This window comes from Psychrobacter sp. 2Y5 (assembly GCF_051847375.1).
In the GTDB taxonomy this organism is placed as follows: Bacteria; Pseudomonadota; Gammaproteobacteria; order Pseudomonadales; family Moraxellaceae; genus Psychrobacter.
The window spans coordinates 115,344-168,343 of the sequence record NZ_JBPYDA010000007.1; the positions used below are offsets into that span (position 1 = coordinate 115,344).

49 protein-coding genes, 1 tRNA gene and 1 other RNA gene (1 of these 51 only partly in view) are annotated in these 53,000 nt (G+C 44.6%); 20 read left to right on the plus strand and 31 right to left on the minus strand.

What is annotated here, in order from left to right; translation table 11 throughout:
- From ACS8E3_RS08885 to ACS8E3_RS08895, 3 genes are all read left to right on the plus strand, one after another.
- Positions 1-408, plus strand: the 3' end of a protein-coding gene (locus ACS8E3_RS08885; protein ID WP_439243348.1) for a hypothetical protein. It extends 1,380 nt beyond the left edge of the window; only the last 408 of its 1,788 coding nucleotides appear in the window; its start codon lies beyond the left edge, outside the window; it ends in the stop codon at positions 406-408.
- A gap of 146 nt (positions 409-554) precedes the next feature.
- The gene (gene purB, locus ACS8E3_RS08890; protein WP_439243350.1) at positions 555-1,946 is read left to right on the plus strand and encodes an adenylosuccinate lyase; all 1,392 of its coding nucleotides are present in this window, start codon (positions 555-557) and stop codon (positions 1,944-1,946) included.
- Between the two features lie 19 nt (positions 1,947-1,965).
- Complete coding sequence (locus tag ACS8E3_RS08895) at positions 1,966-2,604, plus strand: DUF2238 domain-containing protein (RefSeq protein WP_439243352.1); 639 nt, start codon at positions 1,966-1,968, stop codon at positions 2,602-2,604.
- Between the two features lie 7 nt (positions 2,605-2,611).
- Here ACS8E3_RS08895 and ACS8E3_RS08900 read toward each other — a convergent pair whose 3' ends face one another.
- Positions 2,612-2,797, minus strand: a complete 186-nt coding sequence (locus ACS8E3_RS08900; protein ID WP_439243354.1) for an NF038104 family lipoprotein — start codon at positions 2,795-2,797, stop codon at positions 2,612-2,614.
- Between the two features lie 149 nt (positions 2,798-2,946).
- On the opposite strand from ACS8E3_RS08900, the gene ACS8E3_RS08905 reads away from it, so the two are divergent.
- Together ACS8E3_RS08905 and ACS8E3_RS08910 are read left to right on the plus strand one after the other, a co-directional pair.
- Positions 2,947-4,125 (plus strand): JmjC domain-containing protein, encoded by a 1,179-nt coding sequence (locus ACS8E3_RS08905; RefSeq protein ID WP_439243356.1) that lies wholly within the window; start codon positions 2,947-2,949, stop codon positions 4,123-4,125.
- Positions 4,126-4,330: 205 nt separating this feature from the next.
- The gene (locus ACS8E3_RS08910; protein WP_198013373.1) at positions 4,331-4,492 is read left to right on the plus strand and encodes a hypothetical protein; all 162 of its coding nucleotides are present in this window, start codon (positions 4,331-4,333) and stop codon (positions 4,490-4,492) included.
- 195 nt (positions 4,493-4,687) lie between these two features.
- Here ACS8E3_RS08910 and ACS8E3_RS08915 read toward each other — a convergent pair whose 3' ends face one another.
- Positions 4,688-5,368, minus strand: a complete 681-nt coding sequence (locus ACS8E3_RS08915; RefSeq protein ID WP_439243358.1) for a YoaK family protein — start codon at positions 5,366-5,368, stop codon at positions 4,688-4,690.
- Positions 5,369-5,549: 181 nt separating this feature from the next.
- Entirely contained in the window at positions 5,550-6,359 is an 810-nt protein-coding gene (locus ACS8E3_RS08920; RefSeq protein WP_439243360.1) for an enoyl-ACP reductase FabI, read from the minus strand.
- Between the two features lie 262 nt (positions 6,360-6,621).
- On the opposite strand from ACS8E3_RS08920, the gene folE reads away from it, so the two are divergent.
- The gene (gene folE / locus ACS8E3_RS08925) at positions 6,622-7,218 is read left to right on the plus strand and encodes a GTP cyclohydrolase I FolE (RefSeq protein WP_439243362.1); all 597 of its coding nucleotides are present in this window, start codon (positions 6,622-6,624) and stop codon (positions 7,216-7,218) included.
- Between the two features lie 107 nt (positions 7,219-7,325).
- On the opposite strand, the gene msrB is transcribed toward folE, so the two are convergent.
- The 10 genes from msrB to ffs all read right to left on the minus strand — a co-directional run bounded on the left by msrB (position 7,326) and on the right by ffs (position 19,928).
- On the minus strand, positions 7,326-8,543 hold the full coding sequence (msrB, locus tag ACS8E3_RS08930) for a peptide-methionine (R)-S-oxide reductase MsrB (protein WP_439243364.1): 1,218 nt from the start codon (positions 8,541-8,543) through the stop codon (positions 7,326-7,328).
- A 254-nt stretch (positions 8,544-8,797) separates the two neighbouring features.
- The gene (locus tag ACS8E3_RS08935) at positions 8,798-10,111 is read right to left on the minus strand and encodes an iron-containing alcohol dehydrogenase (RefSeq protein WP_439243366.1); all 1,314 of its coding nucleotides are present in this window, start codon (positions 10,109-10,111) and stop codon (positions 8,798-8,800) included.
- 413 nt (positions 10,112-10,524) lie between these two features.
- A complete protein-coding gene (locus ACS8E3_RS08940) occupies positions 10,525-12,162 on the minus strand; it encodes an ABC transporter ATP-binding protein (protein ID WP_439243368.1) in 1,638 nt (545 codons plus the stop codon).
- A gap of 1 nt (position 12,163) precedes the next feature.
- Complete coding sequence (locus ACS8E3_RS08945; RefSeq protein WP_439243370.1) at positions 12,164-13,237, minus strand: ABC transporter permease; 1,074 nt, start codon at positions 13,235-13,237, stop codon at positions 12,164-12,166.
- Entirely contained in the window at positions 13,237-14,307 is a 1,071-nt protein-coding gene (yejB, locus tag ACS8E3_RS08950) for a microcin C ABC transporter permease YejB (protein WP_439243372.1), read from the minus strand. Before yejB ends, ACS8E3_RS08945 begins: the two co-directional genes overlap by 1 nt.
- A 218-nt stretch (positions 14,308-14,525) precedes the next feature.
- Positions 14,526-15,305, minus strand: a complete 780-nt coding sequence (gene gloB / locus ACS8E3_RS08955; protein WP_439243374.1) for a hydroxyacylglutathione hydrolase — start codon at positions 15,303-15,305, stop codon at positions 14,526-14,528.
- Positions 15,306-15,437: 132 nt separating this feature from the next.
- Positions 15,438-17,291 carry an extracellular solute-binding protein gene (locus tag ACS8E3_RS08960; protein ID WP_439243376.1) on the minus strand — a complete coding sequence of 618 codons (1,854 nt, stop codon included), beginning with the start codon at positions 17,289-17,291 and terminating at the stop codon, positions 15,438-15,440.
- A gap of 260 nt (positions 17,292-17,551) precedes the next feature.
- Positions 17,552-18,661, minus strand: a complete 1,110-nt coding sequence (gene serC / locus ACS8E3_RS08965; RefSeq protein ID WP_439243378.1) for a 3-phosphoserine/phosphohydroxythreonine transaminase — start codon at positions 18,659-18,661, stop codon at positions 17,552-17,554.
- A 142-nt stretch (positions 18,662-18,803) separates the two neighbouring features.
- Positions 18,804-19,652, minus strand: a complete 849-nt coding sequence (locus tag ACS8E3_RS08970) for a hypothetical protein (protein WP_439243380.1) — start codon at positions 19,650-19,652, stop codon at positions 18,804-18,806.
- A gap of 179 nt (positions 19,653-19,831) precedes the next feature.
- Positions 19,832-19,928, minus strand: an RNA gene (gene ffs / locus ACS8E3_RS08975) — signal recognition particle sRNA small type.
- Between the two features lie 233 nt (positions 19,929-20,161).
- Between ffs and ACS8E3_RS08980 the strand changes: the two genes are divergently transcribed.
- Positions 20,162-20,875: an SIMPL domain-containing protein gene (locus ACS8E3_RS08980; RefSeq protein WP_439243382.1), complete on the plus strand. Its 714-nt coding sequence runs from the start codon at positions 20,162-20,164 to the stop codon at positions 20,873-20,875.
- Positions 20,876-20,954: 79 nt separating this feature from the next.
- Here ACS8E3_RS08980 and ACS8E3_RS08985 read toward each other — a convergent pair whose 3' ends face one another.
- Complete coding sequence (locus ACS8E3_RS08985) at positions 20,955-22,631, minus strand: isovaleryl-CoA dehydrogenase (protein WP_439243384.1); 1,677 nt, start codon at positions 22,629-22,631, stop codon at positions 20,955-20,957.
- Between the two features lie 152 nt (positions 22,632-22,783).
- Here ACS8E3_RS08985 and ACS8E3_RS08990 point away from each other — a divergent pair, with 152 nt between their 5' ends.
- Positions 22,784-23,656, plus strand: a complete 873-nt coding sequence (locus ACS8E3_RS08990) for a PaaX family transcriptional regulator C-terminal domain-containing protein (RefSeq protein WP_439243386.1) — start codon at positions 22,784-22,786, stop codon at positions 23,654-23,656.
- 6 nt (positions 23,657-23,662) lie between these two features.
- Here ACS8E3_RS08990 and ACS8E3_RS08995 read toward each other — a convergent pair whose 3' ends face one another.
- The 3 genes from ACS8E3_RS08995 to ACS8E3_RS09005 form a co-directional block, all read right to left on the minus strand.
- A complete protein-coding gene (locus ACS8E3_RS08995; protein ID WP_439243388.1) occupies positions 23,663-25,042 on the minus strand; it encodes an MBL fold metallo-hydrolase in 1,380 nt (459 codons plus the stop codon).
- A 170-nt stretch (positions 25,043-25,212) separates the two neighbouring features.
- Positions 25,213-26,622 (minus strand): Na+/H+ antiporter NhaC, encoded by a 1,410-nt coding sequence (gene nhaC, locus ACS8E3_RS09000; protein ID WP_439243390.1) that lies wholly within the window; start codon positions 26,620-26,622, stop codon positions 25,213-25,215.
- A gap of 102 nt (positions 26,623-26,724) precedes the next feature.
- On the minus strand, positions 26,725-27,072 hold the full coding sequence (locus ACS8E3_RS09005) for a 4a-hydroxytetrahydrobiopterin dehydratase (RefSeq protein WP_439243391.1): 348 nt from the start codon (positions 27,070-27,072) through the stop codon (positions 26,725-26,727).
- Positions 27,073-27,187: 115 nt separating this feature from the next.
- On the opposite strand from ACS8E3_RS09005, the gene ACS8E3_RS09010 reads away from it, so the two are divergent.
- The 5 genes from ACS8E3_RS09010 to ACS8E3_RS09030 all read left to right on the plus strand — a co-directional run bounded on the left by ACS8E3_RS09010 (position 27,188) and on the right by ACS8E3_RS09030 (position 31,830).
- The gene (locus ACS8E3_RS09010; protein ID WP_439243393.1) at positions 27,188-28,588 is read left to right on the plus strand and encodes a flavin-containing monooxygenase; all 1,401 of its coding nucleotides are present in this window, start codon (positions 27,188-27,190) and stop codon (positions 28,586-28,588) included.
- Positions 28,585-29,478 carry a bile acid:sodium symporter family protein gene (locus tag ACS8E3_RS09015; RefSeq protein ID WP_439243395.1) on the plus strand — a complete coding sequence of 298 codons (894 nt, stop codon included), beginning with the start codon at positions 28,585-28,587 and terminating at the stop codon, positions 29,476-29,478. The genes ACS8E3_RS09010 and ACS8E3_RS09015 overlap by 4 nt, the downstream gene beginning before the upstream one ends.
- Complete coding sequence (locus ACS8E3_RS09020; protein ID WP_439243397.1) at positions 29,471-30,403, plus strand: SDR family oxidoreductase; 933 nt, start codon at positions 29,471-29,473, stop codon at positions 30,401-30,403. Before ACS8E3_RS09015 ends, ACS8E3_RS09020 begins: the two co-directional genes overlap by 8 nt.
- Positions 30,404-30,438: 35 nt before the next feature.
- Complete coding sequence (locus ACS8E3_RS09025) at positions 30,439-31,224, plus strand: SDR family oxidoreductase (protein ID WP_439243399.1); 786 nt, start codon at positions 30,439-30,441, stop codon at positions 31,222-31,224.
- Positions 31,225-31,314: 90 nt separating this feature from the next.
- A complete protein-coding gene (locus ACS8E3_RS09030; protein WP_439243401.1) occupies positions 31,315-31,830 on the plus strand; it encodes a DUF302 domain-containing protein in 516 nt (171 codons plus the stop codon).
- Between the two features lie 256 nt (positions 31,831-32,086).
- Here the strand turns inward: ACS8E3_RS09030 and ACS8E3_RS09035 are convergent, their stop codons facing one another.
- The gene (locus ACS8E3_RS09035) at positions 32,087-32,512 is read right to left on the minus strand and encodes a PACE efflux transporter (RefSeq protein WP_439243403.1); all 426 of its coding nucleotides are present in this window, start codon (positions 32,510-32,512) and stop codon (positions 32,087-32,089) included.
- 73 nt (positions 32,513-32,585) lie between these two features.
- Positions 32,586-33,122 (minus strand): cytochrome b, encoded by a 537-nt coding sequence (locus ACS8E3_RS09040; protein ID WP_439243405.1) that lies wholly within the window; start codon positions 33,120-33,122, stop codon positions 32,586-32,588.
- A 487-nt stretch (positions 33,123-33,609) separates the two neighbouring features.
- Here ACS8E3_RS09040 and ACS8E3_RS09045 point away from each other — a divergent pair, with 487 nt between their 5' ends.
- From ACS8E3_RS09045 to ACS8E3_RS09060, 4 genes are all read left to right on the plus strand, one after another.
- Complete coding sequence (locus ACS8E3_RS09045; protein ID WP_439243407.1) at positions 33,610-35,103, plus strand: DUF4331 domain-containing protein; 1,494 nt, start codon at positions 33,610-33,612, stop codon at positions 35,101-35,103.
- Between the two features lie 27 nt (positions 35,104-35,130).
- Complete coding sequence (locus ACS8E3_RS09050) at positions 35,131-35,409, plus strand: hypothetical protein (protein WP_439243410.1); 279 nt, start codon at positions 35,131-35,133, stop codon at positions 35,407-35,409.
- Positions 35,410-35,485: 76 nt separating this feature from the next.
- Positions 35,486-36,643, plus strand: a complete 1,158-nt coding sequence (locus ACS8E3_RS09055; RefSeq protein WP_439243413.1) for a tetratricopeptide repeat protein — start codon at positions 35,486-35,488, stop codon at positions 36,641-36,643.
- Positions 36,640-37,845 (plus strand): HupE/UreJ family protein, encoded by a 1,206-nt coding sequence (locus ACS8E3_RS09060; RefSeq protein WP_439243416.1) that lies wholly within the window; start codon positions 36,640-36,642, stop codon positions 37,843-37,845. The genes ACS8E3_RS09055 and ACS8E3_RS09060 overlap by 4 nt, the downstream gene beginning before the upstream one ends.
- A 101-nt stretch (positions 37,846-37,946) precedes the next feature.
- Here ACS8E3_RS09060 and ACS8E3_RS09065 read toward each other — a convergent pair whose 3' ends face one another.
- Positions 37,947-39,044: an energy transducer TonB gene (locus tag ACS8E3_RS09065; protein WP_439243419.1), complete on the minus strand. Its 1,098-nt coding sequence runs from the start codon at positions 39,042-39,044 to the stop codon at positions 37,947-37,949.
- Between the two features lie 456 nt (positions 39,045-39,500).
- On the opposite strand from ACS8E3_RS09065, the gene ACS8E3_RS09070 reads away from it, so the two are divergent.
- The gene (locus tag ACS8E3_RS09070) at positions 39,501-40,154 is read left to right on the plus strand and encodes a DsbA family oxidoreductase (protein ID WP_439243422.1); all 654 of its coding nucleotides are present in this window, start codon (positions 39,501-39,503) and stop codon (positions 40,152-40,154) included.
- Positions 40,155-40,253: 99 nt separating this feature from the next.
- On the opposite strand, the gene ACS8E3_RS09075 is transcribed toward ACS8E3_RS09070, so the two are convergent.
- The 7 genes from ACS8E3_RS09075 to ACS8E3_RS09105 all read right to left on the minus strand — a co-directional run bounded on the left by ACS8E3_RS09075 (position 40,254) and on the right by ACS8E3_RS09105 (position 49,322).
- Complete coding sequence (locus ACS8E3_RS09075; protein WP_439243425.1) at positions 40,254-40,520, minus strand: DUF4031 domain-containing protein; 267 nt, start codon at positions 40,518-40,520, stop codon at positions 40,254-40,256.
- A 30-nt stretch (positions 40,521-40,550) separates the two neighbouring features.
- Entirely contained in the window at positions 40,551-40,955 is a 405-nt protein-coding gene (locus ACS8E3_RS09080) for a RidA family protein (protein WP_439243428.1), read from the minus strand.
- Positions 40,956-41,039: 84 nt separating this feature from the next.
- Positions 41,040-42,698, minus strand: coding sequence for an alpha-keto acid decarboxylase family protein (locus tag ACS8E3_RS09085; RefSeq protein ID WP_439243477.1), 1,659 nt, complete (start codon positions 42,696-42,698; stop codon positions 41,040-41,042).
- A 250-nt stretch (positions 42,699-42,948) separates the two neighbouring features.
- Positions 42,949-46,461 (minus strand): ESPR-type extended signal peptide-containing protein, encoded by a 3,513-nt coding sequence (locus tag ACS8E3_RS09090; RefSeq protein WP_439243431.1) that lies wholly within the window; start codon positions 46,459-46,461, stop codon positions 42,949-42,951.
- A gap of 330 nt (positions 46,462-46,791) precedes the next feature.
- On the minus strand, positions 46,792-47,352 hold the full coding sequence (locus ACS8E3_RS09095; protein ID WP_439243434.1) for a hypothetical protein: 561 nt from the start codon (positions 47,350-47,352) through the stop codon (positions 46,792-46,794).
- A 54-nt stretch (positions 47,353-47,406) separates the two neighbouring features.
- On the minus strand, positions 47,407-47,961 hold the full coding sequence (locus ACS8E3_RS09100) for a hypothetical protein (protein WP_439243437.1): 555 nt from the start codon (positions 47,959-47,961) through the stop codon (positions 47,407-47,409).
- A 164-nt stretch (positions 47,962-48,125) separates the two neighbouring features.
- Positions 48,126-49,322, minus strand: a complete 1,197-nt coding sequence (locus ACS8E3_RS09105) for a helix-turn-helix transcriptional regulator (protein WP_439243440.1) — start codon at positions 49,320-49,322, stop codon at positions 48,126-48,128.
- A 301-nt stretch (positions 49,323-49,623) separates the two neighbouring features.
- Between ACS8E3_RS09105 and ACS8E3_RS09110 the strand changes: the two genes are divergently transcribed.
- Positions 49,624-49,698: transfer RNA gene (locus ACS8E3_RS09110), tRNA-Gly, on the plus strand.
- A gap of 428 nt (positions 49,699-50,126) precedes the next feature.
- On the opposite strand, the gene ACS8E3_RS09115 is transcribed toward ACS8E3_RS09110, so the two are convergent.
- Positions 50,127-50,354 carry a helix-turn-helix domain-containing protein gene (locus tag ACS8E3_RS09115; RefSeq protein ID WP_439243443.1) on the minus strand — a complete coding sequence of 76 codons (228 nt, stop codon included), beginning with the start codon at positions 50,352-50,354 and terminating at the stop codon, positions 50,127-50,129.
- 197 nt (positions 50,355-50,551) lie between these two features.
- Between ACS8E3_RS09115 and ACS8E3_RS09120 the strand changes: the two genes are divergently transcribed.
- Positions 50,552-50,767, plus strand: a complete 216-nt coding sequence (locus ACS8E3_RS09120; protein ID WP_011513303.1) for a hypothetical protein — start codon at positions 50,552-50,554, stop codon at positions 50,765-50,767.
- Here ACS8E3_RS09120 and ACS8E3_RS09125 read toward each other — a convergent pair.
- The 3 genes from ACS8E3_RS09125 to ACS8E3_RS09135 form a co-directional block, all read right to left on the minus strand.
- Positions 50,745-51,701 (minus strand): NAD(P)/FAD-dependent oxidoreductase, encoded by a 957-nt coding sequence (locus ACS8E3_RS09125; protein ID WP_439243447.1) that lies wholly within the window; start codon positions 51,699-51,701, stop codon positions 50,745-50,747. The genes ACS8E3_RS09120 and ACS8E3_RS09125 overlap by 23 nt on opposite strands.
- Before the next feature lie 97 nt (positions 51,702-51,798).
- The gene (locus ACS8E3_RS09130) at positions 51,799-52,821 is read right to left on the minus strand and encodes an ornithine cyclodeaminase family protein (RefSeq protein ID WP_439243450.1); all 1,023 of its coding nucleotides are present in this window, start codon (positions 52,819-52,821) and stop codon (positions 51,799-51,801) included.
- Between the two features lie 105 nt (positions 52,822-52,926).
- On the minus strand, positions 52,927-52,995 hold the full coding sequence (locus tag ACS8E3_RS09135; RefSeq protein WP_439243480.1) for an FAD-linked oxidase C-terminal domain-containing protein: 69 nt from the start codon (positions 52,993-52,995) through the stop codon (positions 52,927-52,929).
- Positions 52,996-53,000: the final 5 nt, after the last annotated feature.

Consider the following 53,000-nt stretch of genomic DNA (forward strand, 5'->3'; position numbering starts at 1 on the left):
AGAATTATAGCAGCCAATAAAGCCTTGGTTCTTTTAAAAGAACAAGCCGTTAATGATTGTACTATCTCAACATTGATGCCTTCCTCGCAAAATAATCTCAGTTATAGTAAAAAGGAGTTGGAAGGTGTAGATCCTGGACAATGTATCGCTTATAGAATCACTGCGACCAACCGCGCCAATTTGCCAATCACTGACTTTGTAATGCAAGATGTTCTACAAAAAGCTGGTATCAACAATGCGACTGTCACTTCGGTACTGGCCAATCCAGCACGTACATCAGGCGATTTTAATGACGGCTTAAATGTCGGTGAAAATGGCACTGTTAAAACCGTACCTTTAGCCTTAGACGCAAAAAGCCAACGTAACTTTTATTTTAATACTAAATACGGTACGACCACGACGCCCTAATTAAAGGCTGACATCAATAGATTCCTTTATTAAATCTGTATTTCTGCTATATTACGCGCATCAAATTTAACCACTCACTTATGTAGCGATTTTCAATGGCTATAACTTTTGCAGTTTTTAATTTCATAACTATTTGAGGCATGACTATGACTCCACTTACCGCACTCTCCCCTATCGATGGTCGCTACGCGTCAAAGGCCGATAGCTTACGCCCCTATCTATCAGAGTTTGGACTAATAAAAGCCCGCGTCACCGTTGAGATTCGTTGGTTACAGTCTTTGGCAGACAATCAAGCTATCGGTGAGCTGGTCGCATTTGATGATGAGACTAATGATTTTTTAAACAGTATTGTTGATAATTTTAGTGAAGACGACGCGCAAGCAATCAAAGATATCGAAGCGACGACCAATCATGATGTTAAAGCGGTTGAGTACTTTATTAAAGATAAGTTCCGCGGTAATCAACAACTAGAAAACAGCTTAGAATTCATCCACTTTGCCTGCACCAGTGAAGATATCAATAACCTATCGTATGCATTGATGCTGAAAGATAGTCGCGAGCTGGTAGTTGCCAAAATGCAGCAAGTCACCGATAGCATCGTTGATTTAGCGGTTACTCATGCTGACCAGCCAATGTTGTCACGCACCCATGGTCAAACTGCCAGCCCAACGACCCTCGGTAAAGAGGTGGCAAACGTGGCTTACCGCTTAGCGCGTCAAATCAAACAAGTCGGTCAAGTCGAACTATTGGGTAAAATTAATGGCGCAGTTGGCAACTACAACGCGCACTTCTCAGCCTATCCTAATGTAGACTGGCAGACGCATGCTGAGCAGTTTATCGATCAGCGCTTAGAGCTAAGCTTTAACCCTTATACCACGCAGATTGAGCCGCATGATTATATTGCTGAGCTGTTCGACGTGGTTAAACGCTTCAATACTATCTTAATCGATTTTAACCGCGATATCTGGCAGTACATTAGCTTAGGCTATTTTAAGCAGCGTCTAAAAGACGGTGAAGTGGGCTCATCCACTATGCCGCATAAAGTCAACCCTATCGACTTTGAAAACTCAGAAGGCAACTTGGGCGTCGCTAATGCCATGCTTGCCCACTTAGGTGAGAAGCTACCTATCTCGCGTATGCAGCGCGATTTATCAGATTCTACAGTACTACGTAATATCGGTGTCGGCCTTGCGCAAAGTATGATTGCTTATGATGCTTGCCTAAAGGGTGTAGGGAAATTAGAAGTCAATCCTCAGCGTTTAAATGATGATCTTGAGCAAGCACAAGAAGTATTAGCAGAGCCCATTCAAACCGTGATGCGCCGCTATCGTGTTGAGAACCCTTATGAAAAATTAAAAGCCTTAACTCGTGGTAATGCGATGACACGTGAAGCGATGCTCACCTTTGTAGAGAGCGATGAGCTGTCTGCCGTTAGTGACGCCGATAAAGAGCGCTTACGTAACCTAACGCCTGCCACTTATACCGGTAATGCTGCAGAACAAGCACGGTCTATCAATGACTGGATTGCCAAGCTGTAGTTTATGATTTAATTTAGTCATGATTTTACTGCCAAAGGCCATACTGGCTAGCACTGTTCTAGTATTGATTACCATAGTGCTAGCGAGTATTGAGCCCCTGGCTTGGTCGAGTTACCTACTCCACCAAGCCGGTACTTTGCTGTTTATGGCTGTGATGCTCTTTTTGTATCGTCACTGGCATCTTAGTAACAGCGCTTATGTACAAGCCATGATGTTTTTAATCATTCATATTATTGGGGCGCGTTATCTATATTCGTACGTGCCTTATGATGAGTGGACGCAGGGATTAATTGGCGTTAAGGTAAGCGATATATTTGGCTGGCAGCGCAATATGTATGACAGACTTGTACATTTTAGCTATGGGCTGCTATTATTTGCGGCGATGTATGAAAGTTTGGAACATATTTTTAAAATTAAATCAGTAAAAGCACTGATTGCCATCACCCTAATGCTTAACATGTCCACTAGCTTACTTTACGAGTTGTTTGAATGGAGCCTTGCGATGACGATGTCACCCGAAGCGGCCGAAGCCTACAACGGTCAACAAGGCGATATGTGGGACGCCCATAAAGATATGGCTTTGGCACTCTTCGGCGGGCTCATAGCGGCAGGAGGTTTTGTCCTAAATGCTCGACATTCGCAAATAATGGCTAAATAAGCGCGAATTAATCGTCTTTTTTATCATCATCACTATCGCCTGGTATGATGGCTTTGCCGACAGCGACTGTACCTTTAACAACCCCTTTGGTAGTTTTATAAGCGACTTTAGCCGGTACAGTAACAATTTTGTGTACACAAGCTTGTAGGACAAACATGCTTGCGATAATAACGATAAAATGCAGTTTTTTCATAACATTCCTATGAGTTGAAAAGCTTTTATTAAAAGCGTTGATAACATCAGTATGAGCGTTCAGCTAGGCGATAATCATAAACTATAAAACCCCTTCTATAAACCCATCCTCATTATTAATCTTATCCCTATTTTAGATATGGACTAGCTATGACTTTTATTCCCCCTTGTTTACCCGACACTATCACGCCTGAGCAGTTCTTGAGCGAATACTGGCAAAAAAAGCCGTTACTTATTAAGCAAGGTCTGCCGCAACTGATCGATATGTTTGAGCCTGACGATATGCTCGGCCTAGCGTTAGAAGAAGACGCTTCGGCGCGGCTGCTGACCCAAGCGGCAACTAAGCCAGCAGATAAGCCGCAGTGGCAGCTTAAAAAAAGCCCCTTAAGCGAAGCTGATTTTGACAACCTGCCAGCACAGTGGACCGTACTCGTTCAGAATATGGAACAGTGGTCGCCTGAGCTTGGACAGTTATGGCAAGCGTTTGACTTTATACCTCAGTGGCAACGTGATGACATCATGGTCTCTTACGCGCCCAAAGGCGGCTCTGTCGGCAAACACTATGACGATTATGATGTGTTTTTAGCGCAAGGCTACGGGTCTCGCCGTTGGCAGCTGGGAAAATACTGTGATAAGGATACGGAGTTTGTTGCTGATGAACCGATAAGGCTGTTTGATGACATGGGCGATATTATCTTTGATGAGGTGCTACAAGCAGGAGATGTCTTATACGTACCGCCCAAGCTCTCGCATTTCGGCGTGGCCCAAGAGGATTGCCTAACTTTTTCTTTCGGCTGCCGTCGTCCAAACTTAATGCAAATTATTGATAGTCTAGCTGATATCGCCACCAGTGATAGCAATTTATTTATCCCAATGCTACTACCACAAGCGCAGCAACCCTCTGGCGAACTACAAGCGGAGAGTATTAAAGCGATAAAAATCCAGTTATTAAAAATGCTACAATCCGCGCACGGCGATAATATCATTGGTCAAGCGGTAAGCGAGGTCGTCAGCAAGCGCCAATATGATGCGCTCGTTCCAGAAGAGACGTTAGATACTGATGAGCTGATGCAAGCCCTAGCGGATGGCGCGACCCTACAAGCTGATTATAGTAATCGGCTGCTCTATCATAAAAGCGCCGATGGATTAAGCTTATACGCCAACGGTCAACGCCTTGATGGTCTTGATACTATTGCAAAACAAACACTGCAGCGTTTGGCAGATGGTGAGGCTCTGCAAATAGATGATGTCGCAGACATTGAGCCTGATGACTTAATGGAATGGCTAGAAAACGGCTGGGTGTGGGTAAATGTTGCTGATAAGTTTTGAATATGACTACTACTTGTATGACTAAAGGACCTAAGTATTTGCTAAAGTAAATCTATTGAATGAGTTACAGTTCCAGCGGATTAGAGAGATATGTTACACTCAGACACTAAAGTTATGCAGTTATACCGTGTACATGTCTTTAGGCTTCAATCATACTTATTGGGTATACTTATGAATATGAAACAACATCCACTAGGAGTACCTCATGTCAAATCGCGATAAAACTGATGCAACTACCAAGATGGCACCTAATGATATTAATCAAGACGGTCTTTCTGAAAAAGATCAACAGCGTACTGACGATTCAGCTCTCGATATGATGCAAGGTATGCATGAGCATGAAGATCATGAAGACGAGAATGAATAAAGCAGACAAAAGGCAGACAAGTCGTTGATAACACTTATCATTTAGCCTTTTTTAGAGCAATAGTGATATATAGACTTTTATAGCTAACTAGTATAGCTAATAAGTAATCGAAATTAAGGAGCGCTTATCATTAACGATAAGCGCTTTTCAATGGATAGATACTTTGTTGTATGCTCTATAGCAGTGTGATGGACTTTATAAAGCAGGCGGACGTCTCTCAGGTAGCCGGTCCAAAGTTTGGTTATATAAAAATGCCGCTGCTAACACGATAACGACAGGAACGATAAAAGCAGCATAGTCGACTTTAGCAAATAAAAAAGCCCCTACTACGCCGCCGCCACAAAAGCAGTACCAAATAATGGCTTGAAAGCCTAAAGTGGGCTTACTAATAGCGCGTCCTGCTAGCCAATTACCAATAGCAGCACCCATATCTGAAGTCAGTCCTGTTAAATGCGTCGTACGAATCACCGCGCCACTATAAGTCGCTACCATGGCATTTTGTAATCCGCAAGCCATCGCTGCAGTGAGCTGACCTAGATAAGCATGCTGCTGATAGAGCCAGTAGCTCGCTATTAACAGGAGCGCTTCTAAATATAGCGCGCGTCCGTAACGTCGGCCTAATTTTAAAGAGTTTTGTCCGATGATAAAGCCGCTTAATACCGCGCCTATCAAAAAAGCGATTAAAGATGCGCCAATGAACAATACACTAGGACCATCAAAATGAGCGATGGCGGCCGAGAATAAACTTACATTACCCGTCACATGCGATACGGATAAATTGGTAAAACCCATAAGCGCCACACTGTTGACGCTGCCAGCACTGAACGCTAGCACCGCCCCGCCCCAGAGTATCCATTTCGGTAGTTTGGTTATCATAGCTCTCGCCTACGCACTGTTTAAAAACAGCTCATCATACACTAAACATCGCTCATAAAAAAAGGCAGCTAGGCAGCCGCCTTAATATTAGATAACAAGCATTATGATAGCTTTTTAGAAACAACCATTTAAAGCTATCTTTTAGGATTGATAGTACCTTTAGGACTGATAGTAATCTACGTTATTTATCCGTCTCATCCAGCATCATCAGCTGCTCGCTGATCGCAACGGTATTGAAGCCGGCATCAACGAACATAATCTCACCGGTGATACCAGATGCCCAAGGTGATAATAAAAATAGCGCGGCGTTACCGACTTCCATCTGATTAATATTGCGCTGCAAAGGCGCTATTTTTTCGCTGATATCAAGCATCTTACGAAAGGACTTGATACCACTAGCAGCAAGGGTGCGGATAGGGCCTGCTGAGATGGCATTGACCCGGATACCTTCTCCGCCCATAGAGGTTGCTAGATAGCGTACGCTAGCCTCTAAGCTTGCTTTTGCCATGCCCATGACATTGTAGTTAGGTAGTACTGAGATGCTGCCTTCATAGGTTAGTGTCAGCATAGAGCCGTGACGCATCGCTAATAATTCGCGGGCCGCTTTGGCTAAAGCGACAAAGCTATAGCTTGAGATGTCATGAGCGATATGGCTGCCCTCGCGGGTGGTGGCGCTGACAAAATCGCCGTCTAATTGCTCCATAGGGGCAAAGCCGATAGCATGAACCACCCCATCGATACCATCACCCCAATGCGCTGTCACTTGCTCAAAGCAAGCAGCGATAGAAGCATCAGAGGCGACATCACATTCAAGGACTAAGTCTGCTTCAAACTTCTCAGCAGCCATATCGACGCGTTTTTTGATTTTGTCATTAGGGTAAGTCAGAATTAATGAGGCACCTTCACGGTGTAATGCCTCAGCGATAGCCCAAGCAATAGAGAGTTTGCTGGCGATACCAGTAACGACAAAACGTTGGCCTTGAAGTAACATAATAGGTCCTTATAAAGCAGTTATAATTATCTAAATCTTCGGGTTCTTATTATACACGAATCAATTTAAGTAAACAGTCGTAAACTAAAATACTACTAGCGTAATTGACAGCGGTATGAAGTTGCGCTGATTTCAAGTATAATCACAACCCTTCCAAGCTTGCACATTCTTTATAAACCCTCAGCAGTCCAAGATAAACGCTCTTGGGTGCGAAAGGCTTTAGCGTTAAGCGATACCCACATTTTGGATGGCTGTCAAAATTATGAGTAATGACTCAACTCTAGCATCAAACTATCAAGAAACCATCGAATCTTATCGTCAACTGATAGGGTCAACCGGTGAAGACCTAGAACGTCCGGGCTTACAAGATACGCCTATGCGGGCGGCAAAAGCTTTTGCTCATCTGACCCAAGGCTATCATCAAAACCTAAGCGATATCGTCAATGATGCGGTATTTCCATCGAGTAATCGTGAGCTGGTGTTGGTCCAGAATATAGAGTTTTATTCTCTGTGTGAGCACCATATGCTACCCTTTCATGGTCTTGCGCATATTGGCTACTTGCCCAATGGCCAAGTCTTAGGACTATCAAAATTTGCTCGGATTGTGGATGTATTTGCGCGTCGCCTGCAAATTCAAGAGAACTTAAGCGAGCAAGTGGCGCAGGCCATCATGGATGTGACTGGCTGCCGCGGGGTAGCAGTGGTGATGGATGCCTCGCATATGTGTATGATGATGCGCGGTGTTAGTAAGCAGCACTCTACGACTCGTAGTACGGCTATGCTTGGCGAATATGTGCATGATAATCAAGCGCGTAATGAATTTTTAAATGCGCTGCCTACCCGTCGAGCGGCGTTTTAATTTTTGAAACGATTATAAATCATTAAATAGCTGACAAATACAAAGTTAGAGTCAATAAAAAGGACGCTCAAATGCGTCCTTTTATTATTGAAATATAATCTTAAAGCTTAACTTGTTGCTTTTACTTCATCGATCCACTTACCATACCCTTCTGCTTCCATATCCGCTAAAGGAATAAAGCGCATCGCCGCTGAATTCATACAGTAACGTTTGCCCGTTGGCGCAGGACCATCATTAAATACATGACCGACGTGTGAATCTGCATAGCGACTACGGATCTCGGTACGAGTTGAGAAAAACCCTTTGTCTTCTTTTTCAACGATCATCTCAGGATCCAACGGACGTGTAAAGCTCGGCCAGCCGGTACCAGATTTGAATTGATCGCGAGAAGAGTACAAAGGCTCTCCTGATATCACATCAACGTATAGTCCTGGTTCTTTATTGTCCCAATATTCATTGTTAAAGGCGCGCTCAGTCCCCTCTTCTTGCGTGACTTTATATTGGATATCGCTTAAAGACTGCTTCAGCTCTTCTTTACTGGGCTTTACGAATGATGCAGGGTTAAAACCTGGGCTTGCCGCTGTTGTTGAGGTGATTTGCTGTGTATTATTCATAGTAACCTCGGCGTCTTTGGGTTTAAACTGACTAAAGTCTAGCTCATAATCCTTGCCATAGACACTCTCAATAAACTGATAGCGTCCCGAGTTGAAGGTATAAGCCTTATAACGTAGCGGATTCTTTTTATAATAATCTTGATGATACTCTTCGGCAGGATAAAAGGTTGTAGCAGGTACGATCTCTATTACTACTGGTTTTTCGTATACGCCAGAGGCTTGCAGATCTTTTTTAGCTGCTTCTGCTATTTGTCTTTCTTGCTCATTGTTATAGAAAATTGCCGGACGATACTGAGTGCCTCTATCGACAAACTGGCCTTGATCATCAGTAGGGTCAGCAATACGCCACAAGGCTTGTACGATACCATTATAAGTTATTTTGGTAGGGTCATAATAGACCTGAGCGGCCTCAGTATGGCCAGTGCCGCCCGCTGACACATCACTATAAGTTGGGTTGTCAGTCTGGCCACCACTATACCCTGAAACGACTTCTACTACGCCAGGAATCTTCTCATAGCCTGCTTCTACACACCAAAAACAACCACCCGCTAGCGTCGCTACTGCTAAATTGGGATCTGTAGGAGCATAAGGATTATCAGCACTAGGGTTTTTTATGGTAGAGCTACTCTCTGTGGAGGCACAGCCCGCTACTAGAGCGCTACTAGCCAATACCGCCATACTCATAACTTTGATTTGTCGTTGAAAACTCATAAAACACTCCTAACAGTTTTGTTTGGATAATATAGCCTTATTAAACTATAGTAACGCTTAAGCATCACATAAACATTCTATTCTTGTTATATATTTATTATTTATGGTTTCTAAATAGTCAATCATTCTAGTTAACGTCTATTAAACGCTTTGTAAGAGTTGTTTTGAATAAAAAAGAGCCTATTACCTTGCGGTGATAGACTCTAATTATACTAATAATACATTGATTTAAACTAGATCAATTATAGAAGCGATTAAGCAGTTTTTTTATTTTGAGTGTCACTATTATACCGATCTTCACTGATGGTTTGTATTTTTTGTAAGATCTTCTTGATACCCGCTGGTGGCATATAAGTGGGCACTGCATAAGTGTCGCTGACTTCCTTGGCGGCAGCTTTGGCGATGTCATCGTAATCCGTCTTTTTCATGCCTTTAACGGTAGGATCAATGCCGACTGTTTCGATTAGCTGACGGACTTGCTCGATAAAGTAATGGGCCAGCTCCTTATCCGTTTTGGTCGCTTGACCACTCTCAACGATGCCTGTTTTTCTAGCGAGCTTCGCCAATCTTTTCTCTGATCCTTTACGGTTGACCTCTAACACATAAGGCAGAACGATAGCGTTAGCGCGCCCGTGAGGAATACTATAATGCGCGCCTAATTGATGAGCGATGGCATGCACATAGCCCAAACCCGCTTTATTAAAGGCGATACCGCCATAATGCGCGGCTATGCCCATCTCTTCACGAGCCTGCAAGTCCTCACCGTTCTCATAAGCGATTGGCAGATATTGCATCACCGCTTTGGTGGCAGAAGCGGCATAATAGTCCGTCTCAACGCTAGCATTAGCACTCATCCAAGCCTCTAAAGCATGAGTCAAAACGTCAATACCCGTATCAGCAGTGATGTGCTTAGGCATCCCTTTCATAATAACTGGATCGATAGCCGCCGCTAATGGAATCATTCTAGGATCGATTGATAGCGCTTTTTGATGCGTGTCATTGTCCGATACTACTGCGCCAAGCGTCGCCTCTGAACCGGTACCGGCGGTCGTTGGAATACAATACAGCGGCACTCCTTTCTTTCTTGCCTTAAGGATACCGATAAGCTTTTGCGGCTTACAGTTATTGCCTTGTGACATTGCGATCATCTTGGCTGCATCAATGACTGAGCCGCCGCCGATAGCGATTATCGCATCGCACTTAGCACTGACCGTTTGGCTTAGCCCTTCTTCTACTACGGCAAAAGTAGGGTCTGGAGTGATGCCATCATAAACCTGGTAGCTGATATTGTGCTTGTCTAAATAGTCAGTGACTTTTGCTGGAATACCAAGCTTATTGAGTACCGCATCGGTCACGATGAAGACGTTAGTGCCGCCTTCATTAATAACCATGTCGCAAAGCTCAGCACAAGCGTCTTCACCGACAAATAATAAAGGTCTTGGTAACGGAATAAGATGCGAGAATACTTTTAGCGCTTTAGCACGCGTTTTTGCAACGGCTAAGTAGCCGGCATGCTGCAATTTATCGTTGTTCATGAGTTTTGCAAGAGGAGAGTTTGTAGCGGCCATAGAAATATCCTTTTCAATAATGCGGCGATAAGTGAAGCAAACACTAAACGACTGTTTGTGTGAATTGTACCATTGTCATTATAGATATATTGCGATTATTATGAACTCACATGTTTTAGTCAATATTTAGTAGTGACTGCTTATATACTCTGGTAGTTGTCATAAACAAATAACAATCGATACTAAATAGTAAATTAAAAAAGTAAATGATCATCCGCTTATAGTCAGATCAAAATAAAGTTGTTATAACTTTGAACGCGCTACTGTTATAAATTTTACTTGCGTGCTGTTATCACAGAGGCTGCGTAAAATTCATCCTAGCAGCGCTATGACACTTTCAAAGTAATTCGACTATAGAATAATAGCCCTTTCTGGAAGCCAAAATAACTTTTATTGACGGTTAGCATCTTATACTATGAAGCACTGGCCTGTAACAAGCGCTGAGAATAAGGATGCTGCGGATGGTTAAATAACTTCTCTGTCGCCCCTGTTTCTACGCAAACGCCTTGTTTTAGCACCATAGTATGCTGACACAACGCCCGCACTACCTTTAAATCATGGCTGATAAACACGTAGCTGATGTTAAATTTAGCTTGGATCTCGCGTAATAACGTCACCACCGTCACTTGTGTGGTGCTATCGAGCGCGGAGGTCGGCTCATCCAATATCAGCAGCTTCGGCCTCATCACTAGCGCTCTTGCTAACGCAACCCGCTGGCGCTGACCACCAGATAGCTCATGCGGATAACGATGGACAAAATTAGCTGGTAGATGCACTGTTTCAAGACTCTCCAACACGGCTTGCTGACGCGCCGCCTTAGCAACGCCTTGCACTAATAACCCCTCTTCGATAATCTGCATCACAGTCATGCGCGGATTAATACTAGCAAAGGGGTCTTGAAAGACCATTTGAATCTGCGAGCGAAACTGGCGGAGTTGGCTGCTACTCAAAGCAAAAAGATCTTGGTCATCGACCAGCACTTGTCCGCGCACACGCGCTTGATTACTCAGCAGTTTGCTCAGTGCCAATGCAATGGTGGTCTTACCAGATCCCGACTCACCAACAATACCCAAAGCTTGACCAGCTGGTAAGCTCATGTCGACCGCTTTTACCGCTTCAAACCAGCGCTTAGTGCCGCCAAATAAGTTTTTTTCTATCGGAAAATCAACTTGTAGATGATTAACCTGCAATACGGGAGTTTTATTATTAATCGTATCCGCTCCAAGTCTTAGGGCTTGCCCAAAGTCTTGCTGCATTAGCGTGCGGGTATAGTCCGCTTTTGGCTGGGCAAAAATAGCTGCGGTTTTGCCTTGCTCAATTGTTTGACCTTGTTGCATAACGATAATCTCATCGCTGTAGCGCTTGACTAGATTAAGGTCATGACTGATTAAGATCATCGCCATATTATGCTCAGACTTTAGGCTATTTAATAGCGCTAATATCTCGTGTTGCAAAGTCACATCGAGCGCGGTAGTTGGTTCATCGGCGATTAGAATATCAGGCTGCTGTGCCAATGCCATCGCAATCATCACCCGCTGGCGTTGACCGCCTGAGAGCTCGTGCGGATAGCGGTTTAGCTTATCAATAGGATCAGTAATATTGACGTCATTTAACAGCTGGACGGTGTGCTCGCTCCACTTCGACTTTGCTATGCCGTTTAGGCGCAGCGATTCGGCGATTTGCTTGGCGACAGTATGTAGCGGATTGAGCGCAGTCATCGGCTCTTGGAATATCATGCCAATGCGCTGACCACGAATGGATCTGAGCGCTCTATTTTGCGCCTTATCTTTGCTGTGGTTATTAGTAATGGGCAGGTGCGTTACTCCATCGAGTAAGACATGGCCACTGGCGCTTAGGCTATTTGGCAGTAATCCTAACAGTGCTAGGCTGGCGATTGACTTGCCTGAGCCCGACTCACCAACGATAGCGAGCGTCTGACTTTGATGCAACTGATAGGTTAAATTATCGACTAATATGGTCTTGTTATCTGCCGTGATAGTCAGGTCTGTGACGCTTAAAACAGGTAAGTTTGGCTTAGTATTATCAGTCATATCAGCTGCGCCTTGGGTCAAAGGCATCACGTAACGCTTCGCCAATAAAGATAAGCAAGGATAAAATAAAGGTTAAACTAAAAAATCCTGATAGCGCAAGCCACGGTGCATCGAGATTGTTTTTGCCTTGTACCATCAGCTCCCCTAATGACGGTGAGCCGGGCGGCAATCCGTAACCTAAAAAATCAAGCGCAGTCAGTGCAATGATATTCGCGGTTAAGATAAACGGCAGCTGCGAAAGGCTGGAGGCTAAAGCATTAGGCAAGATATGTTTGCGCATGATCTGGCTATCAGAGACCCCTAAATTACGCGCCGCCCGTACATAATCAAAATTACGCGCGCGCAGAAATTCAGCTCGCACTAACCCAACTAGACCCATCCAGCCAAATAGTAGCATCAATGCAAACAGCACATAAATGCTAGGGCTAAAAAGGCTGACCAAAATGATAATCATAAATAGCTGCGGCATCCCGCCCCACACCTCCATAAAGCGCTGACCTGCTAGATCCACCCAGCCGCCATAATACCCTTGGATCGCACCGACGATAATGCCTATTAGTGCGCCAGCAAAAGTCAAAGCCAAGCCAAATAATAACGACACGCGTAGACCGTATAGTATCCTTGTTAAGACATCGCGGCCTTGGTCATCTGTCCCTAGCCAGTTCTGAGAATTAGGCGCAGCAGGATACGGCAGACCCAACTCCACATTGGGCGTCTGATCGGCAAAGGGTATCGGCGGCATAATATAAAAGCCCTTAGCCTCAATCAGCGCTTGCACCGCAGGATCCTTGTAATTGGCCTCGGTCTCAAAGATACCACCAAAAGTGGTCTCAGGATAAGCTTTGAGTACGGGCACATAGTAATCACCGTCATAACTGACCAGCAGCGGCTTGTCATTAGCAATGACATTGACCGCCATGCAGATGACGAATACCAAGCTAAATATAATAAGAGATATCAGCCCTAAGCGATTACTGCGGAAACGTTCAAGCCGTGCCTGCCAAATCGGATTGAGTCGTTTAGCTTTAGCTTGGCTTAAAGCAGGTGGAGCTGAAGAAGTAGAATAATTAGACATTAGCGACCCTCAAAATCAATACGAGGATCAATCAAGTGATAGCTTAAATCACTGATCAGTTGTAATAGCAGACCGAGCAAGGTAAAGATAAACAGCGTACCAAATATCACCGGATAGTCACGCTGCTGAATGGCTTCAAAACCTAGCAAACCCAGTCCATCTAACTTAAAGATAATCTCAATGAGAAAGTTACCCGCAAAGAAAATACCGACGATAGCGGCGGGAATACCAGCGATGATAATCAGCATAGCATTGCGAAAAACGTGACCGTAGAGCACTTGGCGCTCGCCTAAGCCTTTGGCGCGCGCAGTGAGTACATACTGCTTACCCAATTCTTCTAAAAAGCTAAATTTGGTCAAATAGGTCAGGCCTGCAAAGCCGCCTACCGTGCTCGCTAGTAACGGCAAAGCCAAATGCCAAAAGTAATCTTTGATTTTACCTAACAGGCTTAATTGATCGAAATTCTCTGAGGTCAGCCCTTGCAGCGGAAAAATATTCCAGTAGCTTCCACCCGCGAAAAAAACCAGTAATATCACCGCAAACACAAAGACCGGTATCGCGTGCCCAATCGCTAGTAGCATTGCCGTCGCTTTGTCCACTGCTGAGCCGTGATGCATGGCCTTATAGACGCCAAGCGGTATGGCTATCATATAGATCAGTAGCGTACTCCATAGCCCTAAAGAGATAGAAACGGGAAGCTTCTCGATGATTAGATCAGTAACCGTCTGACCCTTGAAGAACGACTCACCAAAGTCTAACTGAGCATAGCTTTTGAGCATGATCCAAAAGCGCTCAGGTGCGGACTTATCAAAACCATATTGCTCGTTGATAGCCGCTACCATCTCCTCCGATAGTCCACGTGTGCCTTGGTAGGTGCTGGTATTGCCACCAGAGCTACCCGCGCCCACGCCACCACTAAGCGCATTGTCTTTTGCGCCTTGTTCAATCAATGCCAGTTGCTGCTCGACAGGGCCGCCAGGAGCGGCTTGTACGATAACGAAGTTGGCTAATAGAATTAGAAATAAGGTCGGTAATATCAGCAGTAGTCTTTTTAAGATATAACGACCCATATTGATGACTTCCTAAGCGGAGTAAAAGTGAGATGAGACAGCGCGCTATATAGTTGATTCACTTTAAAACCGATACAGTGCTACTGGGATGCTTATTTTAAACATTGGTTATGCAGCATCGAGGAGTGCGAAGCGCACAGCAAGCAAAGAAAATTTGTACCAGTAGCCGGACAAAATAAACCTATCGATTTTGTTTCGAATTGACTATAGTGCTAACTTTAAAAGTTATCCTTCAGCTCTCGTAGCGCTGTAAACACTGTTAAGCGCTCTTCATTGTCGATTGCTACTTTAGCTTTAACGCCCGCTATCACGCTTGGCTCATCGACTCGCAAAAAGACGTTCACTTCACGCTCATGAGCTAAAGTGACTGGCAGCGTACAGAGCCCTTGTGCGGTGAGCTCCTCGCTTTTTGCTAGCGCTTGCTGCATGGCCACATTGCCAGGCTCAATAGCGAGGCCAAAGCGCAAGTTATTGACGGTATACTCGTGCGCAGGATACAGCAAAGTGTCCTCAGGCAAACCATTTAGACGTCGAAAGCTTTGGTACAGCTGCTCCATCGTACCAGTAAAGACGCGGCCACAGCCAGCACTAAAGAGCGTATCACCGCAGAAGCAGTGCTTTTGGCCCTCGATATCTAAGACGTAAGCCATGTGGCTAGCGGTATGGCCTGGAATATCCCAAACTTGCGCTGAGCAGCCCCAAGCGCTAACTGTACTCCCATCCTTGATGGTTTGATCCTGCTCAACGCCATGCTCGCTATGCGCGACGATATGAGTCATCGGAAAGTGCTCTTGTAGCTCCATCACCCCGCCGACATGATCAAAATGATGATGTGTTGTCCAAATAGAGGTCATCTCTAGGCCATGCTCTTCCATATAATCGGCGACAGGCTGCGCTTGGCCTGGATCAATGACGATGGCTTGCTTATTATTCTTATTAATTAGTGTCCAAATATAATTATCGTTAAATGCTTTTATTGGAATAATTTGAATACTCATATCGAACCCTTATTGATTAAAACTGATTTTACTAATTTGTCTTAGACTTGTGTTTATATCACTGTCATTAACAGTTTAATTCAAGTTGAACGCTTAGCTTTTTCACTTTGCCTTAAAACTAAGTGCTGTAAATTAACGTTTCAAATAGCCATTAACTTTAGCTTCTGCCGCTTTATCCACCCACCAGTAATCGATGCCTACCGCATTGGTTGGCAAGGTAGTATGGCGGTATTGATTCCAGTACGCCACATTGGTGCTAGACTTGCCATATAGCGGGACTAAGTAATGACCCGCTCGTAACAGACGATCTAATACTTTAGTATAAAGCACAATCTCCTCACGGCTCTCGGCATCTCCAAGCGCCTCAACAACTTTATCTATCGCTGGATTTTTGATGCCGATCGTATTGCGATTACCAACTTCATCAGCGGCCGCGCTGCCCCAAAATGCTGCTTGTTCAGCGCCTGGTGACAAACTTTGCGCGAACACATCAGTGGTCATATCATAATCATAACTGCGCGTGCGTTCGAAGTATTGTGGACCGTCTACTTGTCGCAGCTTGGCGGTAAACCCTAGGCGCTCAACATTACGAATATAAGGCAGCAGCACCCTGCCAAGCGTATCGCCTGTCATCAAAATCTCAATCTGTGCCAGCTGACCATTCGGCTGATACAACTTCATGTCCTGATAATAAAATCCGGCATCGAGTAGCAGTTGCCGTGCTTTGAGTAAGCTGTCTCGATTAAAGCCGTTACCATCGCTCTTAGGCAGTTGCCAATCACTCAGCACACCTTGGCGTTGAATAGGATCAAGCTCGTTCAATAATGGCGTCAATACTTGCATTTCTGTAGTCGATGGCTTACCAGTAGCCGCCAATTCTGAGCCATGAAAGAAGCTTTGCAAGCGCTCATACTGGCCATGAAATAAAGTCTTATTCATCCATTCAAAATCATACGCTAAGCTGAGCGCCTGACGCACGCGAATGTCTTGAAACAAAGGCCGACGCATATTCATCACTAGCCCCTGCATCGGCACCGGATTTCGACTGTCTATCGACTCTTTCACAACCATCCCCGCTTTTGCGGCAGGAAAATTATAGCCGGTTGCCCAATTTGAAGCTTTATTTTCGGGACGAAAGCGATACTGTCCAGACTTAAAACCCTCAAAGGCAATCTCATCGCTTTGATAGTAGACAAACTTAATAATGTCAAAGTTATAGCGACCACGATTGACTGCTAGATCACGGGCCCAATAGTTAGGATCGCGCACATAACTGACCGAACGTCCTGCTTCGACACGGCCTAACTTATAAGGGCCACTACCCATCAATGGCGTTAAACTTATCTTTTCAAAATCCGCATCGATTGAGGATTTTGAAAAGATAGGAAACTGGCCCACAGTTAGTAGAATCTCTTTATTATCGTCGGAGTTGAATACAAACTTAATCTGCTGCTGATCTATAATCTGTAATTCTTTGATATCGCCTAGATAGCTGCGAATATACATCGGTCCTTTAGTGAGTATCGCCTCGTAAGTGGCTTTCACATCGCTACTAGTCACTGGCGTGCCGTCCCAAAACTTGGCTTTAGGATTAAGATGATAAATAATCCAGCTGGCATCCTCAGTATCGTAAGTCACGCCTGTTGCAAGCTGCGGATACATCGTAAAAGCTTCATTGAGCGAGCCAGTCATCAAAGTATCGTACAGATAATCGGTGCCAACCATCGCCACGCCGGTTGTCATCCACTTATTAGCCGCGTTAAAGGTGCCGCGAGCATCCAATGACAGCGTACCACCTTTTGGCGCATCAGGATTAGCATACGGCATAAACGGCGCGTCAATGTATTCAGCGCTACTATTATGTCCAAGCGCTTTAGTGCTAATGATTTTGGCATGACTAATCGATGCGCAGCAAAGCAGGAGGCTCAAAGTAGCGGCCTTATATGACTTGTATAATATAGCTTGTATAGGAGCGTTGTTGATCATAGCTTGTCTATCATTATGGGCGCTATCGGCGCTTTTTATCAAAGCAGACTTTTGACAGTAGCCTAATTCTAGCGGTGTTGCAAAATTTTATCATACCAAACTTCGCTTTTTTCACCTAATCAAAAGCGTAGACGAGTTTTGCTATTTTTTAGATATCGCCTTTAAAAAATGATTTCAGTAATTTCTCTTCTTGTTTAGCAAAAAACGCCACTTATTAAGTGACGTCTTTTGGATTTTGTCTATAATAATCACTACATCTCTTAAGCATACTTCTTTTCAAAGTCCTGCATAAAGTTCACTAGCTTTTGTACCCACTCAAGCGACACCGCATTATAGATACTAGCGCGCATACCGCCGACATCGCGATGACCTTTTAGATGTAGCAAGCCCGCTTTTTCTGACTCTTCTAAGAATACTTTATCTAAGCTGTCATCTGCTAAGGTAAAAGGCACATTCATAATCGAGCGGTATTTTTTGGCAACAGGGTTATTATAAAACTCACTATCGTCAATAGTCTTATATAATAAATCCGCTTTTTGCTGATTGATTTTGCCGATAGCCTCCACGCCGCCCTGCTCTTCTAACCAATCAAATACTAAGCCCGCTAAATACCAAGAATACGTCGCTGGCGTATTAGACATCGATTCTTTTTCGGCTTGATGAGTATAGTTCATCAGCAGTGGACACCAGTCGCTAGCTTGATTTAGTAAATCATCACGGATGATGACAATAACGAGGCCTGCTGGACCGATATTCTTTTGTGCCCCCGCATAGATCATGCCGTAATTAGAGACGTCAATCGGCTGCGATAAGATGTTTGATGACATATCGACGATAAGCGGCGCATCTACCTTTGGCGGCTCAAATATTTGTAGGCCATGAATGGTCTCATTGGCGCAGTAATGAAAATACGTCGCGTCATCACTCAAAGTCCACTCATCAGATGCGGGTACGTCCGTGAAATTGCCTTGTTTACCACTAGCGACCACGTTTATCTCGCCTAAGCCTAGTTTAGCGTAGCGCTTGGCCTCTTTAATGGCTTTGTCCGACCAAGTACCTGTAGATAAATAGTCAGCGCGGCCATTGTTTAATAAGTTCAATGGAATAGCAGAAAATTGCAGACTGGCGCCGCCCTGCAAAAACAGCACTTTATAATTATCAGGAATGTCCATCAGCGAGCGCAATTTACTTTCCGCTTTTTCGGTAATCGCGATATATTCTTTACTGCGGTGGCTGACCTCCATCACTGAGACCCCGCGACCTTGCCAATCTAGCATTTCGCTTTGCGCGCGCTGAAGCACTTCAGTGGGAATAGTCGCCGGTCCAGCAGAAAAATTGGGTACCCGGTGCGGAGCAGTATTATCAGACATAATCATAATCCTAAATAATAAGGAGTGAAGTAAGGTTTTAGAGCTATTGTTCAGACGAACGTATGAAGGTGTAAAAGACTATCGTACTGACGGAAAAAAGAGTATACGTATAATAACCGCTGTTTACTGCTAAGTAGAGCTGCTAATTAGAGATGTGCTGCCATAGCTGGCGTTTTAGCGTCGCCTCTGCGAGCATAGCCTGCAAAGTCGGCACCTCTGTCAAAGCCGGATGAGTAAGACCTTCAGGTAAAGCGGTCAATGCTGCTACTTGAATATCTTCGCTCTGTGCAATCTTAAAAATATAACCGGCGAGACTAGCGTTAGCAAGCTCAGCGGTATCCATGCCTGCGCATATAGGAAAGGAGCTGGTCTCACAGTCTAATGATAGCGCTTGCATGATGTTTTGCCAAAGCTTTTGACTGTCGTTATCGAGCGCCTGAATATCCACTATTAGCACCCAATTGCCATAACGAGCGCCTTGTAAATCAAACGGCGCTACTTTATCTAAGCTTATAGTCTCAGCGTTATGGTTTGCTTCCTCAATACGCTCTGATTCGCTAAAGCTATTAAGATCGTTAAAGTTGTAAGACTTGTTGATAGCCTTTAAACTATCATCATTATTAGCAACATCAACATCAAAACTGTCATTATCGAAGCTATTGATTTTTGCGTGATCAGTAGTTGATGCCTCATCGTCTGGAGCGACTGGCGCAGTAGTAGAGCGTTTATCTACTGAATCATCAATTCGTACGTCTGGTTCAACTTGCTCATCCAATACTGGCTGCTGCTCAGTTAATGAATGGGTCGCTTCTACTTCGCCCGCGCTATCAGCAATATCGCTTATTTTTAGCGTTGGTGAGTCTGGTCGCACCCATTGTCCGATACCCATCATCGCCAAAATCTGTCGCTGCTGAGCTTGTTGCTGGCGAGCATAAAGCTCAGAGCGTTGGCGCTGCTCAGTAGATAAAAGAGGCTGTCGGGTGTCACTCATTTAGATGATTTATCCTACTCATTTAGACTCAATATCGTAGCGTTTAAGCTGGCAGTATGCAAGCAACTCAACTTATCTATTATATTAATTGATGATTATATCTACATAAAATTTTGACCAAAAAAAACCCTCTAGAAGGGCAAATAAATAATAGCCAAATTTTGGACAAAAAAAAGCGACTCCATCAGCACATCCTCGGCACACAATGAATCTAATACCGTTGCTACCTTCCGGTCCTGGCGGGGTTCATAGAACACTGTTGCGAGGCTACCAATGGAGCCACCAGTTGCAAATTATACTTACTTTTTTCTATTTTACAAGCCCTAACGCTATAAACTATATCTTTTCACACTATAGTTAGACGCTGTGGTTAGCTTTAAGCCTGCTAGAAAGCAGTAAGGTTGTGACAAAACACTTATATTATTTATTATCAGATTTGTTATGTTAATAATCTCTAAAAAAACTATTAAATTATGTGCTTTTAAAAACTATTCATTTAAGGAGTTACGATGAAAAACTTACTAACGACTAAACTGGCTTTAATGACTGGCAGCGCTTTTTTATTGAGCGCAGCAATGAGCACCGCCCACGCCGAGCCCTCCGGTTACGATCAAGTCACTTTTCAGACGGAAGTCAAAGAAGAGATCGCTAATGATGAAGTACGCGCCAGCCTCTATAAAAAAGCACAAGCGACTGATGCTAAGACTTTGGCAACGACTCTCAATACTTCAATCAATAGGGCCTTAGCGATTGCTAAGCGCTACCCTAGCGTCACCGTCAGCACCGGTCAACAAAGCACTTATCCGCGTTATGATAAAAACGACAAGATCATCGGCTGGACCGGACAAGCCAATCTTGACCTAAAAAGCACCGACTTCACCGCGACCAGTCAGCTTATTGCAGATCTGCAAGAAACTTTAGTGATGAACAACCTAAACTTTGGTATATCAGAAAGCAAAAAAGACGCTTTGGAACAAAAACTAATGACTGAAGCGTCTCGAGCTTTTCAGCAACAAGCCAAAAACTTAACTCGTGCTTGGGATGCGCGCGGTTACCGCGTGGTAAGCGTCAACCTCAATGCTGGAAATACTAACTACCCACGCCCTATGTATAGCAGCATGCGTGCCGCTGATGCTGAGGCTTCAGTACCGAGTCAAAACTTTGAATCGGGCAATAGCACCGTTTCTGTTACCGCCAACGGTACTATCGAGCTGACTAAGTAGCTAGTCGATTAGTGATAATACTAATCGATAAATGATGCTACGTGGGTGATCCTAATTGGATGATACTGAGTCGATAGTGCTAAGTCACTGACCTTGTCGCACCCGCAGCGCGTTCGATCAGCTGATCTACGGGCGCTTTTGGACCGAGCGTGCCAAAAGCCAGTCCGTGCTCTCCGCCTAGACGCGAGCGGCAGAACGCTGCTGCTATGTCTTTATTTTCCGTATTTAGTAAGATGGAAGCTTGCAGCATCAACGCCAAGCGCTCTATGACGTGGCGACTTCTAAACTCTAAAGTCTCTACATCCTCAAAATAACTCGCTAGTTGCTCAAGCTCTTTATCAAAATAACTGTTTTTGCCAGCAGCGGTTTGCAACTCAGTAAACAACGCCTCACGAGTAGCCGGTTCTTTGTTTAATGCGCGGAGCACATCAAGGCACTGGATATTTCCGCTACCTTCCCAAATTGAGTTGAGCGGTGCCTGACGATAAAGCCTCGGCATGATATTTTCTTCGACATAACCGATACCGCCGAGACATTCTTGTGCTTCATTGACTAACACTGGCGTACGCTTGCATATCCAATATTTACCAATAGCTGTCGCGATACGCGCTAGCGCTGCTTCGTGCGCGTCGGTCTCAATCATACTGATGGCGCGCGCCACTCTCATGGTTAAGGCTAATGCCGCATCAGACTCTAAAGCCAAATCAGCGAGCACATTGCGCATAAGCGGTTGATTGATTAATAAATCGCCGAAAGCTTCACGTCCAGAAGTATGGTGAATCGCTTGTACGACTGCTTGCCGCATTTGCGCCGCTGAGCCTATCATACAATCGAGCCGGGTTAAGGCCACCATCTCGATGATAGTGGCGACACCTCTGCCCTCCACTCCTACTAACTCGCCAAAAGCACCGGCAAACTCTACCTCAGAAGAAGCATTCGACCAGTCGCCAAGTTTATCCTTAAGGCGTTGAATCCTTACTGCATTGAGCGTGCCATCGGGGCGAAACCTCGGTACTAAAAAACAGCTAAGTCCGTTTTCAGATTGGGCTAATACTAAATGAGCGTCAGACATAGGCGCAGAATAAAACCATTTATGACCAATGATTCGGTAACTGTCGTCGTTTTGCTTAATGGCTTTGGTGCTGTTACGCCGTAAGTCGGAACCGCCTTGTTTTTCCGTCATCCCCATGCCGATAGTACAGCCAGTTTTTTGCTCCATAGGTAAGCTACGAGGATCGTATTCTGTTGATAGCAGTTTCGGTATCCATTTTTCAGCGAGCTCTACATTGTGGCGCAAAGCTGGAATAGCCGCGTAAGTCATCGACATTGGACAGCCAAAGCCGGCTTCTGCTTGTGAGCCAAGATACATAACTGCCGCTCGCGCTACGTGCGCGCTTTGGCGACTCTCGTTACGCCAAGCAAAATTACTCATGCCGTACTGTACACCCGCCGCCATCAACTCATGATAAGCAGGATGAAATTCAACTTCGTCTATACGGTGACCATAGCGATCAAAGGGTCGAAATTTAGGGGGGGTTTCATTGGCAGCAAAGCCCTTATCTATCATGTCACCACCGGTGCGGGCCCCAAACTCGCTCAAATGAGCACTGGCCCACGACGCGCCTTCTCGAATAACGGCTTCTTTTAGCGCGTCATCAGTCTCCCAAGCGTTATAATGCGCTAAAGCGACCGGCTGATTATTGACTTCATGGGTGCTGAATTGATTGGCCGTTGACATCTGCTCGGTATCCTTCATAGTAATCCTTCCTAATATTTGGCTGACTATCCTTGTTACTCGTTACTGTTCATTTATTTTACTTAGCACTCATGACTGCCTATCTTGCATTATAATAAACGACTAAATCTTAAGTGACTAAATAATAAACGACTAAATTTAGAGTATTACACATGGAATCACATATTGTCAAAGAATGTAATTACCAATGGCCAGCCGCTCGCTCTCTCATTTTGCGCCTCCTGACAGTTGCTAACCACGAAACCCTTAGCATAGCTGAGATCATTCGCGCTGGCAGGCTATTTGCGATAAAGGAAAATAATATACGGGTAACTATGGCTCGTTTGACGCAAGCAGAATTGGTTGAGGCGGTGGATGCTGCTGTTTATCGCTTGGGCCCGAAAGCTAAGAAGTTAGGGGCTGATGTCGCCGCTTGGGAACACGCGGATAAGCGCGTTATAGCATGGGAAGGTTCTTGGATAGCCGTGACTACCGGCGGGCTGCCGCGTAGCGATCGCAAAATACTGCGCGCCCGTATGAGAGCGCTATCTTTATTAGGCTTTCGTGAGCTCGATGCTGGGCTTTATATTCGTCCTAATAACTTGAGCGGCGGTGTTGAAGGGATAAGGTCACGGCTACTCGATTTACAATTAGAGCCCGAAGCCGCAGTATTTCAAGCAAGCCGCTTTGATAAGGATCGGCAAAAAAAATCACTCGGCCTTTGGGCAGATATACAACTAGAGTCACATTATAAAAATCTGTCAGAACAGCTGAGCGATTGGCAAAACTCTCGGCACACTCTTGATAATGACACTGCGCTGCGGGAAGCTTATCTTCTTGGCGATTTTGCTATTCGCAATGTCGTTTTTGATCCTTTATTGCCCGCGCCTTTAGTCGATGAAGCGGCTCGTCAGCACTTCTTTGATACCGTACGCCAGTTTAATGCACAGGGCCGTGAGCTATGGTATGCTTTTTTTACACAAACAAGTGAGCTCACTATGGATAAAAAGAATGATAGTGGCGCCTATAGCGTTAATATAAACTAATACGTTTTACGCTTGCTCAGCCTGCCAAGCACTAATCCCGCCAAGATAAATATCGAGATGCTGGAAGCCTTGACTTGCCAGCCACCCTGCTGCGACCGTCGCTCGCTGACCACTGGCACACATCAACGTATAATGCTCCTCTTTATCTAGATCGCGCCAACGCTCATTGAGATGACCGATATAGATATGCTCAGACTCATCTATCGCAGACTCGCTGCGCTCATCAAGGTCTCTGACATCAAGTAACGTCCAAGCCTTGCTATCATTAGTATTATTGATAAAATCAGCACTACCTTCGAGACGCGATCGTACCTCCTCAGTCGCTATCATCGGTATTTGCTCTATACTCTCGCCTTTTTTGGCCGCTGAGATTAGACCGACATAGCCGCCTACGATATTATCAAGAGCAATCCTGACCAAATGCGTCATCGCCGTCGCCAGCTGCTCCTCATCAGAGGCAATCAGCGCTATGCTCTCGCCATCTTTAATAAACCAGCCTGCAAAAGCGGAAATCATACCGACAGGCAGACTCATAGCGCCCGGCAAATGAGCTGAAGCATAAGCTAGCGGCTCACGAATATCTATTAGGTGATCGATTTTGCAATCGTTGAGTTGTTCAAGGGTCAGATTACGTGGTCTCATCACGACAGGGGCAGGCTCGCCGCCTTCCATGTTAAGGCGTTCCATGAGCTTAAAATAAGGCGGCTGATAATGATTTTCGCTAATCTTCGCTTGAATAAACTTATCTCGGCTCTCGATTTGTAATCTTGGATTATTCAGCCTTTCATGCCCAACGCTTGAGAACTCACGCTCTGCCATCCCTGAACCACAAACCGAACCGGCCCCATGCGCCGGATAAATCATCGCTTGATCGCCTAGAGCGATGATCTTTTGTAGCGAATCATAAAGCAGACCAGCGACTTCTTCGCGCCGATCCGGATAAAAGTCTGTGCGCCCTACATCACCGACGAATAGCGCATCCCCTGTGAATACACCAACTGCCTCGTTAGGATAAGCGCTATCAAACATAGCATACGCTAGATGATCAAAGGTATGCCCAGGAGTCTCAAGCACTTGTATCTCAAGCTGACCAATCGCAAAACTATCCCCCTCTCGCGCCGTTTGCGCATAGACGATTTCGCGCTCTGGATTGGGACCGTGATAGACACTAGCGCCAGTAAGCTGCGCTAATATAGGAGCGCCTGAGACTAAGTCTTCGTTACGATGCGTTTCAAATATATGAGTAATCTTAAGCCCGGTAGCCCGTGCTTTTTCGACATAAATGGCGCAGTCACGACGTGGGTCAACCACTGCCGCTTGTCCGTTCGAGCCAAACAAATAGGACAGGTGCGAAAGCCCCGGGGTTTTTATCTTTTCAAACAGCATAGTTATCTCCTTGTGCGATATAAGTCCTGACTGTCTTTGAAGATAACACAGGATTTTAGCCTTCATCAATATACAATAACATATATTAACATGGTATATATTATACCGTTTCGATACTAAGCTGAGATACTAAGCGCTGTGATACTAAACCGAATCTTAGCCAGCTTTGATTAAACCACTTTAGTCTTAGGCTCGGTACTTTTAGCAGGACTAATAGTGATGCCAGTGAAGCCAAAAATAAGCGTCAGTAGCAGAGATAAATAGCAGAAAAAAGCGTACGGCAGATAATCAAGGACAGGCACGCCTAGAGCTTGACTGATAAACACACCGCAGACGCTCCAAGGTACTAGAGGATTGATAACGGTACCCGCGTCTTCAATGGTACGAGAGAGGTTTTTTGGGTGCAAGTTTAAGCGCTCAAAGGTCGAACGAAAAGAAGTCCCTGAGATCAAAATACTCAAATACTGCTCGCCGATGAGCACGTTGATACTAAGTGCCGACATAGCAGCAGCGAATATCGCCCGTCCTGAGGAGGTCAAGGACGCTTTGATTCCTGATAATAGCGCTGGCAGCACCCCTAACGCTGTCAACAGCCCACCCAAACTCAATGCCAAAATCACAATCGTTTGGGTGAAGAACATGCTTTGCACGCCGCCACGCGACAGCATACCAGCTACCTCGCCAAGAGCTAGCGACTCTGCAGGAGCGTATCCACCAAACAGATAACTCCCAAGCTCTCCGAAGCTCGGCGAGCTATGCCAATAAGTGATCAATAGCGCCACGCTGATAGTGCAAATTATCGTATAGATAGCATTGATACGAAAAACCGCTAGCCCAACTAAAGCCACAAAAGGCAATACTGCGTAGCTGTGCACTAAGCCACTCTCAATCAGCTGCGCTTGTAGTAGCGTGACTTGACCAAGATTGGTGCCTGTGGTGTCTCCCGAGAAGAACCAAAACAGCAGTACTGTCAACAGCCACGCCGGTACGGTAGTGTACATCATATTACGAATGTGCTCGAACAGATCGATACCAACGACTGAGGAGGCGATGGTACAAGTATCGGACAAAGGTGACATTTTGTCACCAAAAAACGCCCCAGAAACCACTGCCCCTGCGGCAATAGCGACATTGGCATCAAAAGCATGGCTCATGCCAATAAACGCTACCCCTAAAGTGGCTGCAGTGGTCAAGCTACTCCCTAAAGTCACCCCAATAATCGAGGTTAAAATAAAGGCAGAGAGATAGTAAAACTCTGGTGATATCAGCTCAAAGCCATAATACATTAAGGTCGGTATCGCACCGGACATCATTAAAGCCGCTATCATTAAGCCGATAAAAAAGAACAAATAAATCGCCCCAATTCCGCGCATGACACCTGAGGCCATTTGCGCTTGCATATCCTCGAAGCTCAAACCTTTTATCAAGCCGATCGCTAATAATACGCAGATAGCCAACAGCAAAGATAAGTGTGGTACCCAGTCAAACCCTATCATAGTCACGCCCATGACAGCGATGACGATGGCCGCTATCAAAAAGGCTAATCGGGTTGAGAGGTGAGTTAATATTTTTGGTGACATTACCTATCCTTAACCAGCCAAAACGTATTGGCTAGAAACTGACTATCAGGGTTATTTTGAACCGACAAGTTTAATGAGTTACGGTCGTTTTTTCCACTCTCATTATACTTTTGCGCTAAGCAGGCTATCGGTTTTTGCCGCCATAATAAAGTCATTATGGTGCAGGCCCTTGATACTGTGGGTCCACCAAGTCACCGTAGCCTTGCCCCACTCCACCAAAATACTAGGATGATGCCCCTCCTCTTCAGCAATCTGTGCCAACTGATTGGCAAAAGCCATAGCGGTGCTAAAATTCTTAAAGGTATACTGGCGCTGTAATTGCTTAATACCATCGACTTCGATTAACGACCAATCAGGAATTTGTGGTAATAGCGCTTGTATCTCAGTCGCACTCAAACTAGGAGCGCTTGCCCGGCAGGGCTCGCAGCTGGATTTAGATAAAGTAGTCATCGTTTTTTCCTTTTATTGATGAGCGCTTGTTGAAGGTTCAATGCAGTTAGACTAGTATAATGATACTACCCAATTAGGAAGGGTAACACTCAATGCTTATTTTAAGGGAATAACTATGTATGCTGTCATTGGCGCCGGTCCGATGGGGCTAGCTACGGCGCGTAATTTACAAAAGCTCGATATTCCTTTCGTTGGTTTTGAGGGACATAGCGATGTCGGCGGCTTATGGGATATCGATAATCCACATAGTACCATGTACGAGACAGCGCATCTGATATCCTCCAAGCGTATGACGGAGTTTAGCGAGTTTCCGATGCCGGACTCGGTTGCCAGCTACCCTCACCATTCTGAGCTGCGCCAATATTTCCAAGATTTCGCTGATAAATACCATCTTAAATCTCATTATGAATTCTCAACTCGCGTCGTTAGCCTTGAGCCTGAGGGCGATAAATGGCGCTTAGTCAGCGAACATAATGGCAAACAGCAGTCTCGAGTGTTTACAGGTGTGCTGATTGCCAATGGTACTTTACATAAACCGAATATGCCAAACCTGCCGGGCGAGTTTGCCGGTAAGCTTATGCACTCCTCCGAGTATCGCGATCCGTCTATATTTACAGATAAACACGTGCTTATTGTCGGTTGCGGCAATTCTGGGGCAGACATCGCCGTAGACGCGGTGCATCATGCCAGGTCGGTAGCTATCAGCTTACGGCGTGGCTATTATTTCCTGCCAAAATTCATCAACGGCCGCCCTATCGACACCTTAGGCGGCAAACTCAAGCTCCCACGAAAAGCCAAACAGCGCTTGGATGCCGCTATGATAAGTATAGTCGTTGGCAAGCCTTCCGATTATGGTCTGCCTGATCCTGACTACCTGATGTACGAGTCGCATCCGGTGATTAACTCCTTAGTGCTACATCATTTAGGTCATGGTGATATCACACCGCAGCGTGATATCAGTGCTATCAAAAGTCATACGGTGACCTTTAGTGATGGCAACAGCGATGATTACGACTTAATCTTGATGGCGACTGGCTATTTACTTGACTATCCTTTTATTAAGCGTAAGCATCTTAATTGGCCGACTGAGCAAGACGCACCGCAGCTGTATATGAATGTCTTTCATCCTGATTATGATACTTTATTTATGATGGGCATGGTTGAGGCGGCAGGTCTTGGCTGGGAAGGTCGCAACCAGCAAGCGCGCTTAGTCGCGTTATATATCAAGCAGCGCGAGCAAAACAGCGCCGCGGCCGATCATTTCGATGCGATTAAACGCGCGCGTAGCAACATAACGCTCGACGGCGGTTATGATTATATTAAGCTGGCACGCATGGCTTATTATGTCAATAAAGACGAATACCTAACTACCCTCGCTGAGCATATCGCTGCATTACAAGCGGATGAGGATAAAGCAGAAGCCAAGCATAAATCTTCCAACATTAGCTCTAAAGCGAGCCGCTTTAAAAGCAGGTTATTTAATAGACAAAAGCACAAACCGGACTCTTTAAGATGAGTGGCGCGTTACCGATAGTCTTTGACCCTGCCAGCTTAATTGTGCTTAACGTTATTTTGGCGCTGATGATGTTTGGGGTGTCACTGACGCTACGTTTTGAGGATTTTAAACGTATTTTATTAGCGCCTGTTGCGCCTATCGCGGGCCTGTTTGCTCAGTTTTTATTACTGCCGCTAGCCACTTGCCTGTTTACTTGGGCGCTAAATATCGAGCCGGAGCTGGCTTTGGGCATGATTTTGGTAGCTTCCTGTCCTGGTGGCAGTTTTTCTAACATCATGACTTGGCTTGGTCGCGGCAATGTCGCGGTCTCTGTCAGTATGACGGCAGTATCGAGCTTAGCGGCGACGGTTCTGACGCCGCTGAACTTTGCCTTTTATGGCTGGCTCAACCCGCATACCCGTGAGTATCTGACCCAAATCACCCTAGAGCCTAGTAGCATTTTATTATTAGTGCTGTTAGTGCTAGCTGTGCCTTTGGTACTAGGGATGTTGACCGGTCGCAAGTTTCCCAATTTAGTCGCTCGCAGCGAAAAACCGTTACGCATTATCTCACTATTGGTATTTTTAGCCTTTGTCGCTATCGCTTTTTCTAACAATTTTGATTTATTTATCGAGCGTTTTCATAGTTTTTTTTGGTTGGTAGTCGCTCATAATTTATTGGCGCTATCGCTTGGCTACGGTATGGGTACAGCGCTAAAACTTCCTGTTGCTGATCGCCGTGCGGTCACTATGGAAGTGGGTATTCAAAATTCGGGGCTAGGCTTAGTCATCTTATTTACTTTTTTTCCGCAAGCAGGAAGCATGATGCTCATTACCGCTTTTTGGGGCGTCTGGCACTTAGTCTCAGGCCTGACGCTCTCTCAAATTTGGGCACGGAAGCCCTATGACTAAACGCATCCTTATCACTGGCGCAGCAGGCTACATCGGCCATCAACTGGGTAATCGACTCGCCGCTCATTATTCGGTCATGGGCACTGATATTTGCACTCGTGATCATTTAGACTTTGCTATAAAAATCTTAGATATACGCGAAGATAAACTCGCTCAGTTACTGATAGATGAGCGAATCACCCATGTGGTGCATCTAGCCTCTATTTTACAAGCCTCAAAAGATCGAGCACGAGACTTTGATATCGATGTCAATGGGACGCGTAATGTTCTTGCGTGCTGTGTAAAGGCGGGTGTGCAGCATTTGACCATCACTAGCTCAGGAGCGGCTTACGGCTATCATGCCGACAATCCAACTTGGATAGATGAGCACCATGCGCTACGCGGTAATACAGAATTTGCTTATTCGGATCATAAGCGGCAAATTGAAGAGCTACTCAAGGAATTTCGGCAAAAGCATCCAGAGCTGCAACAGCTGATATTCCGGCCCGGCACTGTGTTAGGTGCTGACACTCGTAATCAAATCACGGATTTGTTTATGGCGCCGCGAATTTTAGCGCTCAAAGGCAGCGACTCACCTTTCGTGTTTATCTGGGATCAAGATGTCATCAATGCGATGGAAATGGGGATTCGCGAGGATAAAACTGGCATCTTCAATATGGCAGGCGATGGCGCACTAACCATGGCACAGATCGCGGATAAGCTGAATAAACCCCTGTTGACACTGCCAGTCTGGGTGGTCGAAGCAGCGCTACAAGTCGCTAAATGGCGCGGTAAGCCCACCGGTCCTGAGCAAGTCAATTTTTTGCGTTATCGTCCGGTACTAGATAATCGACGTTTAAAAGAAGAGTTCGGTTATCAGCCTGCCAAGACTTCTGCTGAGACATTTGCTTATTTTATGGCGGCTAATAGTTTAGGCGATTCTTAACGCTATCGAATAACTTTTATAGGGAAAGCGTCATTATGACCGTCACATTAATTACCGGCGCAGCGTCTGGTTTAGGTTTGGCGATGGCTCGTCATTGGTACGCCGCCGGTCATCACTTAGTACTCGCTGACATCGATGCCGAGGCATTAGCGGCAAGAGTAGCCGAATTCTCAGATAGCGCTAGAATCATGGCAGTAGCCACTGATATTACACAAGCTGACGACATCGATGTACTCATAAATAAAGTAAGTGCACATTTTGGCCGTCTTGATATCTTAGTTAATAATGCTGGCATCACACACCGCTCGCCAGCACATCAAACGGATCCTGCGGTGTTTCGTAAGGTCATGGCAGTAAACTGGCAAGGGCCAGTAGAGCTGACAATGGCAGCATTGCCTTTATTAAGGCAGTCTCATGGTCAGATCGTCTGTATCGGCTCCATGGCAGGCTGGATGCCAGTGCCGGGACGAGCCGCTTATTGCGCTGCCAAAAGTGCGCTGACGCAATTTTTTGAAGTGCTGCGTTTAGAGTTAGAAGCTGACGGTATTCATATCCTAATGGTGTATCCTAGCTTTTTGGACACTCCTATTGAGGAACATGCACTCGGTCATGACGGTAATCTCGCTCAACATCAACGCTCAGTCATTGGCAGTATTCGTAGCGCTGAATGGATGGCTGAGAGGATTGCTCAAGGCCTAGCGCAGCGTAAACGCTGGATCTTGCCTGAACCTGTCTCACGCTTCGGTAGTATTCTTTGGCGGATCGCCCCTAGCCTTTATCTCAAGCAAATACGTCAGCGCTTTGGCAATGAGCTGTCATAGGCAGGTATGCTAAACTCTACTGACAACGACTTCTCAATCCAAAATTACTATATATCACTACTATATAAATCACCATTAAAAGGAATTTTTATGCTGAAAATTATCCCTATCGCCGCTTTGGCATTGCTGGCGACGTCTTGTGCTAGTGTCGAAAATATTTTGCCAAATAATGCCAATCACGCTACCACTATGACAACGCCTGCTACTCATGCTAAAAAAGGCTTGATCACTATGCAAAGCAATCATTCTGTCTCAGATACCGCCGATAAGCTCATCAAAGTCATCGAAAACAAAGGCATGACAGTCTTTGCGCAAGTCGATCATCAAAAGAACGCTGCTGGGGTTAATTTATCCTTACGGCCCACACAAGTGGTGATGTTTGGTAATCCAAAAGCGGGTACACCGTTGATGAATTGCGAGCAAAGCATCGCGATAGATTTACCACAAAAAGTGTTAATCACTGAAGATGCACAGCAGAGAGTCTGGCTGTCTTATAACGATCCTCAATACCTCAAAAATCGTCACAACCTGCAAGGCTGCGATACACAGCTGGCCAATATCGCCAAAGCGCTCGATGGTATTAGCCAAGCGGCTATTGCTAAGTAGACTGATTAAGCTTTTAGGACATAGTCTTAGTAAATAGTTGATTCTATTTAAACACGAGACAGTGCGATTGGTATAAATTTTCCTTGCGTGCTGCGTTCCTTCGACACTGCGCAAAATTCATCCCAACCGCACGATAACATTAGCGTATTGATTTTATTTAAAACGAACTATAAATAAAAAAGGGTTTGCCCAATAAGCAAACCCTTTTATTTATCATACAAAAATAATCGCAACACCTTGACACTCTAAGCTCAGCTTAAGCTGCAACGGAATTAGGGATAGGAAATACTTTGTCATAGACCCAGTTAAACACAAAGGCATATATCAAATAAAAAGTCGCCATCGCAATATCCATTTTAAAAGCCTCCCAAAGGCTAATGTTTAGATATATCGCTATGAATGGCAAGAATAGTAACAGTAAGCCGCCTTCAAACAAGATGGCATGCAACACTCTTATTGGCACCGTTTTTTGCACCCTACCGCGCAGTTTTAGCATGGCATTATCGAATATAATATTATAAAAATAGTTCCACACCGTAGCGACAATAGAACCTACGAGCGCTATAGCTCCCATCGTGTGCAGCTCAAACCCAAAGACAAAACTAGCTAGTGGTGCAAAGATTAGCAGACCTATAATCTCAAAGCTTAAAGTATGCCGGATACGGTCTTTTTTGGTACGCATAACGATCACTATCCTAACTACAGCAGCATTTAGCAAAACATCGGTCAATCACTATAAACCACATCATTCAGCGCTACCAAATACGCTTCATCAGCTTATCTTTTTTGATAAATTGATGGTATAGCGCCGCAAGAATGTGAGCGGCAGTAAAGGCAAGAATCAACGGCCAAATGATATCAGTATGCCAGTCATTAAAGGTACGTGCTAAACCGCGATCTGGAGTGACGAAAACTGGGATTTCGAACAGGCCAAACACATTGACCGCGCGGCCGCCATAGACCGACATCAGCAGTCCTGCTATCGGCATGGTAATCAGTAGCGCATACAGCGCAAAATGCGTGAGCTTGGCGATGATATCTTGCCATTTAGGCATTGGCGCTGATGGTGGCGCTTTGACAAATAAGCGGCTAATAACCCGAGCTAGCATCCAAAACAATAAACTTATGCCAAACGCTTTATGCAAACCAATATAAAGCGAGTCATCGGTATTGTCATAAAGAAACATCAGCGCCCACGTCACTAATAATAGTAGCGCGCTTATCCAATGAAAAACACGGCTGATCATAGGCCATTTGTTTAGCGGAGCTACCCTAGATTGAACTTGGTTCATACTTCACCTTTAAAATAGAAAGCGTTACCTTTTATCCAGACTTAACTGCCGTACTATCTAGATATCCAGACATAAATGCTCTACATAGCCATTCTTGTGCCAGCAGTTTGTCACCCATAATGAAATACCTGTGAGCTGAATACTAGGGGCTATCCTAACAACTCAATAATAAAACCCTATAAATAGCAGCGCCTATGATAGCAAATCTGCGAGCAAATGACTGCTATTGCTTCAATTTAATCATAGCTTAAGCCATAGTTTAAGCGGCAATAAATCATAAAAACCTTTATAAAAATAAAGGTTTACCCTAACCGATGAATACAACGATATTTCCGATGAACGGTGTAATAATTAGAATCAAATAGGAGTATAGTTTATATTAACTTGCTGAGTTTGTATTTTATCTAAACTTAATAAGTATGATTCAACGTTAAAGCTTAAAGTTTCTGCCTACCTCTAACTCATTAGTTTTTATACAAGGATTCGTATGAAATACACTACCAAGGCCTTAATCTCAGCGATGGCCATATGCTTAAGTGCAAGCGCTGTCGCATCTAGTCACCGAGAAGCTCCTTCTATCACTAAGACCCCAAAAGTCGATGCCTCTGACTTCTATATGTTTAATAGTTATGAAAATGGTCGAGCAGACTATGTCACCATCATCGCCAACTACTTACCCTTGCAGGATGCTTACGGCGGACCCAATTATTTCGCCTTAGATCCAGACGCGCTTTATGAGATTCATATCGATAATAACGGCGATGCCGTCGAAGATATTACTTTTCAGTTTGACTTTACCCATAACCTAAACAGCATTGAGATTGACTCAGATGGTGATTCTTCAACGCCAAATGTAGCCATACCGCTAGTAAATGCTGGCGATGCCTCAAATCCAGCTAATGTGCAAACCAATGAGACCTATGAAGTTACTATGGTGAAAGGAGATCGCCGTAGTGGTTCACGCACGTCTTTAGGTAGCTTTGATAAGCCTTTTGATTACATTGGTACCAAATCTTTCCCTGACTATCCTACTTATGCCAGAAGTTTTATCAAGACTTTAAACTTAGGCAGCTGTGGACAAGGTAAAGTGTTTGTCGGTCAACGTGCTGAGGGTTTCGCTATTGATTTAGGTAAAGTGTTTGACCTAATCAACCTCAATCCACTAGGCGAGCGAGATGGTGGTACTAACATTTTAGCTAATAAAAACGTCACCTCAATCGCCATGGAAGTGCCCAAGGCTTGTTTAACTGCTGGTTCAGATCCTGTAGTCGGCGCTTGGACTACCGCTAGTGTCCGTCAAGCGACTCTAGTAAATGGCAATCCTGGCTCAGGTATTAATACCACTGCCAAAAAAGGCGGCGCTTGGACGCAAGTGTCAAGACTTGGTATGCCATTGGTCAACGAAGTCGTTATCGGTCTAAAAGATAAAGATAAATTTAACGCCTCAGAGCCAAAAGATGATGTGGCCAAATTTGCGCCTTACGTCTTCTATCCCACGCTTCCTGCATTAATTGAAACTTTATATCCAAGTGCACCGGCGCCTACCAACTTCCCTCGTCAGGATCTAGTTACTGCCTTTTTGACCGGGATACCCACAGTCAATAAACCGGCTAATGCAAAACAAGTACCGGCAGATATGCTTCGTCTCAATACTAGCATCGCCGCTGTCGCCGCCGCCAATCAAAACGATCTAGGTGTTCTCAGTATCATCCCAGGTCAAGACGATGGTCGACCTAACGCCGATACTGATGATGTCGCAGGCTTCCCGAATGGTAGACGTCCGGGTGATGATGTCACCGATATCGCTCTAAGAGTCTCTATGGGTGCACTCTGTCATGCCGGTCTACCAGCAGAGGTAACGTGTGTTCCTGAAGATGCCGCTGCCGGTCAAGCGCTCTTCACTGACGGCGCTCTTAAGCCTGCTACTGATTTTGATTCTGTCTTTCCATATTTAACGACACCGAATCCAGGTAGCCGATAAGCTGAATCTAACCCAAGGAGAAATACTATGCGCTATCTATTTTTAGCCGTATTGGTCACTGGTTCAGCTGCTCTTATTGGTTGCTCTAACAGTGACAATAACGACTTTGACTTTGATAATCAAAATGAAAATGCTGATTCAGTTGATCAAGCTAATGCTCAATTAGCTGTTGATAGAACATCAGATGTAATTGATGCTAGCAACGATGTCAACACTGACGAGCCGCAAGATATAGACCGAATTATATTGCCTGAGGCTAACACAGCTGAGCCCGTTGCTATCACTGATGCAAACGCTTCACTGTAAAGCACTGTCAGATTAACCTAGCACCTGATCATTCTACTGATTGGGTGCTTATTTATGTCAAAAGCTGAGAGATATTATGCACAGGTTAAAATCATTCTTTATATCATTAGCGCTATTCGCTGCTGCTAGCCCTACACTTTTTGCCGCGCCTTTCACCCCTGATGATGATCAGCAAATTCTAGCCACCTTACCTACTGATTCACCGCCGCCGCGTTACTTAACGACTAGCGACTTTATCTCTGGCAACACAAATACTAGCCCCGAGCAGACTCGGCAGTTATTAGAACGGGCGTATTTGCAAGGAGATCCCCGTGCACTAGGTCAAGCACAAGCGCAGTTAGATCAGTCTGATGAACAAAACGTTGAAACTCTTATGCTGAGGGCACGCGCTTTACAAGCGGCGCATAAGTTCGATGAGGCCAAAGGAGTCTTAGAGCAGATACTCAATCAAAAGCCATCCGACCCTGATGCGCTATTGACGCTATCTTCTTTGTTATTGGTACAAGGTCAATTTGATGAAGCAATGAGCTACTGTAATAGACTGAATGACGCCTCACTTCGAGTCTATCAACTGGCCTGCGTGGCTCAAATCCATAGCATGACAGGTAAGCTGTCGCAAGCGAAGGAAACCTTAAGCGGATTGGCGAGTTTAGCTCCTGGGCTTGATACCTCAACCGCGCGATGGATATACCTTATTCAAGCCGATGCTGCGCTGCGTAGCCAAGACGCGTCGTTAGCAAAAGAGGTTTTTGCCGTGATGGATAGCCAAACTGTACCCACACTGATGGCGCGCGCAGATTGGTTATTGGCTCAAGGCGAATATGACAAGGTGCGGCAGTTGCTCCAAGAGCATACTGACAAAGACGCTTTATTGCTAAAGCTCATTAGCGCGCAAGTTGCATTAAAAGATCCTAAAGCTCAGCAAAACTTAGCGTTGATGCAAGACCGTATTGAGGTTTGGCGTATTCGTCAAGAAAACGCCCATAAAAGAGAACAGGCAAACTATGCTCTGCTTAGCAACCAGATCGACTTAGCGCTGAAGCTAGCGCAGGAAAACTGGCAACAGCAACGAGAAACTGCTGATATTGCTATTTATACCACTGCCGCAATTAAAGCTAACAGTCAGGCTGATATTGAGATTATAGAACAGTTTATAAAAGATACTGGTTTTGAATATCCAGCCCTAGAGCGTAGTCTAAATAAACGCCATCTCAGCAAGGAGACGCACTTATGAGATTTTTAACAGGGATTAGTGAGTCAAAGGCGTTTAGAGGATCAAAGACAATAAGTTGGCATCAAAGCTATCGTTATCTACTAGCGCCGTTATTAATCATGCTATTAGCGATGAGCTCCACCTTAGTGCAAGCGCATGAGGCCAGCACTGCTTATCTAAACTTAACGACGGCTGATACTGACACTACGGCTAAAAACAACTATAACGCAGAATACGAGGTATCACTCAGAGATTTAGCGTTACTGGTAAATATAGACGGTAACGGCGATCAGCAAGTGAGCTGGGCGGAAGTCAAGTCACAACAAGCGCTGATCGCTCAATTAATTGCGGCGCAAGTACAATTACAAAGCAATGGTACTGAGTGCCAAACGACTGATTTTGCCCCATTAGCTATTAATACTCGTGGCGGCTTTAATTACTTATATAGCAACTTTACTTTGAGCTGCGATGCGCCTATCGACAATCTTGATTATCAGATACTTGCAGGGGTAGATGCCAATCACCGCTTGATTTTGACCCAAGCGGATAGCCAGTTGCCTTTACAGGTGCTCAGCGTCGGACAAACACCTCTAGGTACTAGTGAAGGTGCGGGCGCAGGTTGGCTATCTATAACAAGCAACTTTTTGCAGAGCGGCGTTCATCATCTGCTGATTGGTATCGATCATCTGTTATTTTTATTTGTGCTGTTGGTTCCTGCTGTGTACCGGCGTAAACAAAAACAACTGGTTGCCGTTGCCAAACCTAAGGCGGCGTTAATAGAGGTGTTTTGGATCGCCACTTCCTTTACGCTTGCGCACTCCATCACCTTGAGCCTGGCAGCGCTCGGTCTCGTTAGCATTCCTGCCCGCTTTATCGAGTCCTTGATTGCGCTATCGATAGCTTTTGCAGCCTTAAATAATTTAGTGCCGATGCTGCGCGTTAGAGCCGTTTATTTGGCGTTTGTGTTCGGTTTGATACACGGTTTCGGTTTTGCCAATGTTTTAGTTGATTTGCCTCTAGCGACTAGCGAGCGAGTCTTGGCATTATTGAGTTTCAATGTTGGCATTGAGCTTGGACAGCTTGTTTTCATCATTTTAGTCTTTCCGCTAGCTTTATTATTACGCCATACTAGTTTTTATAAAACGGTCATCTTTTACCTTGGCTCACTAGTGAGTATTGTTATTGCTCTGTGGTGGTTTGTAGAGCGTGCGTTTATAGGCTAGCTTTCGCAGTATGAGCTTTAGAACTTCTTAAGAGATTGAGTGGCCGTCATAGTTTTTAATGAATACCTATGAGGGCTACTCAACTATTATAATGTTATCTCTTAAGGCCTTTGATAGACCAAAGACATAGGAATGGTAGCTTCAACCGCAAGACCATCTATTTGCAAAGGCGTGAGCTGACCCGTCCTAACTTGAGTCGTTGCGACCGCATCGATGATAGGACTACCAGAAGATTCAAGCAGTTGTACCTCAGTGATAACGCCCTCTTTATCTACAGAGAGCTCTAAAAGTACAATAAACACGTCACCTGGGAGAGCATCAGTGCTACGCCAAATCAGCAAAGGAATATCGGTAATAGGCTGGTGCTTCTCAAGCCAGCTTCCCTGCTCTTCCAAAAAAGGGATCAGCGCTTTGTCATCGGCGATAGTATTGCTTAAACTGTCTACGTCAGTATCAGCGGCTGGTTCTCGCTCTTGATTAGCGGCTTGCTCTGCAGCTAGCGCTAATATTTTGGTAATAGCCTCCTCATCCGCTTGGGCTTGCCACTGCGCTTGCGCAGACAATTTGCGATTGCTCTGCTGGGTGGCAGCGCGTTTTTGTATGACTTGTTCGCGATTGAATTGTGCAGTTACTGCTCGGATCATCGCTGACAAATCATCTTCGGCTTCAGCCTCATTCGAGCTATTTTGCGTAGATGGCATATCATCAGTATTAGACGGGTTGCCCGAGGCTTTAGTGACTGGCACTTCACCTGTATCCGCTACTGACTGGTTTAAGTTAGTTTCATCTGCTAAGTCAGCTCGCTCAGTGCTTAGCTCTTTTGTGACCTCTTTATTTTCTACAAGCGTCTTCCCTTCTACCAGTGGCTGTTTTGGCTCGACAAGCTGTTTTGGCTCCGCAGCTTTTACGATGCTCGCCTTAGCAGTGCTAGCTTTTTCTTCTAATGCGACTTTTTGTTTTGGTGAAACTACTTTTTTAGTTTGAGGATCTAGATTGGTAATAGTCTCAGCTCCTCCTGCTAAGCTAGCCGAATCAAGAGTAATAAATTCCAACTGAATCAGGGCTGACGACTTAGTTTTTATGCTAGGTCGCTCTATAGGTTCAGTCAACATGCCCGCCCATACTACTATTCCATGTAAGGCAATAACCAAAATCATTACCCAGACATGAACAGGCCGATAAAATGGTTTATTTATCATAATATTTTGGCAATTAGTGCGTGGTATCGAAATCGGTTCATAGTCCAATCATCAAAAATTCGTCTATTTTTATAGCTATTACATTGAATAGTCATTACTTATCTTGCGCTAAATAAATATATAGCACAAGTAGCGTTATAACCTTAAATCAACCACTTATCAGACTTAAATTTTGAATTTCTCGTTACTATGTCTTTTAACGGATTGAGTTATATAGTCGATTTACTTTAAAAACGATATAGTGCTACTGGGACGAATTTTGCGCAGCTTCGAAAAGTGCGAAGCGCACAGCAAGCAAGGAGAATTTGTACCAATAGCACGACGCTATTGACGTATCGATTTTATTTCGTATTGGCTATATATCCTGACTAAAACAAGACTCGTCTTGAAAAGGAGTCGTATCGTTCGCAGTTATATAGTCAGTAGTCAATAAAGCAAAAAACATAAGGACAAATGATGAATACTACCAATAAACCCCTTCGTATCGATATCGTCTCAGACGTGGTCTGCCCTTGGTGCGTGGTCGGCTATAAACAGCTAGCAGAAGCGTTAAAACAAACCGATACTGACTATGAGATCCATTGGCATCCGTTCGAATTAAACCCAAACATGCCAAGTGAAGGGCAAAATATGCGTGAGCATATCATTGAAAAATACGGTTCAACGCCTGAGCAGTCTGATGAAAGCCGCGCTAGAATCACAGAAGCGGGCGCTGATGTCGGCTTCGACTTTAACTTCACTGATGAGCTGCGCATGCATAATACTTTTAATTTGCATCAGCTACTGCATTGGGCTGAAACCCAAGGGCACAGACATGAGCTAAAGCAAGCGTTATTCAGCGCGCACTTTACTGATGGGCGTAACCTGTCTGATAATGAGGTGCTCGCTGATATAGCAGCAGAGACTGGCCTTGATCGCACGGAGGCGTTAGCCGTGCTAGCAGATCAGCGCTTTGCAAAAGAGGTGCGTGAGATCGAGCAACATTGGCAGCGCCAAGGGGTACAAGGCGTGCCTGCTATTGTCTTTAACGAGCGTCATCTAGTCAGCGGCGCGCAAGGGGTGGAGAATTTCACTAGTATCCTCAAGCAATTAGCAGATATGCCAGAGTAATTATCTTTAGATATTATTGAGAGATAAATTTCAATCTTCCTGCTTTTTTCTGACTATTATGTTGAGAATAAAGCAGGTTTTTTAAATAAAATATAGCCATTAGGCTTGGTTTAATTCAATCTTTAATTTTTTGGCCGCGTCGATAATTTGCTTTCTGGTGGCTTTGATAGCGCCTTTATCTAAGGCAGCTTCTCGCATCTGCACGGTGATATCATAATGCGGATAGCTGGCATTGCGGTGAAAAAGACGAGCATCAACCTCGATGAGCGTGGCAAACTCATGCAGCTCTTGCAGACTATCAGCTAGCATATGACACCACTGATAGCCTCTAAACTCAATCTTCACAAAATCAACATAGACCGCCATGCTCATTGCTCCTTATTCAATCGAGGCAGCTTAATCGATTACCGCTGTCATCTCAATCTCAATAAGTAGACCGGGCATAGCTAGGGTCTGTACGCCAAGCAAAGTATTGGCAGGCGGGGTCACCTCACCATAAAAGCGAGCGATAGCCGCACCGACTACTTCTAGGTCATCAGGTTTAAGATCGACTATATAAGTGCGCATACGTACCACATCAGCCGGGGTCGCTCCTGCCTCATTGAGCACAGTTTGCAGATTATTAAAGACTTGCTCGGTTTGTTTGGCTAAGTCCTCTCCACCTACTATCTCGCCTTCCTTGTCCCATGCCAGCTGACCTGCACAGTGGATTACAGTGCTGCCCTGTGCTTTGCTCGCGTGCGAGAAGCCAAACTGTAGGCTGTCATACATAGTGTTTGGATTGATTTTCTGATGAGTCATTTTATTATCCTAACTTTATTGTGCTATTCTTTTCTAAAAGATGCGGTGATGCTGTTTTTATTATAATAAAGCGTTAGTCGGCACTCACTTTAGGGCGGCACTGACTTTCGCTAGCATTGGCGGCACATCATGCTTATCAGTCATGACCTCGAGCATAATAAGCTTATCAGTGGTCGCCATGGCCTTTTTCAGCGCTGCTTTAAGCTCGCCTGCGGTAGTGGCTTTCAGCGATAAGCTGTTGTCTTTATCACCGCCAAATGCTTGCGGCATCAGTTGCCAATCACAAGTAGGAATATCATTATAACGGGCGTTTTCACCATGAATCGCGCGCTCAACGGTATAACCGTCATTATTGATCAGTACAATAATAGGGTTGGTGCGCTGTTGTAGCATCACCGCTATCTCTTGAATCGTTAACAGCGCTGAACCATCACCAATGAGCAGTACGCTACGCTTCTGTTTTGAGGCTATACTAGCCCCCAAGCTTGCTGGCAAGGTGTAGCCTATTGAGCCCCACATCGGCTGCCCATAGCAAGTCACCCCATCTGGCAAGCGCACATCACTGATGCCAAAATAGGATGTCCCTTGATCGGCAAATACCACATTACCTGCTTGCAAGTGCTCAGCAATGATATGCCATAAGTCTACTTGTAGAATAGCCTCCTCGTCGCTGCCTTTTTGCTCAAAAGCATGCACCTCCCCGCTGAGAGGCTTTGGCTTGATATCGATTCCAGAAGTCATCGCTTCGTGCAAAGCTTGCAAGGAATCTTTGAGCGCGATGGGTGCAAAGTTCTGCCCGCCAATGCTTGCGCGCTCGTAATGCAGATCCACAACGACCTGTTCATCAATGTCTTGGCTAAATCCGGCTGTCGTCGTATCGGTAAATTGCACGCCAATCTTAATCAAGCATTCGCAGTTTTCAACCGCATCTTTGACCACTGGCCTTGACGCGTCTCCAGCATAAGTTCCCGCCCAATGCTCGTCTTGCTCATCAAGCAAAGTCTTGCCCCAAGATAGTGTGGTATAAGGAACTTCAGTATCTGCAATCAAAGCCTTTAGCTGAGTTTGCAGCTCTAAACGATGCACCATTAAGTCGGCAATGATAGTGGTGGTCTTATTGGGCAGAAAGTCTACTAATGACGCTTTAAAAGCCTCTAGCGCCGCTTGGCTAGTCATATCCTCTTGACTGTCATCGAGCTTGGTTGTAGGCGGATAAATAGGTAAAGCTGCGACATCAGGCGATAACATCAGATAGCCTGGACGATGCTTTTTGAGTACCATACGTATCACTCGGTCAATCTCAGAAGCTGCATTCTCAGCGGTAATCTGCGCGCGAGCGACGGTGACCGGCTCAACCATTTTTATAAAATGGTTAAAGGTGCCATCCCCTAATGAATGGTGCAATCGGCGTTTGTCATGTTGCTGCTGCATAGTGGGCGTACCGACGACTTGTAGCACAGGCGCATACTCTGCAAACGAGCCGGCAGTCGCATTGATAGCCGATAACTCACCGACTCCAAAAGTCGTCACTAAGGCGGCAAATCCGCGCTCACGCGCATAGCCATCGGCGGCATAGCCTGCATTGAGCTCATTGGTATTACCGACCCAACGAAGCTTATCAGAGTCGATAATATTATCTAAGTAAGCTAAGTTATAGTCGCCAGGTACCCCAAAGACTTCAGTGGCACCTGCCTCGGCAATACGTTCAAATAAATAGTCAGCGATAGTGTAAGGTTTAGTCATTGTATTATTTGTCATTGTGATCGTCCTTTATAGGTCTTGATAGTAGCCGCCATTGAGCAAACTTATTTTTCGTATCTTTTAATACTTATTATTCAAATAAGTTATCATATTGACATCACTATTGGCGCTTGGTTTTACAAAATTAGAACCTATGCACTGCCTTGGTTTACCATTAAATCGCTAACAGTAAAAAGCCACTACCTACAATGCTGGAGATAGTGGCTGATATAGCTATAAGAGTAGATCAGCATTACCAAATGCGATAAGAGATACCGCCGCCAATGGCTGTACCACCTGAATCGGTGTAAGAGCCTCCTAATTTATAAGTATAACTACCGTCGATACTAGCGCCTACTAATCCTACAGCGAGAGCGGCCTCACCATTATAGTAACCAGTTCCCCCTGTTATGCGGCCTTCCCCGTAATTGATAGCGTTTGGCATAGAGGCAATAGCGATGGCGCTCGCTATACCGCCGCTAAGCTCATCTTCTAGCTCGTTGACTTTATAACCAAGGTCGCTAACTCTTTGGCTATTTCTATCAATCAGCGCATTTTGACTATTATTTACAGCAATTTGATCGTTTGATACCTGCTCGATTCTCTCGTCAATTCGTTGATCCTGTGCTGTGTTTTCACTATTGACGTAAGTGGCAGTTGCTTTACTATCGATCTCTGAACGTAGTGCGGCATCTATCGTACCCGGATCGCCTTTGTCTCCCTTATCACCTTTAGGCCCTTGGGCGCCGATTGCTCCTTGATCCCCTTTGTTCCCTTTAGGGCCTTGTGGACCTTGAACACCACCACCGCCAACTCCTGGATCGCCTTTATCACCCTTATCACCTTTTGGTCCTTTTAAGCTTGTGAGCCACTGCGATTCAGAACCCGAAAAGCCATTACTCACTGCCACTTGATAAGCGCTATCACCAGCAGGACCACCGGCGACAGTTAAGTTCTTCAAACGATCATCGACCTCATCAAAAGCATCGCCGACATTATTGAAGTTTTTGCTATTGATGGTGTAACTAGGTCTTTGGAAAGTGCCGCTGGAATCAAAGCTGGCGCCACCACCAAAGACATTAGACATGCTTTGAATCTGCGAGAAATTGACACCGTCTAGCGCACTAGCGCCTGCAGCGATATTGGTCAGGGCTGCTGGTGTAGCAGCGCCGACCCCGCCAAATGTAACTTTATCTTTAGTCGTGGCATCATCATACATAACCGCCCCTGCGACGGTACTGGCGGTGGTTTCGACTTTTTTGAGCTGAGCGACGTTGACGACATCGGTGTCTTCGGTACCGGCGGCAACGCCTGTGATCTGGCGAGTGGTCCAGTTGGCGGGGTCAGCATCTGTGGTGTTGCCTATACTGAGCGCGGCACGTGTTGATTGCCACACAGGGGTAGTGTCAGTACTAGCGGTTTTGGTACTAGGGTCATAACCTGCTATGCCCGCAGTACTTGAGGTAATACTACCACTGCCGAGCGCCACGCTGTCGCGTAAGTCGGCCCTAGCCTGTGTTCCGATAGCGATAGCACGGATTGCAGAAGCATACGCACCAAAGCCTAAGCTTTCATAATCGCTACTGGCATATTCATAGATCTTACCGCCACTACCATCATCTTTAAAACGGCGATTGGAGGAATTCGTCTCAATAGGTGTGGTTGCAGCAGTGAAAGCGGCTTGTACCACCGCGTTTTCACGCGGTACGTTTATACCATCGCCGCCACTACCGATAGCAGTCGCACCCGTTTCAGTGGCGCCACTTGAGCTACCGATAGCGTTGCTATTGGTGCCTAATGCTTCATTATCATGACCCACCGCTAGACTGCGTCTGCCTACAGACTCATTGCTATAACCCACGGCTGAACTGGTAATGCCTTCTGATTTATTACGACTGCCTAGCGCTGAGCTATAATCGCCTATAGATTCATTACGACTACCAACCGCTGAGCTATAATTACCTAAAGACTCATTATGATAACCTATAGCTGAGCTATTAAAGCCTACAGATGTATTACGATAACCCGTTGTTGTGCTACTCTGCCCTTCTGACTTATTGTTATAACCTAGTGCGGAGCTGCTACCCCCTTTAGATTCATTGTTGTATCCTAACGCTGTGCTATAACCACCTTCAGCATCGTTACTCATGCCTAGCGCTGTACTATTTTTTCCTGAAGCGTTATTAATGGAACCGAAAGCCGAACTAAAGTCTCCTAAGGACTCATTGTTGTATCCTACCGCTGTACTTGAATCACCTAATGCTGAGTTTATGACACCCATCGCACTACTTCGCACGCCCATCGCCGCATTACCTGCACCAACGGCAGTGCTATTACGACCAAGAGCTACCGCACCACCCATCTGAGCACTATTCATAAAAGCCTCACGCTGCTCAACAGTGACTGCTACACCATTAATAGCAGTGATATCCGCTGGGTTTAGTCCTGTAGCAGTCACTGGTATGCCATTGACAGCAGTTAACTCCGTACCATTATTCTCGTAGTTAGCAAATCTGTCTAAGCCACCCCCAATGGCTGTTGTGCCATCTTCAAGGGCACCTGCTCGGAATCCATAAGCGATACTACTAGTAGCTACTGCCCGACTTCTATATCCTAATGACGAGCTATAACTGCCTAAGGATTCATTTGCATAACCCATCGCTGAGCTATTGATGCCTTTAGATAAATTTGAATAACCTAGCGCTGAGCTGCTATCGCCTGCTGACTCGTTACTATAGCCCACCGCTGAACTAGAACGGCCTTCAGTTTTATTCTCAAAACCCACCGCTGAGCTATTTAGGCCTTCAGACTCATTACGAAAACCTATTGCTGAGCTTTGAGTACCTATGGACTTATTGCGACTACCAACTGCTGAGCTTTGAATACCTGTGGACTCATTTAAATGCCCCATTGCTGTGCTATTACCGCCCAGCGCCAGATTTTTATGACCTACTGCACTGCTGCTACTGCCTATCGCAGCATTGGCAGCACCAACGGCAGTGCTATACAAACCAAAGGCTACAGAACCGCCATTATCGACGCTGTTGATAAAGGCATTGAGTTGATCGGGATTGGTTGTCACATCTACACCGTTTACTTCAGTAATGCTACTTAAAGTAGTACCCGTAGCCGTGACTGGGATACCGTTTACTGCTATCAAAGATCCGCCGCTACCTATGGTGAGCGATGCAGCAGCACCTGACGAACCACCGACTGCTGTTGCTCCATTAGCCAGTGCGCCAGCTCTCGATCCTAAGGCACCGCTACGTTTACCTGATGCTCTGCTTCGATGACCCACTGCTAAGCTGTCTTCTCCTGAAGATTTATTAGAGTACCCCAACGCTGAGCTAAAACCGCCTGACGCTGTATTGTCGTAACCTACAGCTGCGCTATAATTACCTGACGCTTTATTCAAAATACCTATCGCTGAGCTAAGAGCATTTGTAGCAGTATTACTAGTACCGCAAGCAACTGCAGACGTAGACGTGGACGTAGAACCGCCAGCACCACCTCCACTATCCTCACAAACAAACGCTTGAGCACTCATAGCAGTAAGTCCAAGCGCTGCTGCAATTGCAGCGCTGATCGCATGGCGACGTAGTGAGCGACCGCTACTTGATTGATTGCTGTTAACAGTGCTGGTAGGCGCTACTGCCCCAACAGTATTAGAGCGACTGGATTTGCCATTAGCTTTGGCGATTTCGCTAACGGCGACATAGCAGCCAATAGCACGATTGAAGATGACTCTATAGACATGATTTAACATAATAAATTCCTTTTTATCAATGATAGTGAATCATAATTAGGGCGAAACGATTTAAGTCACTGCTATCTTGTATATCCTTATATAGACGATCAGCTGTGTGTATGACATCTAACTTATTCGTTTAGCTTAGGTTAAAACCCTTGTTAAAACATCCTCCACATGGGGGTTGTTTTGCACTTTTTAGCTGTTATAAACACAAAAAAAAGCATTAGAGTGGCTCTAATGCTCGTGATAGGATTATTATGCGATTTGATAGTGTAGGATATTATCTATTTAAGTTGTTTAACCTCTTAAATAAGGGGATAAAACGCTTGATGAATATGAGCCAGCTCAGCTAGCAATCACGCTATACATGAGGTTATGACTTTCTATTTGCCTATCTTTTGGTTCTAACTCCATAACACTATAGTTCACTATTCGATCCTCTTTCTTTACCATAATCGTCGTTGTTTGCTCTTGTTTGGAGACCATAAGCTCTTCCCATCCTGCATCCTTTGCTTCTTTTTTTGTTTGATTAATCATCGCTGTGAGGTCGCCTGCAACCGCACCATGAATGACAAAGCCTTTAGGTATATTAGCGGTACTTATTAGTTTCATGCCATCAGGGAGCGGTACATCACTAGGAAAGTCCTCGGGTAGCGACACATCATTACCAACGGCTATTTTTATCTCTTCATCACCATCCCCTTTCATGACGATAGTTTGCGCTTGTTTATCATCGTTATCTATACTGATATCCATATCTGAGTCAGTCATCTTGTTCACCGCAGCCTCGGTAGCCTCAGAAGTGACTTTATCAGTAGTATCTGCTGAATCACAAGCTGTCAGTAACGTGCTAAGTAAAATGCCACTAGTAAGTAACGCTGTTGAAATTTTTATTGGGGTTTTCATAGTTAACAACTCCGTTTGTTAAGATTGTTCATTCTTATTTTTAGGCTACATCGATTATACGCAGCCCCTCTTCACCCACCTGCCTGCCATATCACCTCTTGCGCACTGAAACTGCTCGCCATACTGCACCAATATCCAAGTGGCATTTGCGGTGCCGCCATCTTCTAGCTTAAAGCTGACCCGATATCTTTGACCACTGACGCTATCGTCCATTAGGCCTGTTTTTTGTGCGATGACCACCGCTGTTTTGGGTTGTTCGGTGTTGGGGTAATAAAACACTTGCGCTAGATTATAGTCCTCATGCACGCTTCTGACCGGTAGGGTAATCAAATCCAGCTTTTCTAACGTACAATTGATCAGACCCATGGCTATAGGACAAGGTGCTATTGCCGCTGAGACGCCTCTACCATTGATATGGATACGCTTAAAGTTATTAGGATTGGCGACCAGGGTTCGAGGAGCATAATGCAACATGTCATCGAAGCCCGCTTGTGCAGAGGGGCTAAAGGCAAAAGTGCTGAGTATCAACAGCAGGCCGCACACTACTGGTTGTAGATAACTAACTGCATCACTATTTACTGTCAAACTTGCGGTAAGGAACAAACGCATGTCTTTCTCCTTGAGAATCAGGCTACCTTAAGTATCAGTATGTATTCATAGACGACGTATTTCTTCCCCCACATAGGGGATAAAACAGTCGATAAAGCCCCAAAATCACGGTTTTTTGATAAAAAATAGGTAGTCGGCTGCAAATTATAAGATAGTACGTCTTATCAGCTGGTCAGCTTTTGTTTCAGCTGCTCGTGAGAATGGACATCTAAGCGGTTATATAGGTCTTTTAGGTAGCTGCGTAGCGTCGTTTGCTTAATCGATAGATGCTCACAAATTTGGCTATTATCTAATCCGATAGAGACAGACCAAGCAACTGACATCGCTTTGGGAGACAGCGGGTACTTTTTTAACTGGTACAAGACTCTAAGACGCATAGGCTGTACTAATTCAATATGAATCGAATAATACTCTGGCATGCCATGAGCGTCTGCCAGTGCTTGCATGCGATAAGCGCGAATGACCAAGATACCGTTAGGTACCGATAGATGGTAAACCGGAGGATTATGAGAACTGTGGTTTAGTTTTCGCTCCAACGATTGGCACAGGAATCTAATGATGGGCTGGATGTTATATTGATAATTGAGTAAGTATCTGTGCTTGATGACCAGACCTTGAGTCAGCAGCTCGATTGCATCATCAGAGGCGGATAAAACATCGCCATTGGCGTTGACGGTGATGCTTGCGCTTTTATTCACCACTACCCTGCTACTACCGCAGCCGCTAAGAATCCCGGCCAAGCCCTTATTATCTACTGCATCTTCATCAAAACTTAATCCAAATGCTTTTGAGTTAGCGCTATCTACAAGATTGTCACGTGCCTCAAGGTTACTTGACGATAAGCTCAGGTGTTTGATATGACTATATAATAAAGGTAGCATCGCTAGCTCTTTACGACTAAAGCCAGGCTCGTCTCTGGATTTTCTACCGACTTTTTCTCTAAAAATACCAATCATGACTAGCGGTTTGTCATGATGACTAACCGTCATGTCGATAAAATGCTGAATACCGTTAGGGGCAAAAAAATGGGTATAAACGCTACCTTGAAAGTACGCAGCAGGCGGGGTCAGTAAGTTACCGTAATCCTTTGGCAGCCCAAATAGATGCGGGAAACTGGCAGGGTCATCCTGCGCTGAGGTAAGCAAATCCCCTTTTTCACAAAACAGCTTGTGAGTGCTTTCATTTAGGTTTTCAGTGTAGTATGCCAGTGGTTTGGCTTGCTGATCGGTCAAAATAAAGGTAAAACTTAAGCAGGGCAATACTTTATGTAGCGCCTCAGAGAGAACCGGCATGACTGTCAATGGTGGTAATCCCGAGCTACATATCAAGCGTATTTGTTGCCACATCTGATTGTGAGTCATAATAAACTCGCTTCCGTAATACTCTATCCTTTACCTATCTCACTAAAAAAATACTTATATCTAATCCTAGTGTTCGATTGTCTTTAGACACAAGCAAATAAATCCTCTATTACGAATATAACAGAAATGTAACAGTAGTTAAAGGATATGCTTCTTATATCTATAAAACAGGCATAAGATCAACTGTTATTTATCGTAGAATTAAATATTTTTCACTTTGTCATTTTCTAGTTGACAGAACAGAAAAACTGCGTATAATACGCCTTCATCATCTGATGATAGTTAATCAAACGATGAATCAGCGGGATTAGCTCAGTGGTAGAGCATAACCTTGCCAAGGTTGGGGTCGAGAGTTCGAATCTCTTATCCCGCTCCAAATATTAAAAAAGCCTCACTTAACAGTGAGGCTTTTTTTGTCCATTTTTCGGGAGTTGTAGCGTTTTTCAGTGTTAGCTATTTAGTCTAACTGTTAAGTTTACCTAACATATTAAAAGCTCAAAAATTAGCACCGTGACCCAAACGTGACCATTTCGTGCCCACACTATAAACGCTGATTCCGTAATTGAGCCCAACTTAGTATTTTCATCTTTATATAAATTGATGCTAAAAAATATTTTCTTAGCACCATTTTTATGTTTACACTGCTTTTATAAATTGAGCTCATAGCGTGACCAAAACGTGACCAAATCATGGAAAAGTGAATATTATAAATAGCCCCAACCTCAGTTATATGTATTGAAAAGCCTTATATATAAGGCACTGCCACTTATTTCTCTACGCACCCATTTTAAGTTTTAAAAATCCTCAAGCCTCTTCTTCAGTATCCTTAGTGTTTGGCTTATATACAAATAAGTCACCCACCTGCACGTCCAAAAACTCACATAACTGATCAATAGTATTGAAATCAATTCTTGACGACTCTTCATTATATAGCTTATGAAGTGTGGATTTACTCATGCCAGTTGCCCTTACAACATCTGCTACGCGCAACTTTTTCTCTGCCAAAATAACGGGGAGTTTGGACACAATCATAATTTTTACCTCTTTTCGGGTAAAAATGCTTTACTTTGAGGTAAAAAGATAATATAGTACACAAATCGGTTATTAAATACCTCTAAGCGGGTAAATATTAACTGGTTCCTTCAAGACGCATTCTTACAGGCTGATAAAATAATTTTTTATTCTATCACTTAATGCAATTACTTAATAACTGAAAAGAGGTAAATATTATGAGTAACACTTATTTAACAACCGATGAGTTAGCCGAACGTATTAAATACGATGCACGTACCATTCGCAATCAAATGAAAGACACTGTCTTAATTGAAAATATCCATTACATACGGCCTTTTGGTGGTCGTAAGATTTTGTATGTGTGGGAGCGTATTGAAGAGGATATGTGTAAGCCAGTAATGAGCGCTATTAACGGTATGGCACTTCAATAAAATCAGGAGAAACCCTAACTCCCTGATCCATTGCACCCATAACAAAACCTTTATCAGCGTCGAATAAACTGTGCGAAAATGAGTTTTTCTCGGTGATTGCAAAATGCTGATGATAGCCACGCATAGGAAATAGAGGAATCTTATAACCTAATGGCTCAATAAGGTCGGTTGACCAAGGTCCTGCTGCAATAACTAAGTTTTGACATAAATAGGTATCGCTATTGGTAACAACCTGCCACCCCTCTTTTGTCTGTACGATATTTTTTACATCTGCCTGCTTTATTTGCCCTGCCATTTTTTCAAAGTCTTTAGCATATACTTTTACAAGCTGGCTTGAATTTTTTATCTGCCATGAGTTTTTCCAATGTATCGCTCCGGCGTACTCTGTAACGTTTACATTTGGCTCTAATTCTTTCAGATCTGCAAGTGTAAGAACTTGATACTCTACGCCTTGCGCTACCGCTTTTGCTGCGTTGCTAATAGCGCTCTCAAAGTCATAAGGGTTACGATGAAGCTCAATCCAGCCTATTTTGCGAACCAACTCGTCAGCGCCTGAAGACTGCATCATGACGTTATGCTCGTTTGTGCAATGATTAATTAAAGTAACCCACTCTTTATCAATTTGTTCAAGCTTTTTGCGACTTGAGTTTACCCAGTATTGAAATAGAGGGCGCTGAAAACCGTAGATTGTAGACCAACGGTATCGAATATCAGTACTGTTATTTGGTAGCACCCTTAGAATCTCTCTAAAACTTCTGGGAAATGGTTTAGTAGTTACCGCTTCTCTAGTGATAATACCTGCATTACCATATGAAGTTTCTTCTCCTGGTGATTTTTTATCAATTAAGAGAACTTGAGAATTGTTCTTTTGTAGATGCCAAGCTATGGAGGTTCCTACTATACCTGCACCAATGACAATGACTTGATGGCGCATATCAATACTCCTAAATGATAAGCTGACTCTGTCTATTTAAATCGGTTATTTTTGAATTATTTTTAGTAAGGTTAATAAATTGATTAGCCCTCAATCTTTATAATTCAACATACTGACCTAAACCTTCTTTTTTAGCTTCTTGCGCTATCTTTAGGGCGACTGCAGCGTCAAAGCTTGCAGCTCCAACAGACTTAAACAGTGTTACCCCTTTTTTATCTTGGTCAATGGCAATGTTTTTTGTGACTAAGTCCGCTAAATCACCCGTTAACTCTTTCCAAGTCCAGTCACAATCCTCAGCAGCATCTGCCTGAATTAAATCGCCTGCTTCATGGCGTCCACCTGCAATATCGTCAATAAAGATGTGCGAGCAGACTTCAATAATAGAATCGCTAACCTCCTTCATCTCAGACTGATAAGCACCTACCGCATTAATATGCGCATCGGTTTTGATTTGATTGATTTCAAACAAGCCTTCAGTGGCACGAGTCGCTAAGTTAATGACATCGGCATCTTTTACAGCAGTAGCAATATCTTCACAGACGTCGATGGTCACAGGCCACTCTGGATACTGATCAGCGAATTGGGTTTTAAAAGTATGAGCTCTCTTTATATCTCGATTCCACAGCATGACCGTTTTAATGTTTGGACAAACTGTAAGCACCGCATTTAGCTGCTCATAAGCCATGCCGCCGCAGCCTATTACCGTCACTTGCTGACTATCCGGCTTTGCTAGATACTTGCTAGCGATACCTGATAATGCTGCCGTACGCACTTGGGTAACGTAAACGCCATCCATAAAGGCAAGCATTTCACCAGTGTCATTGTTTGAGACACTAACCACAGCAGTAGTTGTCGGAAGACTCCGCTGTGGATTATCCGGGCAAATAGTGACCAGTTTAACGATAGTAAACTCCTCATTACCGTCAAACAGTACCGAAGGCATCGATAAGTGTGAGCCACTATTTTTATTACTGACTGTAAAAGTTGGAATAACTAAACGTTCAGGGCATTTAACCCACTCTGGATGCTGCGCCTGTAGCTTCAATAACATCTCGATTGAGTCGATAGCCATGGACATATTTAACTGATCTTTCACGGTTTTTCTGTCTAAAATTTTCATAGGGGTTTCTTAATATTTATAGGGTTGTTAGTATCTATCCTTGACGCTTTATATTGTTTATCACCCGTACCTATCATTGACAATAACAATAGAAACAGCTCTCTACTACATATCGAAAATCTTACCACGATTCATAATATTATTAGGATCAAAGACCTTTTTGACCTCGCGCAAATAGT

What these genes read in the sequence shown, in the direction of transcription:
- purB (WP_439243350.1), top strand. Translation starts at nt 555, where the DNA reads ATGACTCCACTTACCGCACTCTCCCCTATCGATGGTCGCTACGCGTCA.
- ACS8E3_RS08895 (WP_439243352.1), top strand. Translation starts at nt 1,966, where the DNA reads ATGATTTTACTGCCAAAGGCCATACTGGCTAGCACTGTTCTAGTATTG.
- ACS8E3_RS08900 (WP_439243354.1), bottom strand. Translation starts at nt 2,797, where the DNA reads ATGAAAAAACTGCATTTTATCGTTATTATCGCAAGCATGTTTGTCCTA.
- ACS8E3_RS08905 (WP_439243356.1), top strand. Translation starts at nt 2,947, where the DNA reads ATGACTTTTATTCCCCCTTGTTTACCCGACACTATCACGCCTGAGCAG.
- ACS8E3_RS08910 (WP_198013373.1), top strand. Translation starts at nt 4,331, where the DNA reads ATGTCAAATCGCGATAAAACTGATGCAACTACCAAGATGGCACCTAAT.
- ACS8E3_RS08915 (WP_439243358.1), bottom strand. Translation starts at nt 5,368, where the DNA reads ATGATAACCAAACTACCGAAATGGATACTCTGGGGCGGGGCGGTGCTA.
- ACS8E3_RS08920 (WP_439243360.1), bottom strand. Translation starts at nt 6,359, where the DNA reads ATGTTACTTCAAGGCCAACGTTTTGTCGTTACTGGTATCGCCAGCAAA.
- folE (WP_439243362.1), top strand. Translation starts at nt 6,622, where the DNA reads ATGAGTAATGACTCAACTCTAGCATCAAACTATCAAGAAACCATCGAA.
- msrB (WP_439243364.1), bottom strand. Translation starts at nt 8,543, where the DNA reads ATGAGTTTTCAACGACAAATCAAAGTTATGAGTATGGCGGTATTGGCT.
- ACS8E3_RS08935 (WP_439243366.1), bottom strand. Translation starts at nt 10,111, where the DNA reads ATGGCCGCTACAAACTCTCCTCTTGCAAAACTCATGAACAACGATAAA.
- ACS8E3_RS08940 (WP_439243368.1), bottom strand. Translation starts at nt 12,162, where the DNA reads ATGACTGATAATACTAAGCCAAACTTACCTGTTTTAAGCGTCACAGAC.
- ACS8E3_RS08945 (WP_439243370.1), bottom strand. Translation starts at nt 13,237, where the DNA reads ATGTCTAATTATTCTACTTCTTCAGCTCCACCTGCTTTAAGCCAAGCT.
- yejB (WP_439243372.1), bottom strand. Translation starts at nt 14,307, where the DNA reads ATGGGTCGTTATATCTTAAAAAGACTACTGCTGATATTACCGACCTTA.
- gloB (WP_439243374.1), bottom strand. Translation starts at nt 15,305, where the DNA reads ATGAGTATTCAAATTATTCCAATAAAAGCATTTAACGATAATTATATT.
- ACS8E3_RS08960 (WP_439243376.1), bottom strand. Translation starts at nt 17,291, where the DNA reads ATGATCAACAACGCTCCTATACAAGCTATATTATACAAGTCATATAAG.
- serC (WP_439243378.1), bottom strand. Translation starts at nt 18,661, where the DNA reads ATGTCTGATAATACTGCTCCGCACCGGGTACCCAATTTTTCTGCTGGA.
- ACS8E3_RS08970 (WP_439243380.1), bottom strand. Translation starts at nt 19,652, where the DNA reads ATGAGTGACACCCGACAGCCTCTTTTATCTACTGAGCAGCGCCAACGC.
- ACS8E3_RS08980 (WP_439243382.1), top strand. Translation starts at nt 20,162, where the DNA reads ATGAAAAACTTACTAACGACTAAACTGGCTTTAATGACTGGCAGCGCT.
- ACS8E3_RS08985 (WP_439243384.1), bottom strand. Translation starts at nt 22,631, where the DNA reads ATGAAGGATACCGAGCAGATGTCAACGGCCAATCAATTCAGCACCCAT.
- ACS8E3_RS08990 (WP_439243386.1), top strand. Translation starts at nt 22,784, where the DNA reads ATGGAATCACATATTGTCAAAGAATGTAATTACCAATGGCCAGCCGCT.
- ACS8E3_RS08995 (WP_439243388.1), bottom strand. Translation starts at nt 25,042, where the DNA reads ATGCTGTTTGAAAAGATAAAAACCCCGGGGCTTTCGCACCTGTCCTAT.
- nhaC (WP_439243390.1), bottom strand. Translation starts at nt 26,622, where the DNA reads ATGTCACCAAAAATATTAACTCACCTCTCAACCCGATTAGCCTTTTTG.
- ACS8E3_RS09005 (WP_439243391.1), bottom strand. Translation starts at nt 27,072, where the DNA reads ATGACTACTTTATCTAAATCCAGCTGCGAGCCCTGCCGGGCAAGCGCT.
- ACS8E3_RS09010 (WP_439243393.1), top strand. Translation starts at nt 27,188, where the DNA reads ATGTATGCTGTCATTGGCGCCGGTCCGATGGGGCTAGCTACGGCGCGT.
- ACS8E3_RS09015 (WP_439243395.1), top strand. Translation starts at nt 28,585, where the DNA reads ATGAGTGGCGCGTTACCGATAGTCTTTGACCCTGCCAGCTTAATTGTG.
- ACS8E3_RS09020 (WP_439243397.1), top strand. Translation starts at nt 29,471, where the DNA reads ATGACTAAACGCATCCTTATCACTGGCGCAGCAGGCTACATCGGCCAT.
- ACS8E3_RS09025 (WP_439243399.1), top strand. Translation starts at nt 30,439, where the DNA reads ATGACCGTCACATTAATTACCGGCGCAGCGTCTGGTTTAGGTTTGGCG.
- ACS8E3_RS09030 (WP_439243401.1), top strand. Translation starts at nt 31,315, where the DNA reads ATGCTGAAAATTATCCCTATCGCCGCTTTGGCATTGCTGGCGACGTCT.
- ACS8E3_RS09035 (WP_439243403.1), bottom strand. Translation starts at nt 32,512, where the DNA reads ATGCGTACCAAAAAAGACCGTATCCGGCATACTTTAAGCTTTGAGATT.
- ACS8E3_RS09040 (WP_439243405.1), bottom strand. Translation starts at nt 33,122, where the DNA reads ATGAACCAAGTTCAATCTAGGGTAGCTCCGCTAAACAAATGGCCTATG.
- ACS8E3_RS09045 (WP_439243407.1), top strand. Translation starts at nt 33,610, where the DNA reads ATGAAATACACTACCAAGGCCTTAATCTCAGCGATGGCCATATGCTTA.
- ACS8E3_RS09050 (WP_439243410.1), top strand. Translation starts at nt 35,131, where the DNA reads ATGCGCTATCTATTTTTAGCCGTATTGGTCACTGGTTCAGCTGCTCTT.
- ACS8E3_RS09055 (WP_439243413.1), top strand. Translation starts at nt 35,486, where the DNA reads ATGCACAGGTTAAAATCATTCTTTATATCATTAGCGCTATTCGCTGCT.
- ACS8E3_RS09060 (WP_439243416.1), top strand. Translation starts at nt 36,640, where the DNA reads ATGAGATTTTTAACAGGGATTAGTGAGTCAAAGGCGTTTAGAGGATCA.
- ACS8E3_RS09065 (WP_439243419.1), bottom strand. Translation starts at nt 39,044, where the DNA reads ATGATAAATAAACCATTTTATCGGCCTGTTCATGTCTGGGTAATGATT.
- ACS8E3_RS09070 (WP_439243422.1), top strand. Translation starts at nt 39,501, where the DNA reads ATGAATACTACCAATAAACCCCTTCGTATCGATATCGTCTCAGACGTG.
- ACS8E3_RS09075 (WP_439243425.1), bottom strand. Translation starts at nt 40,520, where the DNA reads ATGGCGGTCTATGTTGATTTTGTGAAGATTGAGTTTAGAGGCTATCAG.
- ACS8E3_RS09080 (WP_439243428.1), bottom strand. Translation starts at nt 40,955, where the DNA reads ATGACTCATCAGAAAATCAATCCAAACACTATGTATGACAGCCTACAG.
- ACS8E3_RS09085 (WP_439243477.1), bottom strand. Translation starts at nt 42,698, where the DNA reads ATGACTAAACCTTACACTATCGCTGACTATTTATTTGAACGTATTGCC.
- ACS8E3_RS09090 (WP_439243431.1), bottom strand. Translation starts at nt 46,461, where the DNA reads ATGTTAAATCATGTCTATAGAGTCATCTTCAATCGTGCTATTGGCTGC.
- ACS8E3_RS09095 (WP_439243434.1), bottom strand. Translation starts at nt 47,352, where the DNA reads ATGAAAACCCCAATAAAAATTTCAACAGCGTTACTTACTAGTGGCATT.
- ACS8E3_RS09100 (WP_439243437.1), bottom strand. Translation starts at nt 47,961, where the DNA reads ATGCGTTTGTTCCTTACCGCAAGTTTGACAGTAAATAGTGATGCAGTT.
- ACS8E3_RS09105 (WP_439243440.1), bottom strand. Translation starts at nt 49,322, where the DNA reads ATGACTCACAATCAGATGTGGCAACAAATACGCTTGATATGTAGCTCG.
- ACS8E3_RS09115 (WP_439243443.1), bottom strand. Translation starts at nt 50,354, where the DNA reads ATGATTGTGTCCAAACTCCCCGTTATTTTGGCAGAGAAAAAGTTGCGC.
- ACS8E3_RS09120 (WP_011513303.1), top strand. Translation starts at nt 50,552, where the DNA reads ATGAGTAACACTTATTTAACAACCGATGAGTTAGCCGAACGTATTAAA.
- ACS8E3_RS09125 (WP_439243447.1), bottom strand. Translation starts at nt 51,701, where the DNA reads ATGCGCCATCAAGTCATTGTCATTGGTGCAGGTATAGTAGGAACCTCC.
- ACS8E3_RS09130 (WP_439243450.1), bottom strand. Translation starts at nt 52,821, where the DNA reads ATGAAAATTTTAGACAGAAAAACCGTGAAAGATCAGTTAAATATGTCC.